Source organism: Hymenobacter metallicola (assembly GCF_004745645.1).
Classification (GTDB): Bacteria; Bacteroidota; Bacteroidia; order Cytophagales; family Hymenobacteraceae; genus Hymenobacter; species Hymenobacter metallicola.
In genome coordinates this window covers 805235-859568 of sequence record NZ_SRMB01000002.1, presented here as the reverse complement: position 1 = coordinate 859568, position 54334 = coordinate 805235, and the positions used below count along the sequence as shown (strand labels likewise).

Sequence of the window (54334 nt, the reverse complement as noted above, 5' to 3'; positions counted from 1 at the left end):
TGGGCTACGAGGGCAAAAAGCAGCAGGCTGCTGAAGAATATCTGACGAAAGTTCACGGCCGAATGAAGTTGGTGAGCAGCCCAGATACGCACACCAGCTCCTTGCCGTTACCGCCGAGCCTGCCGCAACCGTTTATTTGAACATGCCTTTGGGGTCGGGCAGCTTGGCCGAGAGGTCACTGATCAACTCAAAATCGAGGCTGCTCACGTTCAGGCTTTGGCCTTTATGCACCGCTTCCCAGGCCTTGGTGTAGTCTTCCCGCAGGTAGTGCACCCGGCCCATCTGCTGCCAGGCAAAGGCGTTGGTCGCATCGGTGGCCAGGGCTTTTTCCAGGTGCTTCTGGGCTTGATCCAGGTCTTTTTTCTTTTTCGTTTGCTGGTAGCGGATCAGGTAGCTGGTGCCCAAGTCGCTGAGCATAAGCGTGCTGGTGGGCGCTACTGCCAAGCCCTGGGTCAGCAGGCTGATAGACTCGTCGGGCGTGTCGTTGCGGCTGGCAATAACGCCCAGCCCGCGGTACACGTCGGCATTCTTCTGATCCAGCAGCCAGGCCAGGTTGAAGCGGTACAGGGCCGTGTCGGGCTTGTTTTCGGTGATGTACTCGTAGCCTTTGTCGGAGAAAAACTTGCTGGCCTCGGCTCGGGAAGGAAAATTCCGGTCGATGTCGGCCAGAAAAGCCGGGCCGACCACCTGGGTTGCCGCTTCTACCGACAGGCCCCCGAACAGGGGCAGCAGGCGGTTGGCGGTGCTGCCCGCGGCACCTTCGGTTTTCACCTTGACCTTGGACTTGCGCTGAGCCTGGGCGGGGGCCATGGCCAGGGTAACGCCGCAGACCAGGAGCAACAGGAATTTTTTCATGTAGACAGAAAGCAAAAAGAGAACGGAAAGAAAAAATTGGGGCCGGCCCAAAGGGCTGACCAAGCAAATATAGCGCGGGGCCCGGCAACCTGAGGTGCGGGCCTGCGTTGAGCGCCAAAGCCTGGGCAAAAGCAATCCGGCGACCTGCTCTACAAAGTATATACGCCCCCACCGGGTTCCTTTCCGGTACTTCTTCCTCGTATTTCTCTTACATGACCTTATTTCGATTTCTGGCCCTGCCGGCCCTACTGGCAGTGGTTGTGTTGCTGCTTGTGGCTACAGAGTTTGCCCAGGCCCGGCCCAGCCGCCGCACGGCCGATGTGGCCTACGTTTCTAGCACGGAGCCCGACTTCGACCCGGCGCGCCACCGCCTCGATATTTATGCCCCGCGCAAACGAGCGGCTGCACCTTACCCGGTCGTGGTGTTCATTCACGGCGGTAGCTGGAACAGCGGCAACAAAAACTTTTACTCCTTCATCGGGCGTCGGCTCGCCAAGCAGGGCGTGGTGGCCGTGGTTATCAACTACCGGCTCGCGCCCCAGGTGCAGGTGCCCGCCATGGCCGACGACTGCGCCCGGGCCGTGCTCTGGACCACCCAGCACATTGCCGAGTACGGGGGCGACCCGCAGCGTTTGTTCACCATGGGCCACTCGGCCGGGGGCGGACTGGCCGCGCTGCTAGCCGCCGACAACCAGCTGTTTGCCCGCCGCGGGGTGGCTGCCAACCCCGTGCGCGGCGCCATCCTCGACGACCCGGCGGGCCTGGACATGTACGACTACCTGCAGAAAATGCGCTACGATGGCGACGAGCAGTACCTGGTGCCCTTCGGCAAAGACCCGGCGGGTTGGAAGGCCGTGTCGCCGATGTATTTTGTGACGGCCCAGACGCCGCCGTTCCTGCTGTTTGTCGGTGGCGAAACCTACCCGTCTATCAGTAGCAGCTCGGAGAAGTTTCGGCAGAAACTGAAGGGACTGGGCCGCGAGCCGCAGTTTTCGGTGCTGGCGGGCAAAAAGCACGTGCCCATGGTGCTGCAGCTCTACTGGCAGAACAATGTGATATACCGGGAGCTGCTCAAGTTCGTGGGTGCCCCCGGCTAGCCGAACAGTTCCCCCTGGGCCGCCGGCTGCTCGTGGGCCAGGAGCCATTTTTTGCGCGGCAGGCCTCCGGCATAACCCGTCAGCTGGCCGCTGGCACCGATGATGCGGTGGCAGGGCCACACAATGGCCAGCGGGTTTTGCCCGTTGGCCGCGCCCACGGCCCGCACGGCGCCGGGGTTTTCCAGCAAGCGGGCCAGGTCCAGGTAGGAGGCGGTGCGGCCGTAGCCCACGCGCTGAAGCATGTGCCACACCCGCTGCTGAAACTCGGTACCCCGGGGCTGGTCGTAGAGCAGGGAAAAGTCGCGTAGCTCGCGGCCAAAATAGGCTTGCAGCTGGCGGTGGGCTTCGCGCAGACAGCCGGCCACGGCCAGGGGCGACGTGGGCGCCAGGCTCCCGGGCTCATCCAGGAAGGTAACGGCCGCCAAGCCCGCGTCGGAAGCTTTCAGCTCCAGCAGCCCCACCGGCGTGGACAGGTAGGCATACGCAAAGTCGGAGGGGGAAAGGATTGAAGCAGCCATAGCGAGGCCAAGATACTTGACGCTCGGCTATCTACGCGCCCTCAAAAACCGCCATGGCGTCCCAGAGCCGGTCAAACTCGGTGCTGTAGCGCTGTACGGCCGTGGGGTCATCGGTGATAAGCAGGTTCTCCAGGTTAACCGTAGCCGCCGACCGGGTCCAGTTGTAGCTGCCCGTCAGCACCAGGCGGCGGTCGGCCAGGGCAAACTTATGGTGCATGTGGTCGGTGGTCTGGTCGATGCGGACCGGCAGGCCACTGGCGCGCAGCTGCTCGATATCGGAGCCCCGGTCGTGGAGCTTGTCGTTGTCGGTGAGCAGGCGAATAGCCACGCCCCGGCGGTGGGCCGCCAGCAGGGCGTCGGTTATCCGGTCGTCGGAAATGGTGAATACGCACACGTCGAGCTGGTGAGCCGCCTGGCCGATAAACTTTCGGATAGCCTCCACACAGGCATTGCCCGGGCTGAAATGCACGGTAGTATGCGTGGGCTGGGGCGGGGCCAGGGGCAGCAGTAGGGCGCTAGCCGCCTCCAGCCATTCCACTACAGCCTTGTCCTCGAAGGAATTGAACCGTTCCCGGGCCATGGCAAACAGCTGGTGGCGCAGCGTGGTCAGGGCCGAGCCTTGCTGCCCGTGCGCGGCCAGCCGGGCCCGCAGCTCGCGGGCCTCCGCCGCCGACAAGGTGGAATCGGCAAAGGCCTGCTCAAAGTGGCGCAGCAGGTCGGCGGTGCCGGCCGGGTCGGAAGCGGAGGAGTTCATACAGCGACTAGGTTAGCGACAAAGACAAGGCCACGTCCGATTCCGAAATCCGCTTGATGGGCTTGGGAATGGCGGTCGACACGGTTTCCTGGGCGTCGAGCAGGGCCGAGGCGTAGGCCGTATCCAGCACGCGGGTCAGGCCGGGTTCCGCAGCTGTGGTGTCGGCATCCCAGAGGCCAGCGCGGTGCCAGGGCGTGAGGTGGTCCCAGTCGGGCCGGTCGATGATGGGGTAGAGGCAGGCTCCGAATACGGGCACGCCCGCCTGCAAAGCCGCGGCGCATTCCCGGCCAATCATCTCAATCCACAGGGGCCGGTCGATGCCGGGGTGGCTGGTTTCGGTGAGCACCACGGGGCGGTTGTAGCGCTGCCAGGCCCGGGTCAGCAGGAAGCTCAGGGGGCGGAAGCGCGGGTCGTTGTGGTCATTGGCCCAGGGCAAGGTCTGGTGCGGGTCGAGCTGCCACTGGTTGTCGTAGTAGTAGTTGAAGCCCAGCAGGTCCAGGTACTCAGGCTTGCCGCCCAGGTCGGGGCACAGGCGGCCCGAGAGCATATCCACGGCCTGAAACTGGTTTTCATCGAAGTCGCGGGCCCGCTGCCGCAGCTCGGGCGAAGCATTGGGTGCCGCCACAATATGAATCAGGGGTTCGGTGGTCAGGATGCGGATGCCGGGGTCGGCCTCGCGCAAAGCAGCCACCCCTTCGATGTAGGCGCGCATCAGGCCCCGCTTCACTTCCCAGCCCTGGCCCACGCAGTAGGGCGAGGTACCACGCACGTCGCCGCCGAGCCAGCTCATAAAGCTCACCTCGTTGATGGGCGTCACGATGAGTGTATCGTTGGGGCGCTGGGCGCGGTAAAATGCCACAAAGGCCCGGCAGAGGTGGGCAAAGCGGCGGGCAAACATGGGGTGCAGGGGCGTCAGGTCGTCGGGGTAGCCGAAGTGGCACAGGTCCCAGACTTGCTGAATACCGTGGCGCTGGCCCGCGTCGAGCATGTCCTGGACGGTGCTCCAGTCGTACTGATAGGCAGTTTTTTCCACCTGGCTCCAGCGGATGCCTTCCCGCACGGTTCCGATGTTGAAGGGCTGTAAATCCTGGTAGTCGGCGTCAATACGCTGCAGGTGGCCGGTTACGTGCAAAAAATCGACGCGGTGCCCGAAGGCATTCAGCTGGTCGGTGCATTCGTAGCCGCCCATCCAGAAGGTGTTGAACGGGTTAGCCGGGAGTGTGGCGGTTGTGGGTTTGCGTTTCGGCATACAGAAAGGGTTTCAGAGGAAAATCACCGCCGGGCGGGTACAGCGGCAGCGACAGGAAGAGCGGGAAACGGCAATAATATACAGCCAAAAGTCAATTTAAGACGAAGCGTCGATCTGGCGCTGCTTCTGACTGAGGGACTTGGCTTCGATGAAAATACGCTTGAACTCGGGGTGCTTGGCCCGAATGGCATCCTGCAGCCGGTCGATGGCCTCTTCCACCTGCCCGGCCGTCAGGTCGCGGCGGAACTGTACGTCGAGGGCCAGCACCACGTCGGCAGGACCCAGGTAGGAAGTTAGCGGGGTGCGGATCGTTTCGACGGCCTTTTCGGCCCGCGAAATAGCATCGATGCTAGCCAGGGTTTCAACGTCTACGCCTTCCCCGACAAGCAGGCCTTTGGTTTTGTAAATCAGAAAAATAGCCACGGCAACGAGCAGCACGCCGATGCAGATGGACGCGGCGCCGTCGAGGTAGGGGTTGTTGAGCAGATGCCCAAAATAGACGCCCAGCAACGCAATGACCAGGCCCAGCAGGGCGGCTAAGTCCTCCATCATGATGGCAAATACCGAGGGGTCTTTGCTGCGGTTCAGCGTTTGCCAGAAGCCGGCCCCGCCCCGGCTCTTGTTGAACTCGCGGAAAGCCAGGAAAAAGGAAATACCCTCAAACAGCATCGACAGGCCCAGCACCCAGTAGTTCCAGGTAGGGTCGGTGATGGGCGCCGGGTGCTTCAGGTGCTCGATGCCTTCGTAGAACGACATGCCGCCGCCCACCGAAAACACCAGCACGGCCACAATCAGGGCCCAGAAATACAGCTCCTTGCTGCGCCCGAAGGGGTGGTGGGCATCGGCCGGCTTCTCGGCTTGCCTGACGCCGTAGAGAATCAGCAGGCCGTTGCCGCTGTCAACCAGGGAGTGAATGCCCTCGGAAAGCATGGCCGACGAGCCCGTGAAAAAGGCGGCTACGAACTTGCTGATGGCAATGGCAATATTGGCCCCGATGGCCCCGTACACAACCAGCTTGGAAGAGCTTCCAGCCATAGGAAAAGGTAAGTTTAGGTACCCGTCGTACGCGCCCCGCCAAAGCGAGGTTGGAACCGGGGGCTGAACAATCCGCTTTTATCCGACTTTTACGCCTCTATGAACAATACCTCTACCGAAAACCCGGCGCCCCTGCGCCGCCGCCTGGGGCTGGTGCAAGCCACGGCCCTGAACATGATTGACATGGTCGGTATCGGGCCTTTCGTGACCCTGCCGCTGGTCATGGGCTTCATGGGGCCGTATTTTCTGCTGGCCTGGCTGGTAGGGGCCGGCCTGGCCATCGTCGACGGGCTGATCTGGAGTGAGCTGGGCGCGGCCCACCCGGAGGCGGGCGGCAGCTACAAGTTTCTGAAGCTGGCCTACGGCGAGAAAAAGTGGGGGCGGCTGATGTCGTTTCTCTACGTGTGGCAAACCCTGGTGCAGGCCCCGCTGGTAGTGGCCTCGGGCGCCATTGGCTTTGCCCAGTACTTCGGCTACCTGGTGCCGCTCACCGAGTGGTGGCAGCCCAAGCTGGTGTCGGGCGTGGTCGTGCTGCTGCTTATTGCCCTGCTCTACCGCCGCATCGAGGACATCGGCCGGCTGGGCGTGCTGCTCTGGGTGGGCGTGCTGGGTCTCATGGGCTGGCTGATTTTCGGAGGACTCACCCACGCCGAGCACCCGGTGGCCTGGCTGCCGGCGGGGGGCTTTTCGGCCTTGCCGGGCCTGTTGCTGTCGGCGGCTATGGGGCAGGCGGCCGTGAAAACGATTTACTCCTACCTGGGCTACTACAACGTGTGCCACTTGGGCGGCGAAATTCAGAACCCGCAGCGCGTCATACCGCGCAGTATTTTTCTGAGCATTCTGGGTATCATGGCCTTGTATCTGCTGCTCAACTGGAGCGTGGGCACGGTTATTCCCTGGCAGCAGGCCCAGCACTCTGAGTTCATCGTCAGCACCTTCGTCGAAAAGCTCTACGGGGCCGTGGCGGCGCAGTGGGCTACGGCCCTGGTGCTGTGGGTGGCCTTTGCCTCCTTGTTTGCCGTGCTGCTGGGCTACTCCCGCATTCCCTACGCGGCAGCCGCCGATGGCGAGTTCCTGCCTATTTTCGCCAAGACCCACCCGACCAAGCACTTTCCCCACGTGTCGCTGCTGATTCTGGGCGGGGTGGGCTTCGTGTTCAGTCTGCTGTTCCGGCTCGGCGAGGTCATTACCGCCATTCTGGCCATGCGCATTCTGGTGCAGTTCGTGGGGCAGGCGGTAGGGCTGGTGTTGCTGCGCCGGCGCAACGGCACAGCCAGCTTGCCTTTCAAGATGCCGCTCTACCCCCTGCCCGTGGTCATTGCCGTGGCGGTGTGGCTGCTCATTTTCTGGAGTACCGGCCCCACCTTTATGCTCTCGGGCCTGACGGTTATCAGCACGGGTATTATCGTATTTTTACTCTGGAGCCGGCGGCGCGGACAATGGCCGTTTGCGAATCGTTAAGCCATACGCTACTGACCGAATACGCTAGTGCAACATCCTTTTCGTTTTCTGCTGCTACTCCTGACTAGTATAGCGCTGGCCGCCCCAGCGGCCCGGGCCCAACAGGTGGCCAACGCTGACGCGGACTTTCTGGAGTGGAGCGCGACCCGGCGCATTACGGCCGCCGATTTTCAGCTGAAGCTTCAGCCCCATAGCAACCTGCGCGGCAGCAATGCCAGCCTCCACTGTAGCCTGAACGGCCCGGTGTTCGAGCTGCTGGGCAAGGGAGGCAACAAGATCTTTCATAATCAGATGCTGCGCTCCGCCTCGTGGCTCGACACAACAAACCGCGCCGACATTCCGCAGCAGATTCGCTTTCAGCAAACCCTGTTTGATATCCAGGAAATATACCTGCGGCGGCTGCGGCAGCAGGCCCGGGCCAGCGCCCGGAAAATGGTGCTGCTGGGCAAACCTGATATCAACGAGCTGCTGGCGGGGCAAATGAAGGAGTGCCAGCTGCGCCAGGTTCGCTACACCGAGGAAACGAACTACGCCACGCTGCCGGACAAGCAAGCGGCCTGGGAACAGCAGATACGGGCGGAACTGCAGGAGCTGCAAGCCTTTGAGGCTACCAATTAATCCAGCCGCTTCTCGTAGCAGAAAAACCGCAGCCCCGGCCGAAACGCCAAGGTGATTTCGCCCGCAAACCGGTAGCCCAGCTTCGGAAACAGCCGCTGGGTAGCGGCATTTTCGGAGTTGGTATCCACCCGCAGGGCGTGCAGGCCCCGGGCCACGGCCAGCCGCTCGGCCTGCTCCAGCAAGGCCGCCGCCACGCCCCGGCCTTGGGCACTGGGGTCCACGGCCAAGCGGTGGGTGACAATGGCCGTTTCGGTAGCGTCCCAGTCGGCCTGGGCGTATTCCGCGTCCTGGTCCTGGGTGAGAGCTGCCACGCCGGCTACATTTCCTTCCAGTTCGGCCACCCATAGCTGGTTTTGGCGGATGTCGTGGCGGAAAACTTCCTCATTGGGGTAGTCGGCCGACCACTGCTGGTTGCCGCTGGCCTGCATCAGGGGCACCACGCGGCGTACCAGGTTCAGGATGGCGGGCAGGTCGGCGGTTGTGGCGAGGCGGATAGTAGGCATGGGTTGATTTTAAGCCCTGAACATACACGATTCAACCTACATTCGGGTGCTGCTCTTTGCTAACAGAGCAGCAAAAAGCCCAGCACGACGAGTCCTCGGGACCCGCCCTGCTGGGCTTGTGCAAAAGAGTAACTCCCTATTAGTCGGCTACTACCAAGCGTTGGGTAGTGCTACCGGTAGCCGAACGCACCGTTACCAGATACACGCCCGGGGCCAGATCCTGCAACGGCAGCTGCCATTCGGAGTGCCCCAGAGTTGCCGTGTGCGCCGCGTCCAGTAGCTGCCGGCCCAGCGCGTCGAGCACGGTCACGCGCACCACCTGGGCTTCGGGTAGCTGCAGGCCCAGCGTCACGAAGGTGCGGGCCGGGTTGGGGTAGAGCTCGAAGGGCAGGGAGCTGGACTGAGGAGCCCTCTCCCGCTGTGCCGGTTGCAGCTCCGAGGCGGGCAGCAGGTGAGCCCCGGCCCAGTCGGCGTGGTCGTAGTTGCTGTTGTCGTCGGCGTTGGTAACAACCAGGCGCAGCTGGTTTTTGCCAACCACATTCAGGTCGAGGCGGGCCGGGGCGGAGGCGCCCGTCAGCGTGCTGCTTTCGTAGGCCAGCGTACCGTCCAGATACACCTGAAACCTCACGCTGCCGTTGTTGTCGACTTCGTCATCCACCCCCATGTCGCTCAGTAGGCGGGTGTAGGCGCCGTTTAGGGCATATACTATTTCGGAGGCCGCGTGCACGCCCAGGCCTTTCGTGTACGTGACGCCGCCCAGACTAATGGTTTTGCTGTCGGCCGGGTCCAGCTCCCCGTTGCTGCCGTCGCGCTCCACCGGTCCCCAGCCGCTGCTGGCCGAAACCCAGGGAAGATCCGACAGATAGATGGCCGCCGGCGCCGTGCCGGGCCGCGACAACGCCGCCCCCGGTATCGGCTGCTTCGCTAGGCCCGGCCCCGCGTAGCTCACGCCCAGCACCTCGGCGCCCGTGCGCTCAAAAAAGGTCACGGTAATGGCATGTACGCCCGCCCGCAGCCCGATGGTACCCGACTTCTCGGCCGCCCCGTGCAGCCCGTCGTTGTTGACCACCAGTTGCGTGCCAATGAACAGCTGGCTGCCGTCGTCGGAGTTGGTAAAGAAGGAATAAACCCCATCGGCGGGCACGCGCACGTAGCCGGTGTAGCGGAAGGCAAAGTTTTCATCCCGGCTGCGCGGCCCCAGGTCAAAGCCCGTTACCGTACCCGTTTTGGCGGGTGTTAGGGTGGCAAAAGTGGGCAGGGCGCTCCAGCCAGTGCCTTCGTAATACCCGTAGTTCAGGCCCGCTACCGTGTTGGCGGGGTTGTCGGGCGTGCGTAGGGCGGCATCGGTTACGGTGAAGTTGACGGTCAGGGCCTGGCCGGCCGTGCCCGTAGCATTGGCGGCCGTGTAGGGCGTGGCCGTTAGGGTGTGGCTACCCACGGTGGGCGTCCAGGGCAAGTAATCGGTAGGACCATTGTCGCCGGCCAGGGCGTAGGGCACCGTGTTTTCGGTCCGGAAGTTGGCGTTGGCATCGTAGGCAAACCGCACGCTGCCCACGGTGCCCGGGTTGGTGTTGGCCCTGATGCTGAGGTTGCGCGAAGGCAGCGTAGCCAGGTTGAGCACGGCCCCGGCCGGCAGCGGGTCGTAGCCGACTATGGGCTGGTCGGTATCGGCGTTGAGCAACGTGAAGCTCGCCACGGCCTGTCCGGTCGGTACCACCCGGAAGCTGGCCGTGTAGGTGGCATCGGCGGTAGGCGTGGTCAGGGTTTGGGTGGCCGTGCCGCCCTGGCTCCAGCCCGTAAACTCGTAGGTAACCCCGTTCACCGTCTGCGGACTCACCACGCCCAGGGTCCGCAGCACGCCTTCCACGCTCGTCACGGCGGCCGGGGTATTCAGGGGCTGCCCGTCCAGAGTCAGCCGCAGGCCGGCCGGGTTGGTGGCAAAGCTCAGCACCGAGGTGCGGGGGTAAATGTCGCGGTACACGGTGGACGTCAGGCCGCCGGCGTCCGTCACGGTCAAGTAAAGCCGGTACCACACGTTGGCAGCCGTTTCCCCGGTGTTGGGAATGGCAAAAGAGCCGGTTTTCAAGCCCTGATTGAACGCGGTGCCGTCGTGCACGTGGGTGTCGTGGTGAAAGTCAACTTTCCAGCTGAAGGCGCTGGCTGGCAAGGCGCCCTGCTCGGCGTCGGTGGCATCCCCGGAGAAGGTAATGGTCGTGCCGGCCACGTAGGTTGTGCCGTCGGCCGGCGTCAGGATCTGGGCCGTCGGCGCGGTGTTGGGCGCCGTCACGGTGAGCGTAGCCACGCTGCTGGTTGCCGAGCCCACGGCATTGGTTACCACGGCCCGGTACTGGCCGGCATCGGCAGCCGTGACGCTGGCAATAGTATAGGTGGCGGCCGTAGCCCCGGTGATGTTCACCCCGTTCTTCTGCCATTGGTAGCTCAAGGGGGCCGTGCCGGTGGCCGCGACGGTAAAGGACGCCGCTTGCCCCGGGGCCACACTCACATTGGCCGGCTGGCCGGTAATGACGGGGGCACTGGTCGAGGGCGTATACACCACTTTGTAAAGGGCCCCGGCGCTGCGGCTCAGGTAGTAGAGGTTGCCGTCGAGGCCGGTAGTCAGGCCAACGGCGTTGCCGGGCAGGGCCGTGGCAAAGGGTGAGCGGACGGGCGTGCTGCCCGATAAATCAATGTAGTTGATCCACTGGTTGCACAAATCCTGGTAGAAGTACTTGCCGACGTAGGAAGCGGGGTAAGTAGTGCTGGCCGGGTTGAAGAAGGTGCCGCCCGTAATGGCGCAGCCCTTGCCGTCGCCGGTGCCGTGGGGGTAGCTGAACACCGGGCTCGTGACGCCGGCAGCCGTGGTGGCGCCCTCGGTGGCGGGCCAGCCGAAATTGCGGCCCCCCGTGGTAGCGTCGTCGATTTCCTCCCAGGTGTTCTGGCCCACGTCGTTGAGGAAAATCCGGCCCGTGGTGGGCTGAATGGCAAAGGTGTAGGGGTTGCGCAGGCCGTAGCTCCACACGCGCCGCCGCTGCTCCGAGCCGGTAGGGAAGGGGTTGCCGGCCGGTACCGAGCCGTCGGGATTGATGCGCAGAAACTTGCCGTGGTAGGTGTCCAGGTTCTGGGCGTGGCTGCCGTTGGCGTTTTCCCCAATGGCGACGTATAGCTTGCCATCGGCCCCGAAGCTCATGGCCCCGCCGTTGTGGTTGGTGGCCGAGCTCAGCGGGTCGAGCTCCAGCACCACCACCTCGCTGCCCGCCACGGCCACGTCGCCGGCGGCCGTGAAACGGCTGATGCGGTTGTGCAGCGGCGCCGTGCTGACCGTGTAATAAAGGTAGATGTACTTATTTGTACTAAAATTCGGGTCGAGGGCTATGCCAATCAGGCCCCGCTCCCCGCTGGAATTTACGCTCAAGCGCACAAAAGGCGTGGCCAGCAGGCTCCCGTTCTTGATAACGCGCAGGGCCCCGCCCTGCTCCCCCACGAAAATTCGCCCATCGGGGGCAAAGGCCAGCACGGTAGGGTTGCTGATGCCGTTGGCGACTGATACTTGGTTGAAGCCGGCCGGGAAGGTTTGGCCCACGGTTGTCAGGGCCAGCAGACTCAGTAAAAGCAGCAGCAGGGCCGTTTGCAGCTTAGCCGTCGACGGGCGGATCCGGCAGCCGACGGGCCGCCCAATACGAAGAAGTGTTTTCATAGCAGGGTTGGTAGAGGTTGTGGAACATAGAACTGAAGCGGCGTTGCCGTAGGTGAAGTGCGGGCGGCATCAGGCCGACAGCAGCGGTAGGAAACAGGAACGGGTAAGCGCAGGGCAAGCGTAAGGCAAAGAGAATGTTACGGTTGAGTTGTAAAAAGCAAGAATCGCCTATATCTAATGAAGATAAGTAAAGCCAGCGGTTTGCCCCTGCGTTGAGGTGTTAAGATTATGTCATTGTTGCTGGTAAGGCTCGTAGCTATGTTTCTGAAAGTCAGTAGAACCCATCAGCTAGCTAGCCAAATGCCGGTAGCATGGTTCTGCTCCGCAGGCAACGCGGGGCTTGCCTGGCCGCAAAAAAGCCCGGAGCCCCTGCTTGAACAGGAACCCCGGGCTGCTTATACACCTCAGCTCAGAGAAGCCAGCCTAGGTGGTTTGCACAAACTTCTTGATGTCGCCGCTGGCAATGTAGGACTTGCCATCGGGAGCAGTATTGACGTGCTCTACTACAAACAGGGTGCTTTCGTCGCGGATGCCACGGGGGAAGCGCATGTTCCAGTTGGGGTCAAATCCGTCGCTCACCACGCGGGCCCGCAGCTTGCTGCCGTCTTTCACGCACTGAATCAGAATGCCGGAGCCAATGGTGTCGGTTTCTTCCAGATCGGCCAGCGTCGTGGCGGGCTTGGCCGCGCGGGAACTGCTGCTACTGGTGCTCCGGCTGCGCGACGAGCCGTGGTGGCCACCGGCCAGCGGGTCAGTTTCGCCCGGCCGCACGAGGCGGGTAATAGTGCCCTTGGCCCGGTAAAACGTACCATCGGCACTCCGCTCCAGTTCCTCAACGATGTAGTGCGCCCCCTCGGCCCGAATGGCCCGGGGAAACTGAATGTTTAAGTCGTCATAACCGGCCGAGACAACCCGCACGCGCAGCTTGCCGCCTTCCCGGAAGCAGACCAGCTCCACGCCCGTGCCCGGCTCGCTCACTACTGGCAGCGCGTGGGCCGCCTGGTCGACGCTCACGCCGCGGCCGGCCAAGTCGACCCGGGCCCGGCGGCCCTGGAAGGCCTGGTCGCGCAGCTCCTTGCGGCTCTCGTTGTCGAGGTGGCGGCTGGCAATGCGCTGGGCGTAGTGGTTAATCTGGTCGATTTCCTCGGCAATCTCGAAGTGCTCGTGCAGGCCTTTGGCGGTCAGGTCGGCTACTAGCTGGTGCAGCAGGGCTTCGGCCTCGGCGTGCTTGCCGGCATCGGCCAGGTCCACGGCCTGCTCTTTGTCGCGGGCAATGCGCAGGCGGGCCAGCTCCAGCATGACGCCGCCATCGGAAGCCGTGGCTACGGCCTCAATGCTGCCGGCCGTGAATTGAACCGTATGCTCGCCCGTAATGGCCTCGATGCTGCCGTTGCGAATGGCATCGGCGCGGTAGGCGACCTGCAGCAGCTGGTGGGCACCGGTGGGCAGGGCCGGGAGCTGTAATTGGAGCCCGAGCAGCTTGTCCTCGTTCTCGTACACATCTCCCAGGTGCAGCACCATGCGGCCACCGGACTGGGCCTCCTGCCGGGCCAGGCTCAGCACATCCCCGAGTACCGTGGCCCCGAGGGGCGTGAGCGTAACGGTCAGGTTTTGGGCGGCAATGGCTTTGAGGCTGTCCAGCTCGATACCAAACACGTCGGCCGCATCGTCCAGGGACTGAATAAAGTAAAAGTTGCCAGCCGCGGCTCGGGCCATGCCAATCAGCAAATCTTCCTCGAAGTGGCTGCCAAAGCCCAGGGTCGTCGTCGTAATGCCTTCTTCTGCCTTCTTGCTGGCAGTAGTAATCAGAATAGCCGGATTGGTGATGCCGTTGTTGGCCTGCCCGTCGGTGAGCAGCAGCACGCGGTTCACGTGCTGGTCGGTTTTGTGCTTGGCCACCAGTTCGCAGCCCTGCAGCCAGCCGCCGCTTAGGTTAGTTAGCCCCCCGGCCCGCACACCCTGCAAAATGCGCTTGATATTGTCCTTATCGGTCACGAGCTGGGCATCCAGCAGCGTGCTCACTACGTCGTCGTACACTACAATGCTCAGCCGGTCGTCGGCGGTGAGGCGGTCCACGAAGTTGGCGGCCGCCTGCAAGGCGTAACGGAGCGGGGCGCCCGCCATGCTGCCGCTGCGGTCAATGACCAAGGCCACGTTGAGGGGCCGGCGCTGCGGGTTGGGAACGTCTTCCCGGAATTTTAGGAGCAGGCTGGTCGTGTCGGCCAGGTTTTCGAGAAGTACCGGGGAGGTAGGCTGCTGGGTTATGTGCATAGGAGAAGAGAAAGGAATAGGAAAAATAGGGCAAGTAACACCCGGCCCGTCGCCGGGAGTGGGGGCGGGAAAATAGGTAAGAAATCAGATATTCAGCTGGCGCTATACGACCGGGCCGCTCAGGTTTCAATCAGGGGCCGGTAGTCGTGCTCGTTCTCGAAGCCCGCCAGCCACGCGGCGGCCCGGCGGCAGGTACGGAGGTGGGGCGGCACCCGCAGCACGTAGGTGTGGGCCGTGGAAGGACAGATAACGCGCAGGGCCACAATGGGCTCGTCGCCTTCCAGCGGAATGCTCAGCAGCTGCCGTTCCCCACCGGCGTCCCGGTCCCGGTCGATAATCAGGCCGCCAACTTCCTGCACAAGCCGGTCGAGGCCAAACCGTTCCAGCAGTACGCGGCGGCGCGTCACGTTGCGCACATTGAGAATATCCACGGCCTTCAGGTCTTCGGGGCGGAACGCGGTGCGCTCGTCCACGGCCGTGCCCTGCCAGTGAATATTGACCCGCAGACCGCTGGGCAAGCCCGTCAGGCCGCTGCCCGCTACTTCCAGCCAGTGGGTAAGATGAATCGTAGCCGGGAGTTGGGTAAGCAAAGGGCAGTTGGAAACGTCGAGCGAACGAGCGGTGAGGCGCTCGGGCAGGCGCCGCAGCTGCCGGCAGCCGCTCAGGTTGAGGCTCTCGCGCACCAGCCAGTCGCCGGTGAGCTCCCGGATGGCGGTGCGGGCGGCCTGCACGCTGGTGGCACGGAGGCGCTCGGGCAGCAGCTCCAGAGTAGAACAGTCGTTGACCTCCAGGTGGGTGCATTCCAGCAAGCGGGGCAATTCCCGGAGCCGCTGCTCCCCGTTCAGCCGCAGCGCCCCGCTCACAATCAGCTCATCCGGCATTCGACCCGATAGTAGCAGAGCCCGCGCCACCTCCGGCGTAGCGCGCACCGGACCGGCCGGCTGAGCTACCTGGGGCGGTGGGGTGGGCACCCCGGCCGGGCGGGGGCGGTAGGCCGCGGCCGGTTCGGCAGCCGGCGGAGCTTCGGTAGCAGGCCGGCGTAGCTGGCGGCCCCGGGCGTTGATGCTGAACATAAGCGGCAGATGTCTAGTCTACGACGGTCCGGATGGCGGAAGGGGTGTACTCGCGCTGCTGCCAAACGCGGTAGACACCCACCGGCAGCTCGATGGGGCGGTGCTCTTCGTGGACTAGCGTGGCCGAAGGGGCCGAAACCAGCAGGTATAATTCCTGGCCATACACGTACAGGCTGGCCGCCCCAAACTCCCGGATGCGGTGGCTATGCCCCGTGTGCTCCCCATGAGCCAGCACTAAACCCGTGCGCGGAACCGAACCGGCTGGTAAGGCCGCAACCGGGGCAAGCAGGACGTCGCCGTGGCGATACTGAAAAGGGGACTGAGTCATGGCTTTTGCTAAAATGATTTGCTAAATAATTTTGCTAACACCGTGTAGTAGGCAGCTGTGGCGTTGCTCTGGTAATAATACGAAATAACAGTGGAAAAGGCTATATACGGAGGAAATATTTACTAATGAAATTAGTATAAAGCCTCTGCTTAAAACAACAAAAGGCCGTTCTGACTAGCAGAACGGCCTTTGCGGCAGCCAGCCTTTTAGTAGGCTTCAGCAGGCGGTTTACCCGCGGCGCAGCACCTCGGCGGCTTCCTTGGCAAAGTAGGTTAGAATGGCGTCGGCGCCGGCCCGCTTGATGCTGAGCAGCACTTCCATCATGGTCTTCTCGCCATCGACCCAGCCATTGCGGGCAGCGGCCTTAATCATGGCGTACTCGCCCGATACGTTGTAGGCCGTTACGGGCAGGTGAGTGTGCTCTTTCACGGTGTGAATTACGTCGAGGTAGCTCAGGGCGGGCTTTACCATCACCATGTCGGCGCCTTCCTGCTCGTCGAGGGCCAGCTCGCGCAGGGCTTCGCGCTTGTTGGCCGGGTTCATCTGGTAGCTTTTCTTGTCCCCTTTCTTGGGGGCCGAGTCCAGGGCGTCGCGGAAGGGGCCGTAGAAGGCCGAGGCGTACTTGGCCGTGTAGCTCATGATGCTCACGTGCGAAAAAGCGTTGCGGTCCAGCACGTCCCGAATCCAGGCCACGCGGCCATCCATCATGTCCGAGGGGCCGATGATGTCGGCGCCGGCACGGGCCTGGGCCAGGGCCATCTGACCCAATACTTCCAGGGAAGCGTCGTTCAGGATTTCCCCCGATTCGGCATCCACTACGCCGTCGTGACCGTCCGAAGAATAAGGGTCCATGGCTACGTCGGTCATGACAACCACGTCGGGGAACTGCCGCTTGATGTCGGCTACGGTTTTCAGATATAAGCCTTCGGGGTTGGCCGACTCTTTGGCCAGGCGGTCCTTCAAGGCGTCGTTGATGCTGGGGAAAGGAGCAAAAGCCTTGATGCCCAGCTCTATGGCCTGCCCGATTTCGTCGATGAGGCGGTCGGCGGTGAAGCGGTGAATGCCCGGCATCGAGCTTACTTCCAGCGTTTGGTTCTGGCCCTCAATCAGAAAAACCGGGTAGATGAAGTCGTGGGTGGTCAGGTTGGTTTCCTGCACCATGTTGCGAATGACTTCGGACTTGCGGTTACGCCGAGGGCGGTGTGTGGGGAGAATGGCCATTGATACGTTTGGGAAGATTCAACCGGGTAAAACAACGTCGGCAAAGGTAAGGTTGCGAGCGGCAGCGAGTTTACTCCGGCCGGGCCTTGCCATAGCCTTTCGATACCAGCAGGAAGCCGCCCGCTATCAACACCAACCCGCCCACTACGCCCAGCAGGCTCCCCGCGGCTACCGCCACCAGTACTCCGGCTCCGGCCACGGCTATGCCGCCAAACAGCAGAAAGTCATTATAGCCGATTCGGGCCGGCTGGCGCAGGCGGAGCCGCTTGGCCCGGGGATGCGCCGCGGCAGGTGTCTTTTGAAGCGGATGAGTGCTGGTAGTTGCGGCGGCCTCCCGGTGCTGCGGCGGGCGCACCAGCAGGCGGCGGAGCCCAGGGGCCGGGGTCGGGTGGGGCGCTGCTGCTGGGAGTGGGGTGCCGCTGCCGCTACTAGGCGCCGCGGCGCGGGCGGGTAGGGCCGCTACCGATTCGGAAGGGGTAGATGCGGCCGACGTGGGACTAAATTGAAAAGCCGCTTTCTGGCTCTGGCAGCTGGCCAAAGACCCGAGAAGAAGTAAACAGGAGAGGCGCGCTAGGTGCGTGAAGCGGGGCCGGACAGGGAAAAGCAAAAGCGTAGCGTGAAGTGTGAAAAGAAGGATTCTCTTCGGTAGCCGAAGAGCTGCAAGAAGCTCATTGCGAAGCTCAACGCTACTATAAGCTGCCAAATTTTTTCCTGTCCCCGATTTCAGATAGGCCGTAAAACGAGGTAGGTGACCCCACCTTCTGCTCTCTTACCAACCAACCTCAAAGCCATGAAAGACAGCAAGCAAACTCCCAAGACGCCCAACAGCGGCGAAACCGGTAAAAAAGCTCCCGGCGTAGCCGGTCAGCTCAGCGGCCCCCACGAAGGCCCCGTAGCCGGTGATGCTACCAACACCCGCGGCGAAAACGTGCCCAGCGCAGAAGGGCGCAGCGGCGGTGCCAAGAAAGGCAAGAATAATTAGCCGCCCCAGGCAAGCGTAATAAAGCCGAGGCCCGCGCCCTGTTCAGCAACAGGACGCGGGCCTTTTCTTCGGTCCCATTATCAGGTAATGACTTCGTAGCAGCGAGCCAAGCCCAGTTACATGTTGAAAAACTCCTGGAATATTTCCCGCCAGGCGTGCGGGCCCCCAAAACCCATCACCAGGAAATAGTAGCCCAGAATAACCACGGCTGCTCCCAGCCCCAGGCCTAGCCAGCCGCCCAGCAGCAACCCCAGAATGATACCCCCAATGATTAGTAAGGAGCCCAGGAGCACGTGAAAAACGTCGGCAGTACCATCAGCCGTTCGGCCCGGCGTACGCGCCTTTTGCCAGGCCCGCACGCGCTGAGCTTCCGACCGGGCCTGCTGCCGTAGAGGCCGGGAAAGGTGGGCTCGGCTCAGGGCCACGGGCCGGCTAATCCGACTGGTCTGCCGCTGAGGTGGCGTAGCTGGCGCTGAGTGAGGAGTTGTCGGTGCCCTCGGAGCTAGTGCCCGAGTAGCTGGAGCTTCCGCGGGAGTAGTGGGGGCAACGGCCGGGGCGGGTGGCTGAAACTGAAAAGCAATTTTTTCACTGCGGCAGCCCGCTAGCAGAATGATAGAAACCAGAAATACGCGGCTTGCGGAAAATACGGGCATGGACAAAAAATAAGCGGACCGCCAAGATAAGGCAGTCCGCTCAGCTTACGGGAAAAGCTTAAAACGAGGTTGGGGGAATGAAAAGGCTCCGCTATTCACTCGGCCTGCTATTTTCCGACCTGGCTATCCGGCGCGCGGTTGGCCGTTTGCTCTAGCCCGTTGGTAGCCTGCTGGCATATGCGCGTCGGCGTCTGGCCCGTTAGCATTTCTTTCGCCTTGGCCCCCGCCAATCTTAATTGATGCGTAGCCGGCAAGTCACACATTGGCTGAGCCGTAAAAAAAGCGGGCTTTCCACACTGGAAAGCCCGCTTTTGGTAAAATGCAGCTGGCGCCTTAAAAGGCCAGAATTACCTCTTCAATAATGTCGCAGGCCTCGTGCATCTGCTCCTCGGTGATGACCAGGGGCGGGGCAAAGCGGATGATGTCGCCGTGGGTGGGCTTGGCCAGCAAGCCCCGCTCCATCAGGCTCACGCACACGTCCCAGGCAGTGCGGCCGTCGGCCGTGGGCCGGATAACCACCGCGTTGAGCAAACCCTTGCCGCGCACCAGTTCCACCACTTCGGGGCGCTTGGCCATCACGCGGCGCATCCTTTCGCGGAACACTTCGCCCTGGGCTTTCGAATTGCTGATCAGGTGCTCGTCGTGCAAGACGTCGAGGGCGGCGCGCAGCACCACGCAGGCCAGCGGGTTGCCGCCAAACGTGGAGCCGTGCTGACCGGGTTGAATCGTGAGCATGATCTGGTCGGAAGCCAGCACCGCCGATACCGGCATGGTACCACCCGATAAGGCCTTGCCCAGGATCAGAATGTCGGCGTGCACGCCTTCGTAGCACACGGCCAGCAGCTCGCCCGTGCGGCCCAGGCCGGTCTGAATTTCGTCGGCAATGAAGAGCACGTTGTGTTGTTTGCACAGGGCGTGGGCGTGGGCCAGGTAGCCGTCGGCAGGCACCATTACCCCGGCTTCGCCCTGAATCGGCTCCACCAGAAAGCCGCAGATGTGCGGGTCTCGTAGGGCTTCTTCCAGGGCGGTCAGGTCGTTGTAGGGGACCACCTGGTAGCCAGGCATATAGGGCCCGAAGCCGCCGGTGCTGTCGGCGTCGGTGCTGAAGGAAATGATACCGGTGGTGCGGCCGTGGAAGTTGTGCTCCGCCACCAGGATGCGGGCCTGGTTGGGGGCAATGCCTTTTTCCTGGTAGCCCCACTTGCGGGCCAGCTTTAGGGCGGTTTCCACGGCTTCGGCGCCGGAGTTCATCAGCAGGGCCTTGTCGTAGCCAAACAGCTCGCACAGTTGCTTTTCGGCCGGGCCGAGCTGGTCGTTGAAAAAGGCGCGCGAAGTCAGGGTCAGCTTCTGGGCCTGTTCTACCATAGCGCCCACAATGCGGGGGTGGCAATGCCCTTGATTTACAGCCGAATAGGCCGACAAGAAGTCGAAGTAGTGCTTGCCGTCTACGTCCCACACGTGCACGCCTTCGCCCCGGCTCAGCACCACGGGCAGCGGGTGGTAGTTGTGGGCGCCATAACGGTCTTCCAGGGCCATCAGCTCCTGGCTGCGGCTGGTAGTGGGGGCGGTTGGGGTGGGGGTAGCGTGCATAGTGGGTGGGAGTTAGGCCAATAAACGAGTTCAGCTAGCCCAAAACTACGCAAAAGCTTGCAAGGCGTTGGCGGAGCTGAAACGGGCAGCTGGACAATAACAAGACAGGGGGCGAAACACGTAAGGTTAAAATGTATGTGGTTGAATTTCAATAAGTTATTGTTGAGCTTCAAGTGCGGTGTTTCATCCTTTATTCTTCTTCTGATGACTACGAACTCCTCTTCCCGCCGCCACCCCGGCCTCTGGATTCTGGTGCTGCTGGTGCTGGTAGGCACCGGCGCGTATCTGTATTTCCGCTCCGACAAAGGCCAGGAAGTCTTGGCCGACAAGGGCCAGGAACTGCTGCCCACCCTGGAAAACGCCACCATGACCGTCGGCAACATCACGCCCGACGAAGTGAAGGCTCACATGAAAGTGGATTTGCGCAACCAGATGCCCATTACCCTCCAAGTCGACAGCTTCAGCTACGTGACCAAAGTGGATGGCACGGAGCTGGCCCACGGCGCTAAAGACCAGGCCACCGTGCTGAAAGGCAAGGGGATAAGCCATCTGAGCGTGCCCGTGTCGATGGATTTAGGCAAGATCAAAGACAAGATCAAGACCAGCCAGCAGGATTGCGTCGACGTGCAGATGGTCATGACGCTCTTCACGACCTTGCCCATTGCTGGCTCCAAGAAGATTCCAGTGGAAGTTACCAAGCGTATCTACGTGCCCAAAATGCCCAGAATCGAAGTGGCCGACATCGACGTGGAGCACTTGGGTCTGAAAAATGGAGAAGCCGTGGTCAACCTCAAGATTACCAACTACAACCCGTTTCCCTTCACCATTCGGCAGGTGAAGTACGACTTCCGCATCAGCGACGATATGCAGGTGCAGGGCGTGGAGGAAAAGGATGTGTCGTTTCGCAAGAAAGGCACCGAGATGATGCCGATTCGGGTGCGTTTCGAGCCCAAGGGCATGCCTAAAGTTGCCTTCAAAACCTTGTTTAAAGCCGAAAAAACGCCCTACACCCTGGATGGACACGTGGTAGTGGCGGCCGGTAAGCACAATCCCAAAGACATGACCATGAATTTCGCCAGCAACGGCAGTCTGCAGGATTTAAAGAACATTCCTAAGAGCGGGGAATAAGCTACCGTTCCGGCTTTTACTCTCCCAGCCGGTCCAGCCGACTCTGAATGTCCAGAAACTTGCCCACGTAGTTGCCTTCCTCCGAGCCGTCGGCCCGCACGATGGTCCAGTCGTAGACGGCGCTGGTGGTGAATTCCAGCGTCTGGCCCGTGGTGTAGCTGCGCACGGTTTGCAAGGTGTTGGCAATGGTACCCTGCACGTAGGCGTCTTCCCACTGCAGCACCTGCACAAAGACCTGCTCAAACGTGCCGTCGGCATCAATCACCCGGGTCGTCAGGTAGAAGGTTTCCCCCGGCTTCAAGCCGGCCTGGTACCGTTTGCGGGCCTGCGGCAGGGTGCGCAGGGCTTCTTTCATCGGCTTGGCAATGAGTTGGTCGAACAGCACCATGGACTGCTGCGGACTCACCGAACCGGTTTCAGCCGTGGGCTTGTCGGCCGCGAGTTGCTGCGCCCCAGCGGGCAGGGCAAGGCCAGCACACAACAGAAGCAACAGGTGGGGGCAGTGACGTAGCAACATGGCAGGTGACCCGGTAATGCATTGCGGGACTGGTTGAAAGGTACGGAAAAGCTCGTGCTTGGATAGGGCCGCTACTCCTAGCCCGCCGCCGTAACCAGGCTTGTGGGCTGGGGCTTCTCCAGGCTAGCAATCAGCCGCTTGCCCAGGGCCATGCCCGGCTTTTCAATAAGATGGTAGGTGGTCGTAGCAACCAATAGGTCTAGCCCGAGTAGCGTCAGGTAGCGCAGCGCGTAGTTCAGCAGGCCCGGGCTCAGGCCCGGTTGCATAATAAAGTCGGTAAGGTGCAAGTGGGTCATCAGGTGCAGCACGGCAAAATGCGTCAGGTACATGCTGTAGCTGATTTTGCCGGCATAGATAGTCAAGGGGTTGACCAGCAGGCGTATCGGGTACAAAGAAAGAGCATAGGTAAGCAGCACAAAAACTACCCCGAAGCACAGGTAGTTGGGTACCAGGTCGCCGAAAAGCAGGCGGGCTACCAGCAGGCCCACAGTCAGGAGCAGCAGCCAGGCCCGGCTAGGGGCCGATGAAAGCGGGTCGGCTTGCGGAGTGCGCAGCAGGAAGAACAGCACGATGCCCATGGCAAATATGGGCAGCTGGGTAGGGAAGGCCAGAAACAGGAAGTCGGCCCACAGGCTGGCCTCCGGAATCAGGGGGTGGCGGCCAAACCACAGCACGAAGGCCACCGCTCCCAGCGTGGTAAGGGCCACGAGCCACACGGCCCGCTGCAGCGAGTTGACCCACAGAAAAACCAGGGGCAGAATCAGATAAAAGCTCATTTCCACGGCTATCGACCAGCCGCCGGGCACAATACTATTAATCCAGCGCGGGTTCCAGCCGTTGCTGAAGCTCATCGTCGACAGCACTTGTGGCAGAGTCACGGCCGGCGCGTCGCCCAGCCAGGCGCGGGGCCCCCAGCCATCCTGCCATAAGTAGTACAGGATAGCGCAGTAGAACAGGGGCGCAATCCGAAAAAAACGCCGCAGAAAGAAGTTCAGGGTCGGGTGCTGTTCCTGCCGGGCCCGGCTGCCCATCGACAAATACAGCGTCAGAGCACTCAGCACGTAGAATAATTGGACCCCACGGGCTCCTTGTTGCACTACTGCGGCAAACAAAGGATGATTGGGCGTATTGGTACCAAACAAGGCGCAATGCACCAGCAACACCGCCAAGACTGCTACTCCCCGCAGCGCATCGATATAGTCGTATTTTTTCGTTTCCATAGGCTGGGTACGCTCGGCAAAACAGTTTCTTCCCCGGTGAGCCAGCTAAAATAAGGACTAGTTTTTATAAATAAAATATAAATAATAATGAGAATGGTTATAGCAAGGTTGAGCAGTGCTTGCTTCGTCAATCTGGCAACTCCTCATTTTCTGGTACCTTGCCCAGCTATGGCACTGAAACCCCAGCCCCTGCAGCCAGGGGATTATTATCTGACCCCAGAAGGTTTTATGGTATTTACTGAGCAGTATCATCGGCGGCGCGGATTCTGCTGTAAAAGCGGTTGCCGGCACTGCCCGTGGGGTTTTTCAAAGGCCACCACGACTACGCAAGGCCCGGCTTCCCAAGGCTAACCGCTTATTTTTCAGCATCCCGGTTTGTTACTGTCGTACAAATACCGATATTTGCGTCCCTTTTTCCAGCATTGAAACCTCTAAGTCCCTCGATATCATGGCACGAGTTTGTGATCTGACCGGCAAGCGTACCCGCGTAGGCAACAACGTTTCGCACGCCAACAACAAAACCAAGCGCAAGTTCTACCCGAACCTGCAGAAGAAGCGCTTCTACATCCCGGAAGAGGATGCTTGGGTAACGTTGAAAGTAGCTACCAGCACCATCCGGACCATCAACAAGAACGGCATCATGTCGGTCCTGAAGAAGGCCAAAGAGCAGGGCTTCATCGTTTACTAGGTTTTTTCGGAAGCCTGGAGTAGTAACTTACGGCCAATTACGCTGAATTGACCCCGCACGCAACGTGTTGGGCATTTCATAGTCTTTGTGCCATATGTTCTACTCTCTTCTGTTTAAAACGCCCCGGGTCCTTTTAACTGTCGCCTTAACGACGGTTTCATTGGCTGGCCTCTCGTCGGAAGTTCGCGCCCAGCGCACTGCCGCTGCCGAACGTCCCACTGATTTTTTAGAACCCGCATTTCACCGGCAACGGAGAGAGCTGCTGCGCCAAGCGCTGCCGGCTCGCTCCGTTGCCGTTTTTTTTGCGGCTCCCGTCCGCAACCGGGCCAATGACGTTGACTTTATCTACCATCAGAATCCGGATTTCTACTACCTGACCGGCTACACCGAGCCCCATGCCGTGCTAGTCCTCTTCAAAGAGCCCCAAACCATTGGGGGACAGAGCGGGATTACGGAAGCTTTATTCACGCAGCCCCGGGACCCGCAGCGCGAGTCCTGGACCGGGCGCCGTATGGGCTCCGATGGGGCCAAGCAGCAGCTCCAGCTCCAGTATACGGCCGATAATAAAGCCTTCCCGGAAGCGGGCATCAAGTGGGCCGACTTTAGCCAAGTGCTGTTCCTGGATCTGCCCACCGACGTGCGCGACGATACCCGCGACCCGGCCGACCTCTACAACCTCGTGGCCGACTTCCGTCGGCAGGCTGGGGTGCCCGCCGATTACAACCCGGCGGTAGGGGAGCTGCGCAGCCTGATTCAGCGTTACGGCGCCACCAACTCGGCTAATCTGCTGCCCTACCTGGAAATGCAGAGCAAGGCCCAGCCCGCCGTGGCCGCCGACCCCTATATCCAGGCGTATCGGCAGGCTACTACCGATGCCGACCGGCAAAAGGCCATTGCGAATAAAGCCGCCGCCGGCCGCTACGACGGGTCGACCCTGGGCTCAGTGCTGGACGGCATGCGTGAAATCAAGACGCCGGAGGAAATAAAGCTGTTGCGCCGCGCTATTCAGATTTCGACGACGGGGCAGCAGGAAGTAATGAAAGCCCTGCGGCCCGATATGTCGGAAAACGCCGTGCAGGGCATTCATGAGTATGTATACCGCACTTACGGCGCCGAGTTTGAAGGCTACCCCAGCATTGTCGGGGCCGGGGCCAATGGCTGCATTCTGCACTACGAAACCAACGACAAGCCCCGCCTGGGCAACGACCTGATCTTGATGGACTGCGGCGCCGAATACCACGGCTACTCCGCCGACGTGACCCGCACGGCCCCGCCTAGCGGCAAATTCTCGCCGGCCCAGCGCCAGATTTACGAGCTGGTGCTGGCGGCCCAGGATGCCGCTTTCAAGGAGTGCAAGCCCGGCAGCGAGTTTCAGGCGCCCCACAAGGCGGCCCTGCAGGTTATTACCGATGGTCTGCTCAAGTTGGGGTTAATTAAGGACGCAACCGAAGTACGCAAGTATTTCACCCACGGCACGTCCCACTACCTGGGCCTCGATGTGCACGACCGGGGCACCTACCAGCCCCTGCAGCCCGGCGTGGTTATCACCGTTGAGCCTGGCATCTACATTCCGGCCAATAGCCCCTGTGACCCCAAATGGTGGAACATTGGTGTGCGAATCGAAGACGACATCCTGATTACCAAAACCGGCTACGAGAATCTGTCGGCCGGTGCTCCGCGCACGGTAGCCGACATCGAATCGTTGATGGCTAAGTCCAGTGCCCTGGATAATTTTAAACTGCCCAACCTAAAATAGTTAAGCCGCTGCAAGGGCCTCGCAAGCAGAGCAGCACAGGTTTTTTCGCTTTGTAGCGGCAAATGGTAACACCCTCTGCGCTAAAATTGGAAAAATCTATGCTACTATTCGGCTGACCATTTGACAATTCCGAAAACACTTGTACCTTTGCAGTCCTTAATCCAAAACCCCAAGTCGAGATGGCTAAGAAAGGAAACCGGGTGCAGGTAATCCTGGAGTGCACCGAGCACAAGAACTCGGGTATGCCGGGCACCTCGCGCTACATTACCACGAAGAACCGTAAGAATACGCCTGAGCGTGTTGAGTTGAAGAAGTTCAACCCCGTGCTCAAGAAAATGACCGTCCACAAGGAAATCAAGTAATTGAGCGATGGCTAAGAAAGTAGTAGCAACCCTGAAAGTAGCAGGCGGCAAAGACTGGGCAAAAGTCATCCGCGCTGTAAAGTCGCCTAAAACTGGCGCTTACACCTTCCGCGAGGAGATGGTACCCGTTGACAAAGTGCAGGAATACATTGCTTCCGGCACGAAGTAATTCAAGGCCGCTGGCATTTTGAATGAAGTGAAGAAGTCCCGCCGCCGTGGGACTTTTTTGCGTTGTAGCGTGAAGCTCCAGCTTCGCGCGTCGTTGAACGTACAGCGTTGAACGGAAACATATCGAGCAACGACCTGCGAAGCTGGAGCTTCGCGCTACATCTGACCGTATGGGCCTCTTCGATTTTTTCAAGAAGGACAAGGAAAGCAAGGAGCAGCAGCAGGCGCTTGATGAAGGCCTGCAAAAAACTAAAACCAGCTTTTTCGACCAGCTCAGCAAAGCCGTAGTGGGCAAAACCACCGTGGATGAGGCTGTGCTCGACGATCTGGAGAGCGTGCTGGTACACGCCGACGTCGGCATTGATACGACCGTGAAGGTCATTGACCGCATCGAGAAGCGGGTGGCCCGCGACAAATACGTGAGCACCTCGGAGCTGGACCGTATTCTGCGCGAGGAAATTGCCGGCCTGCTCGATGCCAACAGCGGGGCCACCGGCTCGCGCGCCATCCTGGACCGGGCCGACAATACCGGGCAGCCCTTCGTGATTATGGTGGTGGGCGTGAACGGGGTGGGTAAAACCACCACCATCGGCAAGCTGGCCCACCGCTTCCACTCGGCCGGCAAGAAGGTAGTGCTCGGCGCGGCCGACACCTTCCGAGCCGCCGCCGTGGATCAGCTCATCATCTGGGGGCAGCGCGTAGGCGTGCCCGTCATTTCCCACGGCATGAATACCGACCCGGCGTCGGTGGCTTACGATGCAGTACAGAAAGGGGTGGAAATGGGTGCTGATGTAGTCATTATCGACACGGCCGGCCGCTTGCACAACAAGGTGAACCTGATGAACGAGCTTAGCAAGATTAAGCGCGTGATGCAGAAGGTGATTCCCGATGCTCCGCACGAGGTGCTGCTGGTACTCGACGGCAGCACGGGGCAAAATGCCTTTTTGCAGGCCAAGGAATTCACCAAAGCCACGGAGGTTTCGGCCCTGGCCATTACCAAGCTCGACGGCACGGCCAAGGGCGGCGTAGTTATCGGCATTTCCGACCAGTTCAACATTCCGGTGCGCTACATTGGGGTCGGCGAGAAGATGACCGATCTGCAGCTCTTCGACCGGCATACGTACGTCAACTCGCTGTTTTCGAAGAAGTAAACCTGCCAAAGCGGACATTCCGAGCGAGGCGAGGAGCCTGGGCCTGCCGGTTGGGCAGTACCCGGATTTCTTGTTTCGCTCGGAATGTCCGTTTTACGGGTTGAAAAGCCTGGTTGCCGTGCGTCTATTCATCTTCCTGGTCCTGCTGCTGCGCATAAGTCTACCGCTGCAAGCCCAAACCGCGTTGCAACAACCCGTAGCCGGCCGCATCGAGCACCTCGGCAGCTTTGCTTCCAAGCTCGTGGAGCCGCGGGCCGTGGACGTGTGGCTGCCGGCTAACTACGACGGTAAGCGCCGGTTTGCGGTACTGTACATGCACGATGGGCAGATGCTGTTTGACAGCACTACTACTTGGAACCAGCAGGCGTGGAACGTAGATGATGTGGTGACCCGGCTGCAACGCGACGGGCAGTTGCAGGACGTACTAGTAGTAGGCATCTGGAATGCCGGCCCGCGTCGCCACCCGAATTACTTTCCGCAGAAGCCGTTTGCGCAGCTCAGCGCGGCCGAGCGCGACACCGTGTAGCAGCAGCTCCAGCAGGCGGGCCGCGCTACCGAGCCGTTTCAGCCCAATTCCGATGCTTACCTGCGTTTTCTGGTGACGGAGCTTAAGCCCCTGATTGACCGCAAGTACCGCGTGTACACCGACCGGCGGCATACGTTTGTGGCCGGTAGCAGCATGGGGGGACTGATTTCGCTGTATGCCCTGTGCGAGTATCCGAAAGTATTCGGGGGGGCGGCCTGCCTGTCGACGCACTGGCCCGGCACGTTCACGCTGCGCAACAATCCTATGCCCGCGGCCTTTTTGCGCTACCTGCGCACCGCCCTGCCCAGCCCGCGCACCCACAAGCTGTATTTCGACTGCGGCGACCAGACGCTGGATGCACTGTACCCGGCTATTCAGCGCGAAGTAGATGCCGTGGTGCAGGCCCGGGGCTACACTGCGGCATCTTGGCAGACGCGCTACGTGCCGGGCCAGGACCACAGCGAAAAAGCCTGGAGCCGCCGCCTCGACTGGCCCCTGCGGTTCCTGCTGGGCAAATAGCCCGGGCTGGCGCCACTGCTACGGTGCTGTGCAGCCATGGACCCTGCCACGCAGAAGCCGGGAGTGGCGGTTCTGTCACACAAAGAAACCTTCCGAGTAGGAAAAGGCGTTGCCGGGTGCGTACCTTTGCGCTCCAAATTCCGCTGCGGACTTCAACCGGCAACTTTCTCAGTGCTAAGAAATTGTCCGGCCGTCCGCTTATACCACTCGCATGAAAGTAAGAAGCCAGCTGGCCAATAAAGTCAACGTCATCACCCTGGGCTGCTCTAAAAACCTCGTCGATTCGGAGGTGCTGATGGGGCAGCTGCAGGCCAACAACTTCCAGGTAACCCACGAGGCCGACAAGAGCGACGCCAACATCGTGATTATCAATACCTGCGGCTTTATCGACAACGCCAAGCAGGAAAGCATCGACACCATCCTGCGCTACGCCGACGAGAAGGAAGCCGGCCGCCTCGACAAGCTCTACGTAACGGGCTGCCTCTCGCAGCGCTACAAGGACGACCTGGAGGTGGAAATTCCGCAGGTAGACGCCTACTTCGGTACCCTGGAGCTGCCCCAGCTGATGAAGACCCTGGAGGCCGACTACAAGCACGAGCTGGTGGGCGAGCGGCTCATTACTACGCCCCGCCACTACGCCTACTTTAAAATTGCCGAGGGCTGCAACCGGCCCTGCTCGTTCTGCGCCATTCCGCTGATGCGCGGCAAGCACGTCGACCGGCCCATCGATGACCTGGTGAAGGAAGCCAAGCGCCTCGCCTCCATGGGCACCAAGGAGCTGATTCTCATTGCCCAGGACCTGACCTACTACGGCCTGCAGGCCTATGGGGAGCGGAAGCTGGCTGATTTGCTGCGCAACCTCTCCGACGTGAACGGCATCGACTGGATTCGGCTGCAGTACGCCTACCCCTCGCAGTTCCCGCTGGACGCCCTGGATGTGATGATGGAGCGCGAAAATATCTGCAAGTACCTGGACATGCCCTTGCAGCATATTTCGGATAACATGCTCAAAACCATGCGTCGCGGCATTTCAAAGCGCCGCACGGTGGAGCTGGTCGATACCATCCGGCAGCGGGTGCCCGGTATTGCCCTGCGCACCACCCTCATTGCCGGCCACCCCGGCGAAACCCAGCAGGACTTCGAGGAACTCTACGACTTCGTGGAGCAAACCAAGTTTGAGCGCCTGGGCATCTTCACCTACTCGCACGAGGACAACACGCACTCCTATACCCTGGCCGACGACGTGCCCGCCGACGTAAAGCAGGACCGCGCCGACCAGATCATGGAGTTGCAGCAGGGTATTTCGATGGAGCTCAACGAGCAGAAAGTAGGCAACACCTACAAGGTCCTGTTCGACCGTAAGGAAAGCGGCTACTACGTGGGCCGCACCGAGTTCGACTCGCCCGAGGTCGACAACGAAGTGCTGGTGCCCGCCACGCCCGACACGTACGTGTCGCTCGGCGGCTTTGCCAACGTGCAAATCACCGATGCTTCCGACTTCGACCTGTACGGCAAGCTGGTGTAACGGCTTCCAGTAACCTTGCTAAAGAAAAAAGCTGCCCGTTCAGGCAGCTTTTTTTCGTTTGGACCTTCGGCGGCGGTGGCCCCGGGTCCAGTAGAGCACCAAGCCGATAACTGGCTGAGTAAGTACGGTATGAAACCAGCGGCGCTTTTCCCACCGCCCCGGAAAATGACCTCGTTGGATGTAAATGAGCGTGTATATCCAGGGCAGGGGCACCACAATGAGGAGCCACAAGCCCAGGAGCTGAAACAGATTCATGCGGATGCGGTTTGACTCCTATTCAAGACGGGCGTAGAGCTTTGTCAACAGCAAAACTGGTGGCGAGGTGCGCCCGGGAGTGCCGGAAATTGCCGCTGCGCTGTATTTTTTTCCGGACCTTGCACCGCCAATTGTTCTCTTCGCTATGCCCCTGCATCATCTGAGCTACGCCGCCACCGGCGCCTTCTCGTCCTTTATAGCCGATTATATCACTCAGAACCCCGCGCTGCAGTCTTTTTACCACCGGTTTCCGCGGCTGGAGGAGTTTGGGGCCCAGATAGCTGAGAAGCAGGCCGCCTACTCGCCCGCGGCCCGGCAGCGGCTGGTAGCGGCCCTGCGGGAGCAATACCAGGGGCTGGACGAAGTGCATCCGGCCGTGGCCACCAACCTGGAACTGCTCAGCCAGGATACCACCTTCACCGTCACAACCGGCCACCAGCTGAATTTGCTCACCGGGCCGCTGTATTTCATCTACAAGATTATCACGACCCTGAAGCTGAGCCGGCAGCTCAAGGAGCAGTACCCGCAGTACGACTTCGTGCCCGTGTACTGGATGGCCACCGAGGACCACGACTTCGCCGAAATCAACCACTTTCACCTCTTCGGCAAAAAGCACGAGTGGCACAGTGAGCGGGTCGGTGGGCCGGTGGGCCGCATGGCCCTGGATGGCCTCGCGGAGCAGATTCTCGACCAGCTGCCCGCCGACGTGCCGGCTGCGTTTCGGGAAGCCTACCAGGCCGGCGGCACTCTCGCCGACGCCACCCGCCGCCTGGTGCACGCCCTGTTCGGGCAGTACGGGCTGGTGAGCATCGACGGCGACAGCGCCGCGCTGAAGCAGGCCCTGGTGCCGGTGCTGGAGCGCGAAATCCAGGAGCAGGCTTCTAACCACGCAGTACAGGCTACCAATGCGCAGTTAGAAGCCGCCGGCTACAAGCCCCAGATTTACTCCCGGCCGCTGAACCTGTTTTTCCTGACCAAGGAAGGCAAGCGGGAGCGGCTGGAACTCGACGGCGACTGTTATGCCGTGCGCAATACGGAGCTGTGCTACAGCCAGCAGGAGCTGCTGGAGCTGGCCCGCCGCCAACCCGAATGCTTCAGCCCCAACGTGGTGCTGCGGCCTCTGTACCAGGAAATGCTGCTGCCCAACCTGTGTTACATTGGCGGCGGGGCCGAGGTGGCCTACTGGTTTCAGCTCAAGCAGGTATTCAGCGACAACCAAGTGCCCTTTCCGATGCTGCTACTGCGCAACTCGGCCTTGTATCTGGGCAAGGCGGCGGCCGGCAAGCTACGCAAGCTGGGCCTCACACCCACCGATATTTTCCGGCCCCTGGCCGAGCTCAAAAAGCAGGTGGGCGCCACCCTGGGCCAGGAGGAAATCAGCCTGCGGGACCAGCAGCAGGCCATTGCCACGGCTTTTCAGCAAATCACCGACCTGGCCCAGCGCCTCGACCCGACCTTGGTGAAAACCGTGGCCGCCGAAGCCCAGAAAACGGCTGGCGGCGTGGCCGGCCTGGAAAAACGCCTGAGCAAAGCCGCCGAAGCCAAGCACGAAACCGCCTACTCCCAGCTCACGGCCGTCAAGGAAAAACTGTTTCCGGGCGGCGACCTGCAGGAACGGGTGGATAACGTGTTGTCCATTCTGATTAACAACCCGGGGTTTATAGCCCAGCTGCTGGATGGCTTCGAGCCGCTGGCCCTGGAGTTTGCCGTGGTGGAGGAAGAGTAACCGGCGGCCCGAGGATTTAAGCCCTAGGCGCATTCGGCTATTCCGGGTGCGCCTAGCGTGCTTTATATTGCTCTGCATTTTATCTGGGTATCCCTGCTAATCCTCGTCGTGCCAATATCCTCTCTACGTCCAGCCCTGCTCTTACCGGCCTTGCTCTTGGTTGCTGCTCTAGCGCAAGCCCAAACCATTACGGGCACGGTGCTCGATGCCAAGACCCACGAGCCGCTGCCCTATGTCAATATCGGGGTGCTGCGCAAAGGCGTGGGCACGGTGGCTAACGAGCTGGGGGCCTACCAGCTGCGCCTCGAAACGGCTCAGGCCACCGACACGGTACGGGTGTCGAGCCTGGGGTACCGGCCGCGCCTGCTGCGGGTGCAGGAGCTGCAGCAGCGGCCGGCGGTGGAGCTGAGCCCCGAGGCCGTGGTGCTGCGCGAGGTGAAAGTGAAAGCCAAAGGCCTGTACAAGCGGACCCGGGTACTGGGCTTCAACAAACCCGATGCCAGCGGCACCCTGTCGATGTCGTCGAACGACCTGGGCACGGAAATCGGCTCGGTTATCAACCTGAAAAACAAGCCAACCCGCCTGCTGAATGCTAACTTCAACGTGGCCTACAACCAGAGCGGCCCGCTGACTTTCCGGGTCAACATCTACCGCCTGCTGCCCAACGGCAAGCCCTCGGAGGAAAAGCTGCTGCGCCGCGACGTCATCGTGAAGACCAGCGTGGAGAAAGGCCCCATCAGCGTGGACCTCACGCCCGACCAGCTGATTCTCGACGAGGACTTTATGCTGACCCTGGAGTGGATTGGCGGCCCCGAAAATGCCAAGGTGAAGTCGCAGCTGGCCTTTGTAGCGGGGCTGGGCTACGCCAACAACGATTTTTACCTGCGCCAAACCAGTCAGGCGAGCTGGGAGCGGGCCTCGGTAGGGGCGGTACTGGCGGGCATGCAGCCCAAAATCAGCTTTTACGTAACGGTGCAGGACTAATTAACTCCAACAACTACCTCTGAGGGCTTCGTTGCTATATGGTGAAAAGTGAACTGCGCCGGCAGATGCTGTCCTGGCGCCGGGCCCTGTCGGACCTGGAGCTGGCGACCCGCAGCCAGCAGGTGGCCGCGCGGCTATTCCAGGAAACCGACCTCACCCGCCTGCAGACCGTGCACGTGTTTTTGCCCATTCAGCGGCAGCGCGAACTGGATACCTGGGGCATTATTCGCCGCTTCTGGCGCGAGTACCCGCGGGTGCGCGTGGCAGTGCCCGTGATGCAGGAAGACGGGCTTTCCCTGCGTCACTACCTGCTCACGCCCGAAACCGAGCTGGTTGAAAATGCCTGGGACGTGCCCGAGCCCCTGAATGCCGAAGAAGTGTCCCCCCAAGAGCTGGACGCGGTGCTGATTCCGCTGCTGGCCTTCGACGAGGCCGGCCACCGCGTGGGCTACGGCAAAGGCTTCTACGACCGGTTTCTGCAGCAGTGCCGCCCCGACGTGCGGCGCATCGGCCTCGCCCTAGAAGACCCCGTGCTGCGCATTACCGATGCCTGGGCGGGCGACGTGCGTCTGCATGCCTGCGTGACTCCCACGCGCGTGTGGCGCTTCGAGCAGTAGCGGCTTTAGAGCCTCGTACAACAAAGCGCCACAGTGAGCCGTTGCCTGAACGTCAGGTTTCTATATCTTACTCGCTATGGCCAACTCCCAACCCGCTCCTAATACCAGTCTGCGCTCCGCCCGCCGGAGCTTCCGCCGCATTCTGCACCCGGACATGACCCCAATGGTCGGGTTGGGCTTTCTGCTGGTGACCTTCTTCCTATTGGCCGCGGACTTTAAAAAGCCAACGGTAATGCAGCTAACGATGCCGGTTTCCAGTCGTGAGGAAGGAACGTGTTGTGGATGTAGAAGTGCCGGTGCTCTAACATTATTACTTGGTAAAGGCGGACAAGTGCATTATTACAAAGGAATGTACTTCGAGGAGATGCCGAAGCTGCATACTATTTATGGTGGTTCTAGTGGGCTGCGCCGGTTTATACTCGAAGAAAGGGCCTCAAACCCTAGCGTAGTCATTCTGATTAAGCCTACCGCCGATGCTAAGTATCGTGACTTAGTGGACGTGCTAGATGAGATGAATATTACCGACCAGAAAAAGTACGCGGTAATGGACTTGTATAAACTCGATTATGCCCTGCTGAAGCGGTACAACCTCTAGCTTTTGCCTTCACTATCCCTCAATGGCTAATTTTCGGCAGTTCGCTTACCAGCGCTCCGCCCGCCGGAGCTTCCGCCGGATTCTGCACCCGGACATGACGCCAATGGTCGGGTTGGGCTTTCTGCTGGTGACTTTTTTCCTATTGGCCGCGGACTTCACTAAAACGACCGTACTGCCGTTGTCGATGCCGGTGAAGCCGAAGATGGATCATGAACAGTCAACACTAGGACCGTGTGTTGGGGCAATGACGCTAATCCTAGGGGAGAACAACAAGGTGCATTACTACTACGGCCTACTGTCAGTAGATGTTAAACCTGAAATGCACACAACCAGCTTGACAGCTACGGGCCTGCGGCAAGTATTGCTGCAGGAAAAAGCAGAAAGCGGCAAATTTATCGTCTTAATCAAGTCCTCGGATAAAGCCAAATACCGCAATATGGTCGATGTGTTGGATGAGATGAACATCACTGATATGTACCGTTACGCGCTGGTAGACATGGCGCAAGGGGACTACGACTTGCTTCGGCAGCACGGCTTATAGCGCCAGTCACCGAGCTACTTCGGCAGCTCCTCAACCTTGGTAATGCGGGCCTGCCCCCAGGGCGCTACGCTGACGCGCACGAGCAAGGGGCGGCGGGCACCGGCTTTTTCCAGCGTCTGGCCGGAGTTTTCGGGTACGTAGTACCGCTCCAGGTTATAGCGCAGGCGCAGACCATGACGCCAGCTGTCCATGACCCAGCCGCGCAGAATAGCTTGTTCCGGGGCCACGGCGGGTTCGGTGGCATACACGCCGGCGGCTTCATACACGCCATTCTGGGCGTGGAGCACTACGTACACCGGCTGGTGTTTTTTGGGAGCCTCGGGGCCGTGCCAGAGCGTGGGCTTCACCTGGCTGATTGTGTAGTTGAGCCGCACGTAGTCGCCGTAGAGCAGGTCGCGCGGGTCGACGGGCGTGGTGCGCAGCGTGATGGTACGCCCCAGCGCGGTGGTGGCGTAGCCGGCGGCGGCTACGGCCAGCAGAAAGAGCATTTGTGCCCCTACGGCCAGGCCAATGAGGCGGCGGTGCGTAAAAAAGGTGCCGGTAGGTGACATAGCTATTCGGGCTGCTTAGACGACAACGACTGCGCGTTTTTCCGGCGCAAATACCAGCTCAGGCTCAGCAGCAGGGCCCCGCCGAGCAGGAAGAACAGCGACTTGTCCATAAAGGCCCAGGTTAGCTTGAAATAAGCCACCATCGTCGTCACAATAAAGAGCACCGTGCCCAGCGTGACTCGGTCGGCGTTGTTTTCCTGGTGGGCCCGCCAGAGCACCGTGCCCGAGTAGGCATACAGTACCACCAGCGTCGCAATAGCCAGGGCCAGGCCCCCGTGCAGGTAAAAGCCCGGCAGCAGCAGCAGCCAGTCGGTGGCGCTGCTTACCCGGCCCCGCTGGTACTTGCCCGCCACCGACAGCCCAAAGACTAGCAGCAAAGCACCGATGTAAGCCAGAAACGGGGGCCGCAGCATGCCCGCGTACGTATCGGCCTCGCCATACAGAGCCAAGCCCAGGGTAAACAGGAAAGCCGCGACAATGGGCGGCGCCTGCAGCGCCCGGCCGGCTGATCGGTCGGCCTGCCAGTCGCCGACGGCGTAGATCAGCATGGCCGGAATAAAGAACCAGGTGATTTTGGCGTGCAGGTGCCCAATCAGCAGGCCGGCCTGCCAGAGCAAGCCGGTGGCCAGCACCGTGCCCAGCAGCGCATCGGGACGGCGCCACCAGTAGTAGCCCAGCCCAAACACGGTCAGGGCCGCGGTGAAATAGCTGAAGCCCCCGAGCTGCCCGGTGCTGTAGCCCTGCACGATGCCCCCGATGCAGGCCATCAGAATAAACAGGAAGCGGCTGTGGTAGAGGTAGGTAAGGGCCGTGCCGGCCAGAGCCCAGGCCAGCAGGCCGGTAGCGTCATAACCAATGAGCTGGTACATCTGACTGGTCAGGATAATGCCGCAGCCGAACAGAATCAGGCCCAGCCCAATCAGGCCCATGCCCAGCGACTCGTTGCGGCGGGCCAGGAAATATTCGCCCCCGGCGTAGGCCCCGCCCATGCTACCCAGCAGCAGGAGCAGCCGCAGCCACTCGGGCAGGCCCTGCCAGTTGGCCGCCACCACGCTCAGCGCGCTAAGGCCCACCAGCAGGCTGCCCAGCAGGGGCAGCAAACCCACCACTTTCCCCTCGTTGGGGTAGAGGGCCAGGAGCTGCTGGTGCTGCTCGGGCGTGATGATGCCTTTGCGCACCCACTCGGGGCCATCGGTTTCAAGCAGGTTTCGACTCATCGGTGAAGGTAGGCGGTGGTAGCAAGTACGGGAGAATAGGGACAGAAGGGGCTAAAGCGGCTTGCGGGCCCGGGTCATTTCGCGCTTGCCGGGTGGGCCAGGCAGCTTTTCTACCAGCCAGCCGGCCGCTTTCAGGCTGCGTCGGAAGCTGCCCTTGGCGCAATAACTCACCAGGATTCCATCGGGGGCCGTTGCCCGGAGAAGCTGCTCAAACACGGCTTCCGTCCACATATCGGGCTGCTTTTCGGGAGCAAAGGCATCGAAGTACACCACGTCGTAGTGCCGGGCCGGCAGGCTGGTTTCCTGTAGGGCCGAGTGCAGCTTGCGCAGCCGGAAGCGGGGCGTCAGGGCGGCGGTTTGCTGCCAGGGCGCGGCGTGCAGCTGCTCGTGGTAGGCCAGCAGTTCGGGGTTCAGGACGTAGCGCTCCACGCCCAAGCTTTGAATAACGGCCGGCGGCAGCGGATACTTTTCCAGGGTGTCGTATTCGATGACCTGACTGGCACTCAGGCTGCGCTGCAGCGTCAGCAGGGCATTCAGGCCGGTGCCAAAGCCGATTTCCAGTACCCGCACCGGGGTAGCCGCGTCGAGCTTGGGCTCCAGGCCGGCACCGAGGTACACGTGCTGGGCTTCCTGCAAAGCGCCGTGGGTGGAATGGTAATGCTCATCCAGGGCTGGCACGTAGAGCGTGCTCGAACCATCTGCTGTGGTTCGAACCTCTACTTTTACGCCGCCTTCGGTTTCGTGCATCATATCTTCTTTCGCTCAGTTCTTGCAAAATGGCCCGTGTAAAAGTAGCGTTACCCGCCGCATATTCCCTGACGGTGCAGATTCCGGTCCGCATCACCGACCTCAATTACGGCGGACACCTGGGTAATGATGCCCTGCTCAGCGTGCTGCACGAGGCCCGGGTGCAGTTCTTGCAGCACGTGGGCCTCACTGAGTTGGACCACGCGACGCGTCTGGGTACCATCATGGCCGATGTAGCCATCGAGTACAAGGGCGAGGCCTTCTACGGCGACGTGCTCCACATTCAGCTCGCCGCCACCGACCTGAGCAAGTACGGTTTCGACGTCGTGTACTGGGTTAAAAACCAGGAGGGCCGCGAAATTGCCCGGGCCAAAACCGGCATGCTGCTTTTTGACTACAACACCCGCAAGCTCCGGAGCATGAACTCGGAGCTCACCCAGCAACTGGGCGGCGGAGCCGAGTAGCCATGTTTCAGCTGCTGCTTATTTCCCCGCCCGAGCCGGTGCCGCACGAACACCAGTTGCTCAAGGCCCTGTTTGACGCTGGCCTTACCACCTTTCATCTCCGCAAACCCGGCGCAAGCGTAGCTGAGGTGGAATCCTACCTGCAGGCTGTGCCCCGGGAATTTCACAGCCGCATCATGCTGCACCAGCACCACGCGCTGGCCGGGCAATTGGGGTTGCGAGGGGTGCATTTGCCCGCGGCGGCTCGGGCCGTTTGGGAAGGGAAGCTTGGGCCGGGTCAGCGTCTGTCCACCTCATTGCATAGCCTGCCCGAGCTGGCCGCCGCGCCGCCGCGCTACGACTACGTGTTTCTAAGCCCGATTTTCGACAGCATCAGCAAGGCTGGCTACAGGGCTGGTTTCGAGTTGGCGGAGCTGCGGGCCGCTTTGCAAGGGCCGGCTCAGCCGCTGGTACTGGCTCTCGGCGGCGTGGACGCGGCTACGCTGCCTATTGCGCAGGAGCTGGGCTTTGCCGGGGCCGCCGTGCTGGGCGCCGTCTGGCAGCAGCCCAACCCGGTAGCCGCGTTTCGGGAGTTGCAGCGGGTAGCCACCGCGCGAGCTTAGTGGTTCGCGCTACTGTCGTGCTATAGCCGTTAGGGTGGGGTCCCAGTCCTTCCAGACCGGCTCGTAGCCCTGGCGCCGGAGCATGGCGGCCATTTCCTGGGGGCTGCGCTCGTCCGAAATCTCGAATTGCTCCAACGATTCGGGAGCCACGGCGTAGCCGCCGGGGTTGGTTTTGGAGCCGGCGCTGATGCTGGTAATGCCCAGGCGGATGATGTTGTCGCGGAAGGTGGGGCTTTCCCGGGTTGAAATGGATAGCTCCACTTCCTCGTTGAGCAGGCGGTAGGCGCAAATCAGCTGCACCAGCTCCCGGTCACTCATCTCAACTTTGGGCTGCAAAAGGCCTTCCGCCGGACGCAGGCGCGGAAACGAGAGGCTGTACTTGGTTTGCCAGTAGGTTTTTTCGAGGTAGTCGAGGTGCAGAGCGGTGTAGAAGGCATCAGGGCGCCAGTCTTCCAGGCCGAAGAGCACACCCAGCCCCATCTTGTGAATGCCGGCCCGGCCCAGCCGGTCGGGGGTGTCGAGGCGGTAGTGGAAGTTGCTTTTCCTGCCCTTGGGGTGGTGCTTTTTGTAGCCCTGTTGGTGGTAGGTTTCCTGGTAAACGAGCACCGTATTGAGCCCCTGCGGAATCAGCCGCTCGTAGTCCTGCTGGTCGAGGGGCTGCACTTCCATCGAAAGGTGGGCGAAGTGGGGCCGCAACGTGCGCAGCGCTTTTTCCAGGTACTCTACGCCTACGGTCTGGTTGGCCTCGCCGGTGACCAGCAGCACGTGGTCGTAGCCCCAGCCCTTGAGCACGGCCGCCTCCTGCAGCATTTCCACGCTGCTCAGGGTGCGGCGCCGAATATTGTTATCCAGGCTGAAGCCACAGTAGGTGCAGATGTTCTGGCACTCGTTGCTCAGGTACAGGGGCGCGTAGAGCTGCACCGTGTTGCCGAACCGCTGGCGCGTGAGCTGCTGACTGAGCTGGGCCATACGTTCCAAATACGGGGCCGCGGCCGGCGAAATCAGGGCCTGGAAATCATTCAGCGTCCGTTTCGAAGCGGCCAAAGCCCGCTCCACATCGGCCGCCGTCTTAGCGTAGATACCGGCTTTAACATCGTCCCAGGCGTGGGCTTCGAAAATAGGGCGGAAGGACATAAGTGAAAGAAAGAAAATAATTGACCGTCCTGCTGAGCTTGTCGAAGCAGGACGGTCTGATAGAGCGGTTGGACTTCCAGCTAGTCCAGAAAAGCCGTAAGCGGGGAGCTGGCTACGGCATGAGTAGCCGGTGCAGCCAGCTTGGCTTCGTAGGCCAGGCGGCCGGCTTCCACGGCCAGGCGGAAAGCCTGAGCCATGGCCACGGGCTGCCCGGCCACGGCAATGGCCGTGTTGACCAGCACCGCGTCGGCGCCCATTTCCAGGGCCGCCGCCGCGTGCGAGGGGGCCCCGATACCGGCATCGACTACCACCGGCACCCGGCTCTGGCCGATAATGATTTCCAGAAACTCGCGGGTCAGCAGGCCTTTGTTGGAGCCGATGGGAGAGCCCAGAGGCATTACGGCGGCCACGCCCACTTCTTCCAGGCGCTTGCAGAGCACCGGGTCGGCGTGGACGTAGGGCAGCACCACGAAGCCGAGCTTGACGAGCTCTTCGGCCGCCTTCAGGGTTTCGACCGGGTCGGGCAGCAGGTACTTGGGGTCGGGGTGAATTTCGAGCTTAAGCCAGTTGGTTTCCAGGGCTTCGCGGGCCAGCTGGGCGGCAAACACGGCTTCCTTGGCCGTGCGTACCCCGGAGGTGTTGGGCAGCAGGCTGAACTGCTCGTGGCCCAGGTGACGCAGCAAATCGTCGTCGGCCGACGTTACATCCACGCGCTTCAGGGCTACCGTCACCAGCTCCGAGCCAGAAGCCAGCAGGGCTTCTTCCATCAACGCGGCTGAACTGAACTTGCCGGTGCCGGTAAACAAGCGGGACGAAAACGTGCGGCCGGCAATAACCAGGGGGTGGGTTGTCATAGGGGAAGTAGATGTACTGGTTATTCGTGGTCAACTCGCCAAAAATCCACGTGCTCCACCAGTTCCTTGGCGGCTGCGGTAGGATCTGTTGCGCCCCCGATGGCGCCCGATACTGCCAGCCCGTGTACAAGGGTTGACAGTACCAAAGCCACATCATCATTTTGTATGCCGCCAATGGCAACAACTGGGACATGAATTCCTGCTTCCCGGCATTGTTGCATAATGCTGCTGTACCCTTCCAGCCCCAGAATCGGACTCAGCTTTTCCTTGGTGGTCGTGAAGCGGAACGGCCCGAGCCCGATATAATCCACGCCGGCCTGCACGAGCTGCTCAATGTCAGCAAAGGTGTTGGCCGTGCCCCCGATAATTTTACTGGGTCCGAGCAGCACACGGGCCTCGATGGGGCTCATGTCCTGCTTGCCCAAGTGTACCCCTTCGGCCCCGATTTCCAGGGCCAACCCGGGGTTGTCGTTGATGATGAGCGTGGCCCCGTAGCGTTGGCACACGGCCTGGGTGTCGAGGGCCAATTGCCGCCACTGGTCCGGCGCGGCGTTTTTCACGCGGAGCTGGACCCAGCGCACCCCGCCGCGGCAGGCCTGCTCGGCGTGCTCGGGCCGGTCGGTAATGAAATGAAGGTTGCTGATCTGCATAGCAGTAGTTAGCGGAAAGAGTGGTAGCCCAGCAGCGTGTCGTTGCTGGCCAGAAAAGCGGTGGTGTACTGCTTGCCCAGCCGGCAGGCCTCGGGCAAGGATTGGCCCAGGGCCAGCTGGGCCAGAATGGCGGCCGACAGCACGCAGCCGCTGCCGTGCTTTTCGCCCTGGGGCAGGCGGCACTGGCTGAAATGGTACTGCTCCCCGTCCAGAAATAGCGCATCCGTGGCCTCGTTGCCGCTGGCGTGGCCGCCTTTGAGCAACACCGGGCAAAAAGTAGAGGCGTCGGTGGCTGCCGCCTCGGCCGAAGCCGTGGGCCACAGCCGAAGCATCTCCGGCAAGTTGGGCGTAATCAGGCTGCATTCGGTCAGCAGCTCCAAGACCAGCTTCCAATCGGGCTGCCGGTGAAATTCGTAACCGGCCGTGGCCTTCAGCACCGGGTCCCAGACGATGCGTTGGCCGGGGTAGTACTGCCGCAGCCACCGCAGCAGCGCCAGTAGCTGGGGCAGGCTCTCGAACAGGCCGATTTTAACGAAGTCTACCGAAAACCGGCTTAGCAGCACCCGAATCTGGTCCTGCACGTCGGCCAGCGGCACCCAGTTCACCCGCTCAAAGGCCACGTCGTTCTGCACCGTCAGGGCCGTGCACACGCCCAGGCCGTACACGCCGTGGGCTTCCAGCGTTTTGCAGTCAGCTAGCAGGCCGGCCCCGGCACTGGGGTCGAAGCCGGCAATACTCAGGGCGTAAGGGCGAGTCATTGAGCTAGAGCTTAGAACTCAGAACCGAGAACGTAGAGTTTAGAAGTTGTTCTTAATGAGCAAGAACGATTCTAAGTTCTAAGCTCTCAGTTCTGAGTTCTCCATTAAAGACTACAGGTAGATTTCACTGCCTTTGTCCACGAACTCCCGCGACTTCTCGGCCAGGCCGGCGGCCAGCACCTGGGCGGCGGTCAGGTCCTGGGTGGCGGCGTAGTCGCGCACTTCCTGGGTGATTTTCATCGAGCAGAAGTGGGGGCCGCACATGGAGCAGAAGTGGGCCACCTTGGCGCCTTCGGCGGGCAGGGTTTCGTCGTGGTACTCCCGGGCCGTGTCGGGGTCCAGCGAGAGGTTGAACTGGTCTTCCCAGCGGAACTCGAAGCGGGCCTTGCTCAGGGCGTTGTCGCGGTACTGAGCACCGGGGTGGCCCTTGGCCAGGTCGGCGGCGTGGGCGGCTATCTTGTAGGCAATGACGCCGTCTTTCACGTCCTGCTTGTTGGGCAGGCCCAGGTGCTCCTTGGGCGTCACGTAGCAGAGCATGGCCGTGCCAAACCAGCCAATCATGGCCGCCCCGATGGCCGAGGTAATATGGTCGTAGCCGGGGGCAATGTCCGTGGTCAGCGGGCCGAGGGTGTAGAACGGGGCCTCGTGGCACTCCTTGAGCTGCTTGTCCATGTTTTCCTTGATCAGGTGCATGGGCACGTGGCCGGGGCCTTCAATCATTACCTGCACGTCGTGGGCCCAGGCAATCTTGGTCAGCTCGCCCAGGGTTTCGAGCTCGGCAAACTGGGCCTCGTCGTTGGCGTCGGCAATGGAGCCGGGCCGCAGCCCGTCGCCGAGCGAAAAGGCCACGTCGTAGGCCTTCATGATCTGGCAGATTTCCTCGAAGTGGGTGTAGAGGAAGCTCTCCTTATGGTGGGCCAGGCACCACTTGGCCATAATCGAGCCCCCGCGCGACACGATGCCGGTCACGCGCTTGGCCGTCAGCGGGATGTAGCGCAGGAGCACCCCGGCGTGGATGGTGAAGTAATCCACGCCCTGCTCGGCCTGCTCGATGAGCGTGTCGCGGAACAGCTCCCAGGTCAGGTCCTCGGCCTTGCCGTTCACTTTTTCCAAAGCCTGGTAAATCGGCACCGTGCCCACCGGCACCGGGCAGTTGCGGATAATCCACTCCCGCGTCTCGTGAATATTCTTGCCCGTGCTCAAATCCATGAGCGTGTCGCCGCCCCAGCGGCAGCTCCACACGGCCTTGTCTACCTCTTCCTCAATGCTCGACGTGACGGCCGAGTTGCCGATGTTGGTGTTGATTTTCACCAGGAAGTTGCGCCCGATAATCATGGGTTCGGCTTCGGGGTGGTTGATGTTGGAGGGAATCACGGCCCGACCCGCGGCAACTTCCTGGCGCACAAACTCGGGCGTGATGTAACCCTGGGGCGTGTTGGCCCCGAAGCTGTGCCCGCGGTGCTGCACCCGCAGCGGGTCATCCTGGGCCAGCTGGTCGATGCGCTGGTTTTCCCGGATGGCAATGTATTCCATTTCGGGCGTGATAATGCCCTGCTTGGCGTAGTGCATCTGGCTCACGTTGCGGCCCGCTTTGGCCCGGTACGGCCGCCGGATGTGCTCGAAGCGCAGGGCATCCAGCGAAGCATCGGCGGCCCGCATCTGCCCGTATTCCGACGAAGTGCCAGGCAGCTGCTCCACGTCGCCGCGGTTCAGAACCCAGTCCTCGCGCAGGCGGGGCAGGCCTTTTTTCAGGTCGATGCTGACATCCGGGTCGGTGTAGGGGCCGCTGGTGTCGTACACCGTCACGGGCAGGTTCTGCTCCGTGGGGTTCACAAAGTCGAACTTGCGCTGGGTGTCGCTGAGCACGATTTCGCGCATGGCCACCCGCAGGTCGGGGTAGAGCTGGCCGGGCACGTAGATCTTGCGCGAGCCGGTCAGGGGCTGGCGCTCCACCAGCGTCTGCTGGGGGGCTTGGTCTTTTTTCTTCATCGGAAAAGGCAGTGGAAACGGGACGTGGCGCGGCCTAGCCCCCTTGGGTGGCGCGAATAATCGTAATCCGGTCGTGGGCCCGCAGCTCGTGGGCGGGCCAGTCGGGGCGAGGTACCACCACGTCATTCACGGCCACGGCAATACCGCGCAGGTGCAGGAGCTGCAGCTGGTCCAGGGTAGCCGTTAGGGTAGGGGAAGCCGGAGCCTCGCAGGGTTTATCGTTGACAAATAGCGTCATGCAACAAGCAGAGTAGCAGGTTGATGGAAGTCAGAACAATAAACAGTAGGAGGCGCACGCCACGAGCCCGAAGAGACAGGGTCCCGTTTCAGTCACTTTTCCCTTCGCCAGCATTACCTGGATCAGGTTCAAAGGGTATTTCTCAGTCCTGCGCGGCAGAACACCCCTAAAGTTTATGCCGGCAAGGTAAGCGGTAATGTGCTGATGTGCTAATGTGGAGAATGTATAAAATGTAGGGAATGTGGATTGAATGTGGAAAATGGGCGGAATGTGCTCAGGTGCTAATGTGGATAATGTGTCATTGCGAGCAGAGCGAAGCAATCCGTCCTCTGAAATGAGCTGAGTCTTCTCTTGTGAAAAGCCCTTTCCCCTCGAGAAAGGGTTTTGTGGGTAAAGAGCGGATCTACCTTCGCAGAGGACGGATTGCTTCGCTCTGCTCGCAATGACACGTCATTTAGCACATCAGCACATTAATCATTAGCACATTAGAAAAAGGCACTATTACTGGTGCGGATATGTTGGAGGCCAGCGACATAGTGGGAGGTGAGTAAACCTAAAACTCACTAAATCACTATTTCACTAAATCACCTGTCGTATCTTTGCAGCTATGATGATTGACCTGCCTGTTGTTTCCAAGCGCGATATTCGCAAACTCACGCCCGACGAGCTCAAAGCCTTTATGGTGGAGCACGGCGAAAAACCCTTCCGCGCCAAGCAGGTGCTGGAGTGGCTGTGGAAGAATACGGCCGGCTCATTCGAGGAAATGAACAACATTTCCCTCTCGACCCGGGAGCTGCTGGCCAAGCACTTCGTCATCAACGGCGTGGCCGTCCAGAATCAGCAACTCAGCAACGACGGCACCATCAAGTCGGCCTTCCGCCTGCACGACGGCAACATCGTGGAGGGCGTACTCATCCCGCACGACACGCGCATGACGGCCTGCATCAGCTCGCAGGTGGGCTGCTCGCTCACGTGTAAGTTTTGCGCCACGGGCTACATGGAGCGCAAGCGCAACCTCGACGCGGCCGAAATCTACGACCAGGTGGTGCGCATCCGCGAGCAGTGCGAGGCCCAGTACGGCACGCCCCTCACCAACATCGTGTACATGGGCATGGGTGAGCCCCTGCTCAACTACGCCAACGTGGTGAAGAGCGTGGAGCGCATCACGGCCCCCGACGGGCTGAACATGGCTCCGCGCCGCATCACTATCAGCACCGCCGGCATCGCCAAGATGATCAAGAAGCTGGCCGACGACGACGTGAAAGCCAACCTGGCTTTGTCGCTGCACGCGCCCAATGATACCAAGCGCAACGAAATCATGCCCATCAACGAGGCCAACTCCCTGGCCGCGCTGAAGGACGCCTTGCAGTACTACCACCAGAAAACCGGCCGCAAAGTCACTTACGAATACATTGTATTCGAGAACTTCAACGACACGCTGGAGGACGCCGCCGAGTTGTACCAGATTTCGAAGTGGCTGCCCTGCAAGGTGAATTTGATTGAGTACAACCCCATCGAAAACGCCAGCTACCAGAACGCCGAAGCCGACAAAATCACGGCCTTCCATAAGTTTCTGGCCGACCGGGGTGTGCAAACCAACATCCGCCGCTCGCGTGGCAAAGATATTGACGCGGCCTGCGGGCAGCTGGCGGTGAAAGAGAAGACGGAGGCCTCTGCTTAATTCTGCTTTTTCTTCTCTACTTCGTCTAGGCTAACCTGCATCAGGTAGCCGGGGCACTGCTCGGCCATGAGCAAGGCTATTTTGCGGCCAATAAGCTCGAGGTCGGCTTGCTTTTCCAGCACTTGATTGCCGTAGATTGTCTTGACGGCTTTTTCGTGGATGGTAAACGTCGACTGCATGGCCTGAGTCATGATGTCGGTCCGTTCCTGAGGCGTGCGGCTGGCCAGAGGCGCCTTCTGATTCTCTTTGTCCATGTATTCGCAGACGGAGACAGTCATTTTCTGCAGCAAGGGCTGCTCTTTAGCGCTTATCGTAGGCTTGCCTTGGTAGGCGTTCATGCCCATGCGCATAATCAGGCCCTGGGCAATCTGGCATTCGCGGCCCAGCAGCAAGATTACGTCCGTGCCAACGGCGCGGCCAATAGCCTGCGAATCGCCATTATTCTTGGTAGCCTGCTCCAGAAAAGCCGTGAACTGGTCGGCGTGCTGGCTCATGCTGGCAAAAAGGCTGCTGGTTATCAGAGACTTTCCTTCTTCCGGCGTCAGCGTATTCAGGGGTTTTTTCTTGTTTTCTTCTTCAAGCCGGGCACATAGCGTGGCCGAGAGGTTGCGCACTAGCTTGCCCTGACCGGCCAGGGTATCGGGTTGCAATACGGTAGCAGTAGCGGCATGAGTAAGTCCAACGAGGATGCTGAGCGTAAGTAGCGTTTTTTTCATCCCGGCAAGATACTGCTCGGCTGGCTGGCTAGCCGCATGTTGCCCAGCGAGTTTGCACTTTTATTTGAGTCGCTCGAGCAGAAAGTAGCCCAGCGGCCCGGCCGGGTGGGGCACAGCCCGGATGGGCTCGGCGGGTGTGGTAGGCTGATCCGCGGAGGCGTAGTCGGGGCCACTGTCGGTGCCGGCATCGTAGGACGCGGCCGGAATGGTGCGGGTAGCGGCCCAGGTCTGGTCGGCATTCAGCAGGCTTTCACCGGTAATGCCGACAAACCAGTCGGGGCTGGGCGCTATCATCGTCACGACGGATACCAGCGGGTGCGCAAGGCTTACGCGCAGCGTATCGGTCAGGGTGCCGGGCGAGGCCGTGGCGACGCGGCCATCGAGCAGGCGAAAGGCTTTTTGCTGTCCCCGCAGCGCGTTAATTTCCGTGCGCAAAGCGGTGTTGTTGCCCAGCTCAGCCATGTTCTTAATGCCCGGGCTGGCCGGAGTGCCCACCCGGAATAGGCGGGTTTCGTCGCTGGCCTCGTGGGAAGCTCCGATAAGCGGGGAGAAGTGTGCCCCGGCCGGGTAGCTGCCCGGATGGGTGGCGGCGCTCCAGGTAGCCACGAAAGACACCCGGTACAAGGCCGAGCGTTCCGGCTCCGGCTTTGCCTCAGGTGTAGGGGCACAGGCCGCCAGCACCAAGGTCATTATCAGAAGCAAACACCGCTGCGGCATGAGCAAAAGGGTATAATGCAGAACGATAGGCTAATGCAACGACCTGCCGGAGCGGATTGGTATGGAGCGGGTAGATTTTATCTGGCCAAATCGGTAAGCTACCTCCAGAAAGGCCGGGGCCACTGTGGAGTTATCATTCGTGTACACCAGCCCCAGGCTGCCGCTGAGGCGCGGCGCGGCGACGCGCGCCCCGAACAGGCCCAAAAAGGTGCTGCCAACGATATAGGTTTCATTTATCAACGACAGACGCCGCAAAACGCGGGTAGCCCCCCCGATTACTAAGGTTGGGATGTCGCTGAACCGCCGGAAGGCATAGCCGTAGCCCAGGCCGGCCGTTAGGTTGTGGTCGGCGGTGCCGTAGGTACCCAGGCCGTACACGGCACCGAAGAGCAGGTCGTAGGCCCGGAACACACCGGCGTGGGCGCCGATATGGAGTTTTTCGCCCACCGGCACAGCAAACTTGCCCGACAGTGACAAGAGCCCAGCCCTGGTAAAGTTATTGCCTACCGGAATGTCAAACTCGGCCCCGATGGAAAGCTTGTCGGAAAGCCCGTGACTGGCGGCCAGCGTCAGCACGCCTACGGCCTGCACCAGGGTTTCGCCGCGGCGCAGGGGGCGGGCCGTAGGGGCCAGAAGCAGGCGGGTGCCATTGCCAACCGGGTCCCAGCCCCGCCGTACCTGATGCGGGGTAAGTCGCTGCATCTGTTTAAGGTCTGTCCGCTGCACGGTGCGCGGCCCCACAATCTGGACGGTGAACTCGAGCGTTGTAAGGCGCTGATCGGTTAGCTCGCCCACGAAGGAAGTACCGTCGCTTAGCTCTACGGCATAAGTAGCCCCAATCTGGTACTGACCGGGCAGGGCCACGCGGGGCGCGGTAAGCTCCTGCCGCCGCTGCTCAATCGTTTGGCGCACTTGCTCAAACTGGGCCGCCGTGAAAAGGCGGGAGCGGGTGGTGCCGTTGAGGAAGGTAGCGTGCAGCGTGATGGTGCTGTCGGAGCTGAGGCTTTGCGTGAAGCGCCCTTCGGCGAAATCGTTAGTGGCAAAGTAAGGAAACAGTCCGAAGTAGCGCTTTTCCTGCTGGTCGATGGTTTCGCCCACCAGCGGACTCACAATAAGCACCCGGGAAGTGGCTTGCTGGGCTTGGGAATAAGCAATAGAAACTACATACGCCCCACTAAGCAGCAGCAGGCGGGAAAGGAATAGCCGAACCATAAAGGAGAGTTAATCTCCTAAAGGTAACCGCATCCGCAAAGGCCCAACAATAAAAAACGGAGGGATGGTGCTTACTGCTTGAAGCGGCCCGTGGAACGGGGGCGGCCCGTGCTGATTTCCTCCTTGGTTTCGCCCTCGGGCACTTCCCGGGTTTCGATGCGCACGGCGTGGGCTTTGGGCTGCACCTTCTGGCCGAAAGCATCGGCAAACTCCTGGGTAAACTCGGCCCCGAAAAAAATGATGAGCGCCGAGTAGTTGACCCAAACCAGCAGCACAATGGCCGAACCGGCCGCCCCGAAGGCGGAGCCTGGATCGGCCTGGGCAATGTAAAAGGCAATCAGGAACTTGCCCAGCACGAAGAGCAGAGCAGTAATAAAGGCGCCAATGCCAACGTCGCGCCAGCGGATGATGGCGTCGGGCAAGAAGCGGTAGATCAGGGCGAAGAGCAGGGACGTAACGCCGAGCGACAGGATAAAGTCGACCAGCCGAATAACCACCACCCCGACTTCGGGAAACCACTGCTGGAGCTTGCCCGTGAAGGCGCTGAGTACGGCGCTAACCACGAAGGAAATGAGCAGCAGCAGGGCCACGCTCAGAATCAGGCCGAAGGAGAGGAGCCGGTCGCGCACAAACTGCCAGACGCCGTTGCGGGGCTTTACTTTCAGATTCCAGATGTCGTTGATGCTTTCCTGCAGGGTGACGAAAAACGTGGTGGCGGCGAAGATCAGCGCCCCGATGCCAATGATGGAGGCCAGGCCGCTTTTCTGCTGCTTGGTGAACTCGGCAATGGAATCCTGCAGAAACTTGGCCGAGTCGGCGCCCAGGAAGCCCCGCATCTGCCCGTAGACCTGGCCCGTCACGGCTTCGGCCCCGTACAGGGAGCTGGCTACCGTAATGACGATGAGCAGCAGGGGCGGCAGCGAGAAAATAGTGTAATATGACAAGGCTGCGGCGTGCCGAAACGAGTTATTGGTCATAAACTCGCTGGCCGTGGTTTTCAGGATGCCAACGATATCAGAGAAGCGGTAGTGTGTGGCCATGGGGCGGAAAGCTGAAAGGATAGTACGGGGTAGTACGGGCTAACGGCAGCGGCGTTTAGTTGAGCTGGCCAAAACCAACCAGGTTGCGTACTGTTGCTAGCTTTGTTGCCCTACCAACCCCTCCATCCTGACCGTCGCTTTATGCCTGTTCTCCGCTTTGCCTCCAGCCTGCTGCCCAGTGTGGCTATAGTCCTAGTTCTGAGTGCCCCCAGTGGCTGTAGCTCCAGCAAGCCGCTGGGTTCCGGAACCGGAGGCGGGTCGGCAAAAGTGGTGGCCTACCCGGCCGCCGAAGGCTTCGACCAGGCCGGCTCCGATGCCCGCGCCCAGGCCTGGGCCGACACGGTGATGCAGCAAATGGGGGGCTACGCGGCCTGGCAGCAGACCCGCCTGCTGGGCTGGGACTTTCTGGACAACTCCTACCAGCTCTGGGACAAGCAGACCGGGGACTTCCGCTGGCAGAAGGACACGCTGGTGGCCGTGTACAACCTCACTACCAAGCAGGGCCGGGCCTACAGCAAGGGGCAGGATATTTCCACCACGGAAAAGGGTCAAAAACTGCTTAATCGGATGTACCCCGTGTGGGTCAACAATTCCTGGTGGCTGCTGATGCCCTTCAAGCTCAAGGATTCGGGCGTCACGCTGACCTACAAGGGCCCGGGCCAGCTGATGGACGGCACACCGGCTGAGGTGCTGAACATGACCTTTAAAAACGTGGGCGTCACGCCCGACAACAAGTACGAGGTCTACATCAGCCCCAAAACCAAGCTGGTAGAAGAGTGGGCGTATTTTCCGAAAGCTACGGATGCCCAGCCGGCCTTCCGCCGCCGCTGGACCGAGTATAAACAATACGGCCCCCTGAAGCTGGCCGCCGACCGCACCGATGGCAAAGACGGCCGCCGCCTGGGGCACATCACGGCTAGCACCACGGTGCCCGCGGGCCTGCTGCAAAACCCGGCCCCCATTGCCCGCCTAGAGTAGTTATTGGGCAAAGTCCCAGCGCAGCGTCAGGATGGGGGCTGTGCGGAGTGCCTCACTAAGCTCGTCGTCATGTTGAAACTGCAGCTGATTGAGCTGGCAGGCTTCCACGCTCACGCTGAACGCCTTGGCCGTGAAAGGCCAGGGCCTAAGGCTCACCGGGCCGTCGGCGGTGGGCTGCGCCACTTCGTAGCGGCGCCCATCGGGCCCCTGGCTGACTTCGAGGTGGCGGCCCATTTCGGGTAGTTCCCCCCGGCACAGAATCAGGCTGAGCCGGTCGCACCACTGCATCAGGTCGTAGGCCTGCTGGGCACTGGCTTTGCTGACTTTCAGCTCTTTGCGCCAGCGCTGCTGCCCGGCGTGCTGCTCGTCCAGAAAGGCATCAATTTCCGGTTTCTGGCCCCGCAGGCTTTCGTAAAGAAAGCTCATGTGCATGCTGGTAAGCAGGCAGCGCCAGCGGCCCTGGAACCGGGCCGCCTTCATCACGCCGGTAGCTTGGGCCAGCGAAAACTCCTTCATGGTGAAGTTGGCCGGGGCTCCTACTGGGGTAAGTCCGTAGTGCCCGTTCCAGTCCTGCTGCTGGTCGTCGTGCTGGGCCGTGGCCGCCAGCAGGCCTACCCACTGGTCGGCGGGCAGGAAGGCGGGCCACTGGTGCAGCAGCTGGGCCGCCAGCAACGCATGCGCTTGTTGGTAGATAATCTGCCAGCCGGCCGGAACGTAATTGACAATCATACACGAAGAGAAGACGGGTTCACCTTCCCAAACGAGCCCGACCGAACTTGGTTAGCCCCGGCCTAGGCTCAAGAAGCGGGCGGGTGGAGTGGCGCTTCGGCAGCTGCCAGGTGGCGAAGCAGCTGATCCGCTAGTTCCGAGGGCAAGCTTATGTCAGCCCCGTCCACGCGGAATATGCCGTCGGTGCGAAACGAGAAGCCCAGCAGCGAAGACGTGGCCGGGGGCGTTACTACAGTGATGTGGGCATACGGAATCCGGATCTGGGCACTGGAGAACAGGGTTTTGCGCAGCACCAGCGCATCGGCAGCGAAACCTATTTCGATGGTGTTTTTGTACGTCCAGAAACCGATTTGGGCGGAAGCCAGCGTCATGGGCTGGTGGCTTTGCGCACTGGCGTAGCGGTGGTGCAGCTCGCCCCAGCCGGGCTGAAACGGATGCACCAGCTTTAATCCACCGCCGGCCCGGATGGCCTGCACCACAACGTACACCAGCCCTAGCTGCAGGCCAAAGACCACTGCTTTCACCAGCCAGCCTCCTAAGGTTGTGTTATCCATCTGCCGGAAAGCTATAATACTACCGGGGCTTTCCAATCCGGTGAATGTGGCGGCCCGCTTGAAAGTGGTTGCTCGAGGGGGGCTGGGTTCGGCAGTTGCGCTGTTGGAGTACCGCTAGGGTGGGCCGACTGCCCGAAACATTTACCTTGCGCAACTTTGGCAGGTAGTTATGCCTTATCCTGATAACCACGCGCTGCGTCGGGGCCGTATCAGGAAGGCCGGTTGCATTTTAGCTGTTTCATATGAATCCACACCTTCAGCAAATTCTCGATAATCCACTGGCGGCGCTGGCCATCGTGGGCAACCTGGTCATTATTGAAAGTCTGCTGTCGGTGGATAATGCGGCGGTGCTGGCTACCATGGTCGGTGATTTGCCCAAGGAGCAGCGGCAGAAAGCCTTGCGCTACGGCATCATCGGGGCCTACGTCTTTCGGGGCCTGTGCATCCTGTTCGCCTCTTTTCTCATCGAGTTTTGGTTTCTCAAGCCCCTGGGCGGCCTGTACCTGGTGTATTTGGCCTACAACCAATTCAAGCCCAAACGCTCGTCCTCGGATGACGACGGCGAGGAAATCGACAAGGACAAAAGCTGGCTCTACAAGCGCACCCTGGGCTTATTCGGCAAGTTCTGGGCTACCGTAGCCCTGATTGAGCTCATGGACCTGGCCTTCAGCATCGACAACGTCTTTGCCGTAGTGGCCTTTACCGACAACCTGATTCTGATTTGTCTGGGCGTATTTATCGGTATTCTGGCCATGCGTCTCGTGGCGCAGGCCTTCGTGCTGCTGATGGCGAAATATCCGTTTCTGGAAACGGCGGCCTTTCTGGTTATCGGGGTGCTGGGCCTGAAGCTGATGCTGTCCTTGTTTGAGCACTACCTGCCTACGCATCCGTTTAGCGTTTTTCTGGGCAGCCACGCCGCCGACGTGGGCCTGACCCTGTTGACCGTAGGCTTTTTCGTGGTGCCCCTCCTCACGTCCTGGCTGTTTAACGTGCCCCGCCACGCCAACATCCCGAAGCTGCCCAAGCGCAAGTCCGATGCCCAGGGCAAGCAGAAGGTAGGGTAAGACGGCGGGCATCCTTCATCCGGCGCCTGCTTGCGAAGGATCTTACTGAGCTGATTGATAAGGTCTATTACACGTAAAAAGCCCTTTACTACTCGCGTGGTAAAGGGCTTTTGTACGTTTGGTGCCAACCATTAATGGGGTAGGCAGTGCCGCTATGCCAAGGCGGCTTCGATACGCTGCTGAAGCTGCTGGGCCCAGTGGGCCGGTAAAATTATTTCGACGCCGGCGGCCTGGAATCGGCCGGGGCTATACTCTGGCTCACTGAAGCGCGTCACCTGAAATTTTTTTCGGAGCCTGTAGTATCCAAATTTCCCGGTACGGAATGCGGACCAGAGACGAGAAGCCAACGGGGTTGCGGATAACGACGTCATCGGTGTCGAACCCAAGTTGAAATCCGCGCAAAGCGCCGATTCGCCCGTCAACATCTTTCATTCGCAGCACGTTGTGTACGCTCTCGTACTGGTCGTGCAGTTTTCCCCAGCCCGGGTGTAATGGATTGGGAACCAGCTGGCCGCCGTTGCGCCGAATCATAGTGCGGGCAATCCAGGAAACCACTCCAATAAAAATAGCCAAAACGGCCAGTTGGGCTAGTCCTTGGAAAAATCCTCCTATGCGCAACAACATCCTCTGGAATAGTTACGCCGGCTGCAGCTGCTGCTTCAGATGCAGCAGCATGTCGTCGGTCATCTTATCCAGGTCAAAGTCGGGCTGCCAGCCCCAGTCCTGGCGGGCGCGGCTGTCGTCGATGCTGGCGGGCCAGGAATCGGCAATCTGCTGGCGGGAGTCGGGCTGGTAAGTGACCTGGAAATCGGGCACGTGGCGCTGGATGCTGGCCGTAATTTCCCGGGGGCTGAAGCTCATGGCGCCCAGGTTGTAGGAGCTGCGAATCTGGATTTGTTCGGCCGGGGCGTGCATCAAATCCAGCGTCGCCTTCAGCGCGTCGGGCATGTACATCATGGGCAGGTAGGTGTCCTCGGCAAGGAAGCACTCGTAGCCCTGGCCGGCCACGGCCTTGTGGTAGATGTCGACGGCGTAGTCGGTGGTGCCGCCGCCGGGCAGGCTCTTGTAGCCGATCAGGCCGGGGTAGCGCAGGCTGCGCACATCCAGGCCGTGCTTCTTGAAGTACCACTCGCACCACTGCTCCCCGGCCAGCTTGCTGATGCCGTACACCGTGTTGGGGTTCATCACGGTGAGCTGGGGCGTATTCTCGCGGGGCGTATCGGGCCCGAACACGGCAATGCTGCTAGGCCAGTACACGCGCTGCACGCCCAGGTCGACGGAGGCGTCGAGCACGTGAAACAGGCCGTCCATGTTCAGCTGCCAGCCAAACGTGGGGTTCTTCTCGGCCGTGGCCGACAGCAGTGCGGCCAGGTGATACACCTGCGTAGGCTTGTACTGGCGCATCACTTCTTCCAGGCGGTTTTTATCCAGCACATCGAGCAGCTCAAACGGCCCGCTTTCCTGCGTGGCAGCATCCTTGGGGGCCCGCACATCGGCCGCCACTACGTTGGAAGCCCCGTAGCGCTGCCGCAGCTCGTGGGTGAGTTCCAGCCCGAGCTGGCCGCCGGCGCCGATGATGAGGATAGTGTCGCTGGGAGTAGATTGCATGTTGACTTAGGGGAAGAGGGTGGGATGGGGGCTACAAAGATACCGCACGGCGCGCTTACTCCACTGCCGTTGGCAGGGTTGAGCTGGTACGTAAGTCGCCTGGGCCGGGATTAACCGGGTAAGTGGCTAGCGGCTAATTTCTTGCTGACCGGTACATGATTTTGCCCTCTTGGCAACCATCGGCGCCCAACCGGGCTCCGCCTCTGTACCACTGCCGGCTTCTTCTCTTCCTTTTTCTTTCCTGACATAGTATGATGCGCCATGTATTCCTCGTAATCGGGGCCTTTCTCCTGGCCCCGGCCGGTTTCGCCCAGCCCAGTTCGACTCGTAGCTACTGCAACCTGGTGATGGAAGGCGGCGGAATTCGGGGCATTGCCTACGGCGGCGCCCTGGCCGAGCTGGACAAGCAGGGCGTGCTGGCCGGTATCCGGCGCGTGGGCGGTACTTCGGCCGGGGCCATTCAGGCGGCCTTGCTGGCGGTGGGCTACTCGCCCGCCGAAATTATTACGATTGTCAACGACATGCCGGTGCAGCGCCTCAACGACGGTCGGCTGATGTTCTTCGGGGGCAGCACCCGCCTGCTCAAGCAGTACGGCTGGTACCGCGGCGACCAGTTTACCCGTTTCATGGGCGAGCTGGTGGCCCGCAAAA

Annotated in this window: 58 protein-coding genes, 1 pseudogene and 1 riboswitch (2 of these 60 cut by a window edge); of the genes and pseudogenes, 24 read left to right on the top strand and 35 right to left on the bottom strand. The window is 60.9% G+C overall.

What is annotated here, in order from left to right; genetic code table 11:
* Both E5K02_RS14430 and E5K02_RS14425 read right to left on the bottom strand, forming a co-directional pair.
* A protein-coding gene (locus tag E5K02_RS14430) for a hypothetical protein (protein WP_135395659.1) crosses the window boundary here: on the bottom strand, positions 1-56 show its beginning. 679 nt of this gene lie to the left of the window's left edge; 56 of the gene's 735 nt are visible here — the first part of the coding sequence; it begins with the start codon at positions 54-56; its stop codon lies off the left edge, out of view.
* A 76-nt stretch (positions 57-132) separates the two neighbouring features.
* Positions 133-855: a tetratricopeptide repeat protein gene (locus E5K02_RS14425; protein WP_135395657.1), complete on the bottom strand. Its 723-nt coding sequence runs from the start codon at positions 853-855 to the stop codon at positions 133-135.
* Between the two features lie 212 nt (positions 856-1067).
* Between E5K02_RS14425 and E5K02_RS14420 the strand changes: the two genes are divergently transcribed.
* Positions 1068-1952 carry an alpha/beta hydrolase gene (locus E5K02_RS14420; RefSeq protein WP_135395655.1) on the top strand — a complete coding sequence of 295 codons (885 nt, stop codon included), beginning with the start codon at positions 1068-1070 and terminating at the stop codon, positions 1950-1952.
* Here the strand turns inward: E5K02_RS14420 and E5K02_RS14415 are convergent.
* The 4 genes from E5K02_RS14415 to E5K02_RS14400 form a co-directional block, all read right to left on the bottom strand.
* Positions 1949-2470 carry a methylated-DNA--[protein]-cysteine S-methyltransferase gene (locus E5K02_RS14415; RefSeq protein ID WP_135395653.1) on the bottom strand — a complete coding sequence of 174 codons (522 nt, stop codon included), beginning with the start codon at positions 2468-2470 and terminating at the stop codon, positions 1949-1951. The two genes, E5K02_RS14420 and E5K02_RS14415, sit on opposite strands and share 4 nt — an antisense overlap.
* A 31-nt stretch (positions 2471-2501) precedes the next feature.
* Positions 2502-3224, bottom strand: coding sequence for a phospholipase D-like domain-containing protein (locus E5K02_RS14410; RefSeq protein WP_135395652.1), 723 nt, complete (start codon positions 3222-3224; stop codon positions 2502-2504).
* Between the two features lie 7 nt (positions 3225-3231).
* The gene (locus tag E5K02_RS14405; RefSeq protein ID WP_135395650.1) at positions 3232-4473 is read right to left on the bottom strand and encodes a glycoside hydrolase family 1 protein; all 1242 of its coding nucleotides are present in this window, start codon (positions 4471-4473) and stop codon (positions 3232-3234) included.
* Between the two features lie 96 nt (positions 4474-4569).
* Positions 4570-5508, bottom strand: a complete 939-nt coding sequence (locus tag E5K02_RS14400) for a cation diffusion facilitator family transporter (RefSeq protein WP_135395648.1) — start codon at positions 5506-5508, stop codon at positions 4570-4572.
* A gap of 99 nt (positions 5509-5607) precedes the next feature.
* Here E5K02_RS14400 and E5K02_RS14395 point away from each other — a divergent pair, with 99 nt between their 5' ends.
* Complete coding sequence (locus E5K02_RS14395; protein ID WP_135395646.1) at positions 5608-6969, top strand: APC family permease; 1362 nt, start codon at positions 5608-5610, stop codon at positions 6967-6969.
* 27 nt (positions 6970-6996) lie between these two features.
* The gene (locus E5K02_RS14390; protein WP_135395644.1) at positions 6997-7587 is read left to right on the top strand and encodes a hypothetical protein; all 591 of its coding nucleotides are present in this window, start codon (positions 6997-6999) and stop codon (positions 7585-7587) included.
* Here the strand turns inward: E5K02_RS14390 and E5K02_RS14385 are convergent.
* From E5K02_RS14385 to E5K02_RS14355, 7 genes are all read right to left on the bottom strand, one after another.
* Complete coding sequence (locus E5K02_RS14385) at positions 7584-8090, bottom strand: GNAT family N-acetyltransferase (protein ID WP_135395642.1); 507 nt, start codon at positions 8088-8090, stop codon at positions 7584-7586. The two genes, E5K02_RS14390 and E5K02_RS14385, sit on opposite strands and share 4 nt — an antisense overlap.
* A 139-nt stretch (positions 8091-8229) precedes the next feature.
* Complete coding sequence (locus E5K02_RS14380; RefSeq protein ID WP_135395640.1) at positions 8230-11784, bottom strand: PQQ-dependent sugar dehydrogenase; 3555 nt, start codon at positions 11782-11784, stop codon at positions 8230-8232.
* 423 nt (positions 11785-12207) lie between these two features.
* Positions 12208-14055 (bottom strand): vWA domain-containing protein, encoded by a 1848-nt coding sequence (locus E5K02_RS14375; RefSeq protein ID WP_135395638.1) that lies wholly within the window; start codon positions 14053-14055, stop codon positions 12208-12210.
* 119 nt (positions 14056-14174) lie between these two features.
* Positions 14175-15128, bottom strand: a complete 954-nt coding sequence (locus tag E5K02_RS14370; protein ID WP_135395636.1) for a DUF6745 domain-containing protein — start codon at positions 15126-15128, stop codon at positions 14175-14177.
* Between the two features lie 13 nt (positions 15129-15141).
* On the bottom strand, positions 15142-15456 hold the full coding sequence (locus E5K02_RS14365) for a hypothetical protein (RefSeq protein WP_135395634.1): 315 nt from the start codon (positions 15454-15456) through the stop codon (positions 15142-15144).
* A 228-nt stretch (positions 15457-15684) separates the two neighbouring features.
* The gene (gene hemB, locus E5K02_RS14360; protein WP_206025962.1) at positions 15685-16677 is read right to left on the bottom strand and encodes a porphobilinogen synthase; all 993 of its coding nucleotides are present in this window, start codon (positions 16675-16677) and stop codon (positions 15685-15687) included.
* Positions 16678-16747: 70 nt separating this feature from the next.
* On the bottom strand, positions 16748-17215 hold the full coding sequence (locus tag E5K02_RS14355; RefSeq protein WP_135395632.1) for a hypothetical protein: 468 nt from the start codon (positions 17213-17215) through the stop codon (positions 16748-16750).
* Between the two features lie 252 nt (positions 17216-17467).
* On the opposite strand from E5K02_RS14355, the gene E5K02_RS14350 reads away from it, so the two are divergent.
* Positions 17468-17659, top strand: a complete 192-nt coding sequence (locus E5K02_RS14350; protein WP_135395630.1) for a hypothetical protein — start codon at positions 17468-17470, stop codon at positions 17657-17659.
* Between the two features lie 116 nt (positions 17660-17775).
* Here the strand turns inward: E5K02_RS14350 and E5K02_RS14345 are convergent, their stop codons facing one another.
* Together E5K02_RS14345 and rocD are read right to left on the bottom strand one after the other, a co-directional pair.
* Complete coding sequence (locus tag E5K02_RS14345; RefSeq protein WP_135395628.1) at positions 17776-18312, bottom strand: hypothetical protein; 537 nt, start codon at positions 18310-18312, stop codon at positions 17776-17778.
* Between the two features lie 333 nt (positions 18313-18645).
* On the bottom strand, positions 18646-19902 hold the full coding sequence (gene rocD / locus E5K02_RS14340; protein ID WP_135395626.1) for an ornithine--oxo-acid transaminase: 1257 nt from the start codon (positions 19900-19902) through the stop codon (positions 18646-18648).
* 204 nt (positions 19903-20106) lie between these two features.
* On the opposite strand from rocD, the gene E5K02_RS14335 reads away from it, so the two are divergent.
* Positions 20107-21030, top strand: coding sequence for an LEA type 2 family protein (locus E5K02_RS14335; protein WP_167856406.1), 924 nt, complete (start codon positions 20107-20109; stop codon positions 21028-21030).
* Between the two features lie 16 nt (positions 21031-21046).
* Here E5K02_RS14335 and E5K02_RS14330 read toward each other — a convergent pair whose 3' ends face one another.
* Together E5K02_RS14330 and E5K02_RS14325 are read right to left on the bottom strand one after the other, a co-directional pair.
* Positions 21047-21547 (bottom strand): DUF2314 domain-containing protein, encoded by a 501-nt coding sequence (locus E5K02_RS14330; protein WP_135395622.1) that lies wholly within the window; start codon positions 21545-21547, stop codon positions 21047-21049.
* Positions 21548-21624: 77 nt separating this feature from the next.
* Entirely contained in the window at positions 21625-22767 is a 1143-nt protein-coding gene (locus tag E5K02_RS14325) for an acyltransferase family protein (RefSeq protein WP_135395620.1), read from the bottom strand.
* Between the two features lie 87 nt (positions 22768-22854).
* On the opposite strand from E5K02_RS14325, the gene E5K02_RS14320 reads away from it, so the two are divergent.
* From E5K02_RS14320 to rimO, 8 genes and pseudogenes are all read left to right on the top strand, one after another.
* On the top strand, positions 22855-23118 hold the full coding sequence (locus E5K02_RS14320; RefSeq protein WP_317128912.1) for a DUF5522 domain-containing protein: 264 nt from the start codon (positions 22855-22857) through the stop codon (positions 23116-23118).
* Positions 23119-23215: 97 nt separating this feature from the next.
* Positions 23216-23455, top strand: coding sequence for a 50S ribosomal protein L28 (gene rpmB, locus E5K02_RS14315; protein WP_044015540.1), 240 nt, complete (start codon positions 23216-23218; stop codon positions 23453-23455).
* Positions 23456-23549: 94 nt separating this feature from the next.
* A complete protein-coding gene (locus E5K02_RS14310) occupies positions 23550-25211 on the top strand; it encodes an aminopeptidase P N-terminal domain-containing protein (RefSeq protein ID WP_135395616.1) in 1662 nt (553 codons plus the stop codon).
* Between the two features lie 179 nt (positions 25212-25390).
* Positions 25391-25573, top strand: coding sequence for a 50S ribosomal protein L33 (gene rpmG, locus E5K02_RS14305; RefSeq protein WP_100337992.1), 183 nt, complete (start codon positions 25391-25393; stop codon positions 25571-25573).
* A gap of 7 nt (positions 25574-25580) precedes the next feature.
* Complete coding sequence (locus E5K02_RS14300) at positions 25581-25742, top strand: DUF4295 domain-containing protein (RefSeq protein ID WP_135395614.1); 162 nt, start codon at positions 25581-25583, stop codon at positions 25740-25742.
* A gap of 169 nt (positions 25743-25911) precedes the next feature.
* On the top strand, positions 25912-26892 hold the full coding sequence (gene ftsY / locus E5K02_RS14295) for a signal recognition particle-docking protein FtsY (protein WP_135395612.1): 981 nt from the start codon (positions 25912-25914) through the stop codon (positions 26890-26892).
* 118 nt (positions 26893-27010) lie between these two features.
* A pseudogene (locus E5K02_RS14290) lies at positions 27011-27937 on the top strand (alpha/beta hydrolase).
* Positions 27938-28148: 211 nt separating this feature from the next.
* Positions 28149-29462: a 30S ribosomal protein S12 methylthiotransferase RimO gene (gene rimO, locus E5K02_RS14285; RefSeq protein WP_135395610.1), complete on the top strand. Its 1314-nt coding sequence runs from the start codon at positions 28149-28151 to the stop codon at positions 29460-29462.
* Between the two features lie 39 nt (positions 29463-29501).
* Here the strand turns inward: rimO and E5K02_RS14280 are convergent, their stop codons facing one another.
* Positions 29502-29717, bottom strand: a complete 216-nt coding sequence (locus E5K02_RS14280) for a hypothetical protein (RefSeq protein ID WP_135395608.1) — start codon at positions 29715-29717, stop codon at positions 29502-29504.
* 145 nt (positions 29718-29862) lie between these two features.
* Between E5K02_RS14280 and bshC the strand changes: the two genes are divergently transcribed.
* The 5 genes from bshC to E5K02_RS14255 all read left to right on the top strand — a co-directional run bounded on the left by bshC (position 29863) and on the right by E5K02_RS14255 (position 34180).
* The gene (bshC, locus tag E5K02_RS14275; protein ID WP_135395606.1) at positions 29863-31443 is read left to right on the top strand and encodes a bacillithiol biosynthesis cysteine-adding enzyme BshC; all 1581 of its coding nucleotides are present in this window, start codon (positions 29863-29865) and stop codon (positions 31441-31443) included.
* Positions 31444-31599: 156 nt separating this feature from the next.
* Positions 31600-32427 (top strand): carboxypeptidase-like regulatory domain-containing protein, encoded by an 828-nt coding sequence (locus E5K02_RS14270; RefSeq protein WP_167856405.1) that lies wholly within the window; start codon positions 31600-31602, stop codon positions 32425-32427.
* 38 nt (positions 32428-32465) lie between these two features.
* On the top strand, positions 32466-33044 hold the full coding sequence (locus E5K02_RS14265; RefSeq protein WP_135395602.1) for a 5-formyltetrahydrofolate cyclo-ligase: 579 nt from the start codon (positions 32466-32468) through the stop codon (positions 33042-33044).
* A 76-nt stretch (positions 33045-33120) separates the two neighbouring features.
* On the top strand, positions 33121-33639 hold the full coding sequence (locus E5K02_RS14260; protein ID WP_135395600.1) for an ExbD/TolR family protein: 519 nt from the start codon (positions 33121-33123) through the stop codon (positions 33637-33639).
* A gap of 22 nt (positions 33640-33661) precedes the next feature.
* Entirely contained in the window at positions 33662-34180 is a 519-nt protein-coding gene (locus E5K02_RS14255; RefSeq protein WP_135395598.1) for an ExbD/TolR family protein, read from the top strand.
* A gap of 14 nt (positions 34181-34194) precedes the next feature.
* Here E5K02_RS14255 and E5K02_RS14250 read toward each other — a convergent pair whose 3' ends face one another.
* From E5K02_RS14250 to mnmD, 3 genes are read right to left on the bottom strand one after another with little or no spacing between them, the layout of a single operon-like run.
* Entirely contained in the window at positions 34195-34731 is a 537-nt protein-coding gene (locus tag E5K02_RS14250; protein WP_135395596.1) for a GDYXXLXY domain-containing protein, read from the bottom strand.
* Between the two features lie 2 nt (positions 34732-34733).
* The gene (locus E5K02_RS14245) at positions 34734-35948 is read right to left on the bottom strand and encodes a DUF2157 domain-containing protein (RefSeq protein ID WP_135395595.1); all 1215 of its coding nucleotides are present in this window, start codon (positions 35946-35948) and stop codon (positions 34734-34736) included.
* 51 nt (positions 35949-35999) lie between these two features.
* The gene (gene mnmD / locus E5K02_RS14240) at positions 36000-36698 is read right to left on the bottom strand and encodes a tRNA (5-methylaminomethyl-2-thiouridine)(34)-methyltransferase MnmD (protein ID WP_240737281.1); all 699 of its coding nucleotides are present in this window, start codon (positions 36696-36698) and stop codon (positions 36000-36002) included.
* A 26-nt stretch (positions 36699-36724) separates the two neighbouring features.
* Between mnmD and E5K02_RS14235 the strand changes: the two genes are divergently transcribed.
* Together E5K02_RS14235 and E5K02_RS14230 are read left to right on the top strand one after the other, a co-directional pair.
* On the top strand, positions 36725-37159 hold the full coding sequence (locus tag E5K02_RS14235; protein ID WP_135395593.1) for a thioesterase family protein: 435 nt from the start codon (positions 36725-36727) through the stop codon (positions 37157-37159).
* Positions 37160-37161: 2 nt separating this feature from the next.
* Positions 37162-37761, top strand: a complete 600-nt coding sequence (locus E5K02_RS14230) for a thiamine phosphate synthase (protein ID WP_135395591.1) — start codon at positions 37162-37164, stop codon at positions 37759-37761.
* A 9-nt stretch (positions 37762-37770) separates the two neighbouring features.
* On the opposite strand, the gene thiH is transcribed toward E5K02_RS14230, so the two are convergent.
* The 6 genes from thiH to thiS all read right to left on the bottom strand — a co-directional run bounded on the left by thiH (position 37771) and on the right by thiS (position 43384).
* The gene (thiH, locus tag E5K02_RS14225) at positions 37771-38895 is read right to left on the bottom strand and encodes a 2-iminoacetate synthase ThiH (protein ID WP_135395589.1); all 1125 of its coding nucleotides are present in this window, start codon (positions 38893-38895) and stop codon (positions 37771-37773) included.
* A gap of 80 nt (positions 38896-38975) precedes the next feature.
* Positions 38976-39749, bottom strand: a complete 774-nt coding sequence (locus tag E5K02_RS14220) for a thiazole synthase (protein WP_135395587.1) — start codon at positions 39747-39749, stop codon at positions 38976-38978.
* A gap of 20 nt (positions 39750-39769) precedes the next feature.
* Complete coding sequence (locus tag E5K02_RS14215) at positions 39770-40399, bottom strand: thiamine phosphate synthase (RefSeq protein WP_135395585.1); 630 nt, start codon at positions 40397-40399, stop codon at positions 39770-39772.
* An 8-nt stretch (positions 40400-40407) separates the two neighbouring features.
* The gene (locus E5K02_RS14210; RefSeq protein WP_135395583.1) at positions 40408-41157 is read right to left on the bottom strand and encodes a hydroxymethylpyrimidine/phosphomethylpyrimidine kinase; all 750 of its coding nucleotides are present in this window, start codon (positions 41155-41157) and stop codon (positions 40408-40410) included.
* 111 nt (positions 41158-41268) lie between these two features.
* Positions 41269-43146: a phosphomethylpyrimidine synthase ThiC gene (gene thiC, locus E5K02_RS14205; RefSeq protein ID WP_135395581.1), complete on the bottom strand. Its 1878-nt coding sequence runs from the start codon at positions 43144-43146 to the stop codon at positions 41269-41271.
* Between the two features lie 34 nt (positions 43147-43180).
* A complete protein-coding gene (gene thiS / locus E5K02_RS14200) occupies positions 43181-43384 on the bottom strand; it encodes a sulfur carrier protein ThiS (protein WP_135395579.1) in 204 nt (67 codons plus the stop codon).
* An 82-nt stretch (positions 43385-43466) separates the two neighbouring features.
* Positions 43467-43562, bottom strand: a riboswitch (TPP riboswitch).
* A gap of 432 nt (positions 43563-43994) precedes the next feature.
* Between thiS and rlmN the strand changes: the two genes are divergently transcribed.
* On the top strand, positions 43995-45065 hold the full coding sequence (gene rlmN, locus E5K02_RS14195) for a 23S rRNA (adenine(2503)-C(2))-methyltransferase RlmN (protein WP_167856426.1): 1071 nt from the start codon (positions 43995-43997) through the stop codon (positions 45063-45065).
* Here the strand turns inward: rlmN and E5K02_RS14190 are convergent.
* From E5K02_RS14190 to E5K02_RS14175, 4 genes are all read right to left on the bottom strand, one after another.
* Positions 45062-45781 carry a hypothetical protein gene (locus E5K02_RS14190; RefSeq protein ID WP_135395575.1) on the bottom strand — a complete coding sequence of 240 codons (720 nt, stop codon included), beginning with the start codon at positions 45779-45781 and terminating at the stop codon, positions 45062-45064. The two genes, rlmN and E5K02_RS14190, sit on opposite strands and share 4 nt — an antisense overlap.
* Positions 45782-45841: 60 nt before the next feature.
* A complete protein-coding gene (locus tag E5K02_RS14185; RefSeq protein ID WP_167856404.1) occupies positions 45842-46471 on the bottom strand; it encodes a spondin domain-containing protein in 630 nt (209 codons plus the stop codon).
* A 57-nt stretch (positions 46472-46528) separates the two neighbouring features.
* Positions 46529-47710 carry a hypothetical protein gene (locus E5K02_RS14180; RefSeq protein ID WP_135395571.1) on the bottom strand — a complete coding sequence of 394 codons (1182 nt, stop codon included), beginning with the start codon at positions 47708-47710 and terminating at the stop codon, positions 46529-46531.
* Between the two features lie 71 nt (positions 47711-47781).
* Entirely contained in the window at positions 47782-48750 is a 969-nt protein-coding gene (locus tag E5K02_RS14175) for a YihY/virulence factor BrkB family protein (RefSeq protein ID WP_135395570.1), read from the bottom strand.
* A 141-nt stretch (positions 48751-48891) separates the two neighbouring features.
* On the opposite strand from E5K02_RS14175, the gene E5K02_RS14170 reads away from it, so the two are divergent.
* Entirely contained in the window at positions 48892-49728 is an 837-nt protein-coding gene (locus E5K02_RS14170) for a hypothetical protein (protein ID WP_135395568.1), read from the top strand.
* Here the strand turns inward: E5K02_RS14170 and E5K02_RS14165 are convergent, their stop codons facing one another.
* Both E5K02_RS14165 and E5K02_RS14160 read right to left on the bottom strand, forming a co-directional pair.
* Entirely contained in the window at positions 49729-50457 is a 729-nt protein-coding gene (locus E5K02_RS14165) for a DUF3891 family protein (RefSeq protein WP_135395566.1), read from the bottom strand.
* Positions 50458-50525: 68 nt separating this feature from the next.
* Positions 50526-51011, bottom strand: a complete 486-nt coding sequence (locus E5K02_RS14160; RefSeq protein ID WP_135395564.1) for a hypothetical protein — start codon at positions 51009-51011, stop codon at positions 50526-50528.
* 242 nt (positions 51012-51253) lie between these two features.
* Here E5K02_RS14160 and E5K02_RS14155 point away from each other — a divergent pair, with 242 nt between their 5' ends.
* Entirely contained in the window at positions 51254-52075 is an 822-nt protein-coding gene (locus E5K02_RS14155; RefSeq protein WP_135395562.1) for a TerC family protein, read from the top strand.
* Positions 52076-52333: 258 nt separating this feature from the next.
* Here the strand turns inward: E5K02_RS14155 and E5K02_RS14150 are convergent, their stop codons facing one another.
* Both E5K02_RS14150 and E5K02_RS14145 read right to left on the bottom strand, forming a co-directional pair.
* Entirely contained in the window at positions 52334-52699 is a 366-nt protein-coding gene (locus E5K02_RS14150) for a hypothetical protein (RefSeq protein ID WP_135395560.1), read from the bottom strand.
* A gap of 12 nt (positions 52700-52711) precedes the next feature.
* The gene (locus tag E5K02_RS14145) at positions 52712-53683 is read right to left on the bottom strand and encodes an NAD-dependent epimerase/dehydratase family protein (RefSeq protein WP_135395558.1); all 972 of its coding nucleotides are present in this window, start codon (positions 53681-53683) and stop codon (positions 52712-52714) included.
* Positions 53684-53934: 251 nt separating this feature from the next.
* On the opposite strand from E5K02_RS14145, the gene E5K02_RS14140 reads away from it, so the two are divergent.
* Positions 53935-54334 carry the 5' end (the start) of a patatin-like phospholipase family protein gene (locus tag E5K02_RS14140; protein WP_135395556.1) on the top strand. Its footprint extends 656 nt past the window's final position, so 400 of the gene's 1056 nt are visible here — the first part of the coding sequence; it begins with the start codon at positions 53935-53937; its stop codon lies off the right edge, out of view.

Bases quoted from the DNA above. Each gene is read 5' to 3' on its own strand.
- thiC (WP_135395581.1), bottom strand. From the start codon at position 43,146: ATGAAGAAAAAAGACCAAGCCCCCCAGCAGACGCTGGTGGAGCGCCAG.
- E5K02_RS14190 (WP_135395575.1), bottom strand. From the start codon at position 45,781: ATGAAAAAAACGCTACTTACGCTCAGCATCCTCGTTGGACTTACTCAT.
- E5K02_RS14380 (WP_135395640.1), bottom strand. From the start codon at position 11,784: ATGAAAACACTTCTTCGTATTGGGCGGCCCGTCGGCTGCCGGATCCGC.
- E5K02_RS14320 (WP_317128912.1), top strand. From the start codon at position 22,855: ATGAGAATGGTTATAGCAAGGTTGAGCAGTGCTTGCTTCGTCAATCTG.
- E5K02_RS14245 (WP_135395595.1), bottom strand. From the start codon at position 35,948: ATGAGTCGAAACCTGCTTGAAACCGATGGCCCCGAGTGGGTGCGCAAA.
- E5K02_RS14385 (WP_135395642.1), bottom strand. From the start codon at position 8,090: ATGCCTACTATCCGCCTCGCCACAACCGCCGACCTGCCCGCCATCCTG.
- E5K02_RS14405 (WP_135395650.1), bottom strand. From the start codon at position 4,473: ATGCCGAAACGCAAACCCACAACCGCCACACTCCCGGCTAACCCGTTC.
- E5K02_RS14175 (WP_135395570.1), bottom strand. From the start codon at position 48,750: ATGGCCACACACTACCGCTTCTCTGATATCGTTGGCATCCTGAAAACC.
- E5K02_RS14145 (WP_135395558.1), bottom strand. From the start codon at position 53,683: ATGCAATCTACTCCCAGCGACACTATCCTCATCATCGGCGCCGGCGGC.
- E5K02_RS14415 (WP_135395653.1), bottom strand. From the start codon at position 2,470: ATGGCTGCTTCAATCCTTTCCCCCTCCGACTTTGCGTATGCCTACCTG.
- E5K02_RS14265 (WP_135395602.1), top strand. From the start codon at position 32,466: ATGGTGAAAAGTGAACTGCGCCGGCAGATGCTGTCCTGGCGCCGGGCC.
- E5K02_RS14150 (WP_135395560.1), bottom strand. From the start codon at position 52,699: ATGTTGTTGCGCATAGGAGGATTTTTCCAAGGACTAGCCCAACTGGCC.
- ftsY (WP_135395612.1), top strand. From the start codon at position 25,912: ATGGGCCTCTTCGATTTTTTCAAGAAGGACAAGGAAAGCAAGGAGCAG.
- E5K02_RS14220 (WP_135395587.1), bottom strand. From the start codon at position 39,749: ATGACAACCCACCCCCTGGTTATTGCCGGCCGCACGTTTTCGTCCCGC.
- rimO (WP_135395610.1), top strand. From the start codon at position 28,149: ATGAAAGTAAGAAGCCAGCTGGCCAATAAAGTCAACGTCATCACCCTG.
- rpmB (WP_044015540.1), top strand. From the start codon at position 23,216: ATGGCACGAGTTTGTGATCTGACCGGCAAGCGTACCCGCGTAGGCAAC.
- E5K02_RS14215 (WP_135395585.1), bottom strand. From the start codon at position 40,399: ATGCAGATCAGCAACCTTCATTTCATTACCGACCGGCCCGAGCACGCC.
- E5K02_RS14410 (WP_135395652.1), bottom strand. From the start codon at position 3,224: ATGAACTCCTCCGCTTCCGACCCGGCCGGCACCGCCGACCTGCTGCGC.
- E5K02_RS14300 (WP_135395614.1), top strand. From the start codon at position 25,581: ATGGCTAAGAAAGTAGTAGCAACCCTGAAAGTAGCAGGCGGCAAAGAC.
- E5K02_RS14425 (WP_135395657.1), bottom strand. From the start codon at position 855: ATGAAAAAATTCCTGTTGCTCCTGGTCTGCGGCGTTACCCTGGCCATG.
- E5K02_RS14350 (WP_135395630.1), top strand. From the start codon at position 17,468: ATGAAAGACAGCAAGCAAACTCCCAAGACGCCCAACAGCGGCGAAACC.
- E5K02_RS14310 (WP_135395616.1), top strand. From the start codon at position 23,550: ATGTTCTACTCTCTTCTGTTTAAAACGCCCCGGGTCCTTTTAACTGTC.
- E5K02_RS14165 (WP_135395566.1), bottom strand. From the start codon at position 50,457: ATGATTGTCAATTACGTTCCGGCCGGCTGGCAGATTATCTACCAACAA.
- E5K02_RS14250 (WP_135395596.1), bottom strand. From the start codon at position 34,731: ATGTCACCTACCGGCACCTTTTTTACGCACCGCCGCCTCATTGGCCTG.
- E5K02_RS14255 (WP_135395598.1), top strand. From the start codon at position 33,662: ATGGCTAATTTTCGGCAGTTCGCTTACCAGCGCTCCGCCCGCCGGAGC.
- E5K02_RS14395 (WP_135395646.1), top strand. From the start codon at position 5,608: ATGAACAATACCTCTACCGAAAACCCGGCGCCCCTGCGCCGCCGCCTG.
- E5K02_RS14400 (WP_135395648.1), bottom strand. From the start codon at position 5,508: ATGGCTGGAAGCTCTTCCAAGCTGGTTGTGTACGGGGCCATCGGGGCC.
- rocD (WP_135395626.1), bottom strand. From the start codon at position 19,902: ATGCACGCTACCCCCACCCCAACCGCCCCCACTACCAGCCGCAGCCAG.
- E5K02_RS14235 (WP_135395593.1), top strand. From the start codon at position 36,725: ATGGCCCGTGTAAAAGTAGCGTTACCCGCCGCATATTCCCTGACGGTG.
- rpmG (WP_100337992.1), top strand. From the start codon at position 25,391: ATGGCTAAGAAAGGAAACCGGGTGCAGGTAATCCTGGAGTGCACCGAG.
- bshC (WP_135395606.1), top strand. From the start codon at position 29,863: ATGCCCCTGCATCATCTGAGCTACGCCGCCACCGGCGCCTTCTCGTCC.
- E5K02_RS14230 (WP_135395591.1), top strand. From the start codon at position 37,162: ATGTTTCAGCTGCTGCTTATTTCCCCGCCCGAGCCGGTGCCGCACGAA.
- E5K02_RS14260 (WP_135395600.1), top strand. From the start codon at position 33,121: ATGGCCAACTCCCAACCCGCTCCTAATACCAGTCTGCGCTCCGCCCGC.
- E5K02_RS14375 (WP_135395638.1), bottom strand. From the start codon at position 14,055: ATGCACATAACCCAGCAGCCTACCTCCCCGGTACTTCTCGAAAACCTG.
- E5K02_RS14210 (WP_135395583.1), bottom strand. From the start codon at position 41,157: ATGACTCGCCCTTACGCCCTGAGTATTGCCGGCTTCGACCCCAGTGCC.
- E5K02_RS14370 (WP_135395636.1), bottom strand. From the start codon at position 15,128: ATGTTCAGCATCAACGCCCGGGGCCGCCAGCTACGCCGGCCTGCTACC.
- E5K02_RS14180 (WP_135395571.1), bottom strand. From the start codon at position 47,710: ATGGTTCGGCTATTCCTTTCCCGCCTGCTGCTGCTTAGTGGGGCGTAT.
- E5K02_RS14325 (WP_135395620.1), bottom strand. From the start codon at position 22,767: ATGGAAACGAAAAAATACGACTATATCGATGCGCTGCGGGGAGTAGCA.
- thiH (WP_135395589.1), bottom strand. From the start codon at position 38,895: ATGTCCTTCCGCCCTATTTTCGAAGCCCACGCCTGGGACGATGTTAAA.
- E5K02_RS14335 (WP_167856406.1), top strand. From the start codon at position 20,107: ATGACTACGAACTCCTCTTCCCGCCGCCACCCCGGCCTCTGGATTCTG.
- E5K02_RS14420 (WP_135395655.1), top strand. From the start codon at position 1,068: ATGACCTTATTTCGATTTCTGGCCCTGCCGGCCCTACTGGCAGTGGTT.
- mnmD (WP_240737281.1), bottom strand. From the start codon at position 36,698: ATGATGCACGAAACCGAAGGCGGCGTAAAAGTAGAGGTTCGAACCACA.
- E5K02_RS14330 (WP_135395622.1), bottom strand. From the start codon at position 21,547: ATGTTGCTACGTCACTGCCCCCACCTGTTGCTTCTGTTGTGTGCTGGC.
- E5K02_RS14365 (WP_135395634.1), bottom strand. From the start codon at position 15,456: ATGACTCAGTCCCCTTTTCAGTATCGCCACGGCGACGTCCTGCTTGCC.
- E5K02_RS14280 (WP_135395608.1), bottom strand. From the start codon at position 29,717: ATGAATCTGTTTCAGCTCCTGGGCTTGTGGCTCCTCATTGTGGTGCCC.
- rlmN (WP_167856426.1), top strand. From the start codon at position 43,995: ATGATTGACCTGCCTGTTGTTTCCAAGCGCGATATTCGCAAACTCACG.
- E5K02_RS14160 (WP_135395564.1), bottom strand. From the start codon at position 51,011: ATGGATAACACAACCTTAGGAGGCTGGCTGGTGAAAGCAGTGGTCTTT.
- hemB (WP_206025962.1), bottom strand. From the start codon at position 16,677: ATGGCCATTCTCCCCACACACCGCCCTCGGCGTAACCGCAAGTCCGAA.
- E5K02_RS14155 (WP_135395562.1), top strand. From the start codon at position 51,254: ATGAATCCACACCTTCAGCAAATTCTCGATAATCCACTGGCGGCGCTG.
- thiS (WP_135395579.1), bottom strand. From the start codon at position 43,384: ATGACGCTATTTGTCAACGATAAACCCTGCGAGGCTCCGGCTTCCCCT.
- E5K02_RS14345 (WP_135395628.1), bottom strand. From the start codon at position 18,312: ATGCCCGTATTTTCCGCAAGCCGCGTATTTCTGGTTTCTATCATTCTG.
- E5K02_RS14170 (WP_135395568.1), top strand. From the start codon at position 48,892: ATGCCTGTTCTCCGCTTTGCCTCCAGCCTGCTGCCCAGTGTGGCTATA.
- E5K02_RS14185 (WP_167856404.1), bottom strand. From the start codon at position 46,471: ATGACCTTGGTGCTGGCGGCCTGTGCCCCTACACCTGAGGCAAAGCCG.